At 61.6% G+C, this 57,671-nt stretch carries 50 protein-coding genes, 1 tRNA gene and 1 pseudogene (1 of these 52 running past the window's edge); 20 read left to right on the plus strand and 32 right to left on the minus strand.

Going from position 1 to position 57,671, the window contains the following annotated elements; genetic code table 11:
• Positions 1-485 precede the first annotated feature (485 nt).
• Positions 486-1,367 carry a CoA ester lyase gene (locus X727_RS147375; protein WP_023745943.1) on the plus strand — a complete coding sequence of 294 codons (882 nt, stop codon included), beginning with the start codon at positions 486-488 and terminating at the stop codon, positions 1,365-1,367.
• A gap of 39 nt (positions 1,368-1,406) precedes the next feature.
• Positions 1,407-1,613, plus strand: coding sequence for a DUF1737 domain-containing protein (locus tag X727_RS147370; protein ID WP_023673921.1), 207 nt, complete (start codon positions 1,407-1,409; stop codon positions 1,611-1,613).
• Positions 1,614-1,643: 30 nt separating this feature from the next.
• On the opposite strand, the gene X727_RS147365 is transcribed toward X727_RS147370, so the two are convergent.
• The 3 genes from X727_RS147365 to X727_RS147355 form a co-directional block, all read right to left on the minus strand.
• A complete protein-coding gene (locus tag X727_RS147365; protein WP_023673920.1) occupies positions 1,644-1,925 on the minus strand; it encodes an XRE family transcriptional regulator in 282 nt (93 codons plus the stop codon).
• Between the two features lie 9 nt (positions 1,926-1,934).
• Positions 1,935-2,255: a type II toxin-antitoxin system RelE/ParE family toxin gene (locus tag X727_RS147360; RefSeq protein WP_023673919.1), complete on the minus strand. Its 321-nt coding sequence runs from the start codon at positions 2,253-2,255 to the stop codon at positions 1,935-1,937.
• Between the two features lie 65 nt (positions 2,256-2,320).
• Entirely contained in the window at positions 2,321-2,743 is a 423-nt protein-coding gene (locus X727_RS147355; protein WP_023673918.1) for a metallopeptidase family protein, read from the minus strand.
• A 229-nt stretch (positions 2,744-2,972) separates the two neighbouring features.
• Between X727_RS147355 and X727_RS1000000169060 the strand changes: the two genes are divergently transcribed.
• From X727_RS1000000169060 to X727_RS147340, 3 genes are read left to right on the plus strand one after another with little or no spacing between them, the layout of a single operon-like run.
• Complete coding sequence (locus tag X727_RS1000000169060) at positions 2,973-4,025, plus strand: hypothetical protein (protein WP_023745942.1); 1,053 nt, start codon at positions 2,973-2,975, stop codon at positions 4,023-4,025.
• Positions 3,967-5,445: a DUF6504 family protein gene (locus X727_RS147345; RefSeq protein WP_023745941.1), complete on the plus strand. Its 1,479-nt coding sequence runs from the start codon at positions 3,967-3,969 to the stop codon at positions 5,443-5,445. Before X727_RS1000000169060 ends, X727_RS147345 begins: the two co-directional genes overlap by 59 nt.
• Positions 5,442-8,714 (plus strand): error-prone DNA polymerase, encoded by a 3,273-nt coding sequence (locus X727_RS147340; protein WP_023745940.1) that lies wholly within the window; start codon positions 5,442-5,444, stop codon positions 8,712-8,714. Before X727_RS147345 ends, X727_RS147340 begins: the two co-directional genes overlap by 4 nt.
• Before the next feature lie 119 nt (positions 8,715-8,833).
• Here the strand turns inward: X727_RS147340 and X727_RS147335 are convergent, their stop codons facing one another.
• The 4 genes from X727_RS147335 to X727_RS147320 form a co-directional block, all read right to left on the minus strand.
• Positions 8,834-9,076, minus strand: coding sequence for a Trm112 family protein (locus tag X727_RS147335; protein WP_023672122.1), 243 nt, complete (start codon positions 9,074-9,076; stop codon positions 8,834-8,836).
• A 30-nt stretch (positions 9,077-9,106) separates the two neighbouring features.
• A complete protein-coding gene (locus X727_RS147330) occupies positions 9,107-9,778 on the minus strand; it encodes an LON peptidase substrate-binding domain-containing protein (RefSeq protein ID WP_023745939.1) in 672 nt (223 codons plus the stop codon).
• Positions 9,779-9,888: 110 nt separating this feature from the next.
• Entirely contained in the window at positions 9,889-10,896 is a 1,008-nt protein-coding gene (gene trxA / locus X727_RS147325) for a thioredoxin (RefSeq protein ID WP_023745938.1), read from the minus strand.
• 80 nt (positions 10,897-10,976) lie between these two features.
• Entirely contained in the window at positions 10,977-11,474 is a 498-nt protein-coding gene (locus tag X727_RS147320) for a prolyl-tRNA synthetase associated domain-containing protein (protein ID WP_023710270.1), read from the minus strand.
• Positions 11,475-11,692: 218 nt separating this feature from the next.
• On the opposite strand from X727_RS147320, the gene X727_RS147315 reads away from it, so the two are divergent.
• The 5 genes and pseudogenes from X727_RS147315 (at position 11,693) to X727_RS147300 (ending at position 16,238) form a co-directional block, all read left to right on the plus strand.
• Positions 11,693-11,767 (plus strand) — tRNA-Gly (locus tag X727_RS147315).
• Between the two features lie 280 nt (positions 11,768-12,047).
• Positions 12,048-13,769: an ATP-binding protein gene (locus X727_RS147310; protein WP_023834523.1), complete on the plus strand. Its 1,722-nt coding sequence runs from the start codon at positions 12,048-12,050 to the stop codon at positions 13,767-13,769.
• Positions 13,770-14,059: 290 nt separating this feature from the next.
• Positions 14,060-14,581 (plus strand): MerR family transcriptional regulator, encoded by a 522-nt coding sequence (locus X727_RS147305; protein ID WP_023745936.1) that lies wholly within the window; start codon positions 14,060-14,062, stop codon positions 14,579-14,581.
• Between the two features lie 196 nt (positions 14,582-14,777).
• Positions 14,778-15,634: pseudogene (locus X727_RS01000000164795) on the plus strand (ATP-dependent DNA ligase).
• Between the two features lie 349 nt (positions 15,635-15,983).
• Positions 15,984-16,238, plus strand: a complete 255-nt coding sequence (locus X727_RS147300) for a hypothetical protein (RefSeq protein ID WP_245265826.1) — start codon at positions 15,984-15,986, stop codon at positions 16,236-16,238.
• A 461-nt stretch (positions 16,239-16,699) separates the two neighbouring features.
• Here the strand turns inward: X727_RS147300 and X727_RS1000000169065 are convergent, their stop codons facing one another.
• Both X727_RS1000000169065 and X727_RS1000000165655 read right to left on the minus strand, forming a co-directional pair.
• Positions 16,700-16,897, minus strand: coding sequence for a hypothetical protein (locus tag X727_RS1000000169065; RefSeq protein ID WP_245265825.1), 198 nt, complete (start codon positions 16,895-16,897; stop codon positions 16,700-16,702).
• 118 nt (positions 16,898-17,015) lie between these two features.
• Positions 17,016-17,612 (minus strand): Stf0 family sulfotransferase, encoded by a 597-nt coding sequence (locus X727_RS1000000165655; protein ID WP_023745932.1) that lies wholly within the window; start codon positions 17,610-17,612, stop codon positions 17,016-17,018.
• Between the two features lie 128 nt (positions 17,613-17,740).
• Here X727_RS1000000165655 and X727_RS1000000169070 point away from each other — a divergent pair, with 128 nt between their 5' ends.
• A complete protein-coding gene (locus X727_RS1000000169070) occupies positions 17,741-18,070 on the plus strand; it encodes a hypothetical protein (protein WP_023745931.1) in 330 nt (109 codons plus the stop codon).
• Between the two features lie 267 nt (positions 18,071-18,337).
• Positions 18,338-19,462 carry an acyltransferase gene (locus X727_RS147295; protein WP_023745930.1) on the plus strand — a complete coding sequence of 375 codons (1,125 nt, stop codon included), beginning with the start codon at positions 18,338-18,340 and terminating at the stop codon, positions 19,460-19,462.
• Here X727_RS147295 and X727_RS147290 read toward each other — a convergent pair.
• From X727_RS147290 to X727_RS147280, 3 genes are all read right to left on the minus strand, one after another.
• Positions 19,455-19,664, minus strand: a complete 210-nt coding sequence (locus X727_RS147290; RefSeq protein WP_023745929.1) for a hypothetical protein — start codon at positions 19,662-19,664, stop codon at positions 19,455-19,457. The genes X727_RS147295 and X727_RS147290 overlap by 8 nt on opposite strands.
• A 13-nt stretch (positions 19,665-19,677) precedes the next feature.
• A complete protein-coding gene (locus X727_RS147285) occupies positions 19,678-20,334 on the minus strand; it encodes a hypothetical protein (protein ID WP_023745928.1) in 657 nt (218 codons plus the stop codon).
• A gap of 73 nt (positions 20,335-20,407) precedes the next feature.
• Positions 20,408-20,734, minus strand: coding sequence for a hypothetical protein (locus X727_RS147280; RefSeq protein ID WP_023745927.1), 327 nt, complete (start codon positions 20,732-20,734; stop codon positions 20,408-20,410).
• A gap of 273 nt (positions 20,735-21,007) precedes the next feature.
• Between X727_RS147280 and X727_RS1000000165660 the strand changes: the two genes are divergently transcribed.
• Entirely contained in the window at positions 21,008-23,215 is a 2,208-nt protein-coding gene (locus X727_RS1000000165660; RefSeq protein ID WP_023745926.1) for an SAM-dependent methyltransferase, read from the plus strand.
• Between the two features lie 20 nt (positions 23,216-23,235).
• Here the strand turns inward: X727_RS1000000165660 and X727_RS147275 are convergent, their stop codons facing one another.
• A complete protein-coding gene (locus X727_RS147275; RefSeq protein ID WP_023672127.1) occupies positions 23,236-23,916 on the minus strand; it encodes a redoxin domain-containing protein in 681 nt (226 codons plus the stop codon).
• Between the two features lie 19 nt (positions 23,917-23,935).
• Positions 23,936-27,220 (minus strand): adenylate/guanylate cyclase domain-containing protein, encoded by a 3,285-nt coding sequence (locus X727_RS147270; RefSeq protein ID WP_023745925.1) that lies wholly within the window; start codon positions 27,218-27,220, stop codon positions 23,936-23,938.
• 290 nt (positions 27,221-27,510) lie between these two features.
• Here X727_RS147270 and X727_RS147265 point away from each other — a divergent pair, with 290 nt between their 5' ends.
• On the plus strand, positions 27,511-29,274 hold the full coding sequence (locus X727_RS147265) for an adenylate/guanylate cyclase domain-containing protein (protein WP_023745924.1): 1,764 nt from the start codon (positions 27,511-27,513) through the stop codon (positions 29,272-29,274).
• Between the two features lie 20 nt (positions 29,275-29,294).
• Here the strand turns inward: X727_RS147265 and X727_RS147260 are convergent, their stop codons facing one another.
• The 3 genes from X727_RS147260 to X727_RS147250 form a co-directional block, all read right to left on the minus strand.
• Entirely contained in the window at positions 29,295-30,668 is a 1,374-nt protein-coding gene (locus X727_RS147260) for a hypothetical protein (RefSeq protein ID WP_031193181.1), read from the minus strand.
• Positions 30,668-31,186, minus strand: a complete 519-nt coding sequence (locus tag X727_RS147255) for a GNAT family N-acetyltransferase (protein WP_023672131.1) — start codon at positions 31,184-31,186, stop codon at positions 30,668-30,670. The genes X727_RS147260 and X727_RS147255 overlap by 1 nt, the downstream gene beginning before the upstream one ends.
• Before the next feature lie 136 nt (positions 31,187-31,322).
• The gene (locus tag X727_RS147250; protein ID WP_023745922.1) at positions 31,323-32,144 is read right to left on the minus strand and encodes a hypothetical protein; all 822 of its coding nucleotides are present in this window, start codon (positions 32,142-32,144) and stop codon (positions 31,323-31,325) included.
• A gap of 301 nt (positions 32,145-32,445) precedes the next feature.
• Between X727_RS147250 and X727_RS147245 the strand changes: the two genes are divergently transcribed.
• Positions 32,446-33,861: an adenylate/guanylate cyclase domain-containing protein gene (locus X727_RS147245; protein WP_023685078.1), complete on the plus strand. Its 1,416-nt coding sequence runs from the start codon at positions 32,446-32,448 to the stop codon at positions 33,859-33,861.
• A gap of 15 nt (positions 33,862-33,876) precedes the next feature.
• Here the strand turns inward: X727_RS147245 and X727_RS147240 are convergent, their stop codons facing one another.
• The 7 genes from X727_RS147240 to X727_RS147210 form a co-directional block, all read right to left on the minus strand.
• Positions 33,877-34,356 carry a class I SAM-dependent methyltransferase gene (locus X727_RS147240; RefSeq protein ID WP_023672134.1) on the minus strand — a complete coding sequence of 160 codons (480 nt, stop codon included), beginning with the start codon at positions 34,354-34,356 and terminating at the stop codon, positions 33,877-33,879.
• A 147-nt stretch (positions 34,357-34,503) separates the two neighbouring features.
• The gene (locus X727_RS147235) at positions 34,504-35,685 is read right to left on the minus strand and encodes an ABC transporter permease (protein WP_031193182.1); all 1,182 of its coding nucleotides are present in this window, start codon (positions 35,683-35,685) and stop codon (positions 34,504-34,506) included.
• The gene (locus tag X727_RS147230; protein WP_023672136.1) at positions 35,682-36,680 is read right to left on the minus strand and encodes an ABC transporter permease; all 999 of its coding nucleotides are present in this window, start codon (positions 36,678-36,680) and stop codon (positions 35,682-35,684) included. Before X727_RS147230 ends, X727_RS147235 begins: the two co-directional genes overlap by 4 nt.
• A gap of 2 nt (positions 36,681-36,682) precedes the next feature.
• Entirely contained in the window at positions 36,683-38,581 is a 1,899-nt protein-coding gene (locus tag X727_RS147225; protein ID WP_023740137.1) for an ABC transporter substrate-binding protein, read from the minus strand.
• Positions 38,578-40,473 (minus strand): ABC transporter ATP-binding protein, encoded by a 1,896-nt coding sequence (locus X727_RS147220; RefSeq protein WP_023745921.1) that lies wholly within the window; start codon positions 40,471-40,473, stop codon positions 38,578-38,580. The genes X727_RS147225 and X727_RS147220 overlap by 4 nt, the downstream gene beginning before the upstream one ends.
• Positions 40,474-40,624: 151 nt before the next feature.
• Positions 40,625-41,965, minus strand: coding sequence for an adenylate/guanylate cyclase domain-containing protein (locus tag X727_RS147215; protein WP_023672139.1), 1,341 nt, complete (start codon positions 41,963-41,965; stop codon positions 40,625-40,627).
• Positions 41,966-42,268: 303 nt separating this feature from the next.
• A complete protein-coding gene (locus tag X727_RS147210) occupies positions 42,269-43,447 on the minus strand; it encodes a DUF3095 domain-containing protein (protein WP_031196755.1) in 1,179 nt (392 codons plus the stop codon).
• A 74-nt stretch (positions 43,448-43,521) separates the two neighbouring features.
• Here X727_RS147210 and X727_RS147205 point away from each other — a divergent pair, with 74 nt between their 5' ends.
• Positions 43,522-44,610, plus strand: coding sequence for a glycosyltransferase family 4 protein (locus tag X727_RS147205; protein WP_023834527.1), 1,089 nt, complete (start codon positions 43,522-43,524; stop codon positions 44,608-44,610).
• Positions 44,607-45,365 (plus strand): polysaccharide deacetylase family protein, encoded by a 759-nt coding sequence (locus X727_RS147200; RefSeq protein WP_023831906.1) that lies wholly within the window; start codon positions 44,607-44,609, stop codon positions 45,363-45,365. Before X727_RS147205 ends, X727_RS147200 begins: the two co-directional genes overlap by 4 nt.
• 1 nt (position 45,366) lies before the next feature.
• Here the strand turns inward: X727_RS147200 and X727_RS147195 are convergent, their stop codons facing one another.
• The 3 genes from X727_RS147195 to X727_RS147185 all read right to left on the minus strand — a co-directional run bounded on the left by X727_RS147195 (position 45,367) and on the right by X727_RS147185 (position 49,546).
• On the minus strand, positions 45,367-46,218 hold the full coding sequence (locus X727_RS147195; RefSeq protein WP_023834528.1) for an MBL fold metallo-hydrolase: 852 nt from the start codon (positions 46,216-46,218) through the stop codon (positions 45,367-45,369).
• A 111-nt stretch (positions 46,219-46,329) separates the two neighbouring features.
• Positions 46,330-46,797, minus strand: coding sequence for a cyclic nucleotide-binding domain-containing protein (locus X727_RS147190; RefSeq protein WP_023672144.1), 468 nt, complete (start codon positions 46,795-46,797; stop codon positions 46,330-46,332).
• Between the two features lie 34 nt (positions 46,798-46,831).
• Positions 46,832-49,546, minus strand: a complete 2,715-nt coding sequence (locus X727_RS147185) for an ABC transporter ATP-binding protein (RefSeq protein ID WP_023706793.1) — start codon at positions 49,544-49,546, stop codon at positions 46,832-46,834.
• A 266-nt stretch (positions 49,547-49,812) separates the two neighbouring features.
• On the opposite strand from X727_RS147185, the gene X727_RS147180 reads away from it, so the two are divergent.
• The gene (locus X727_RS147180) at positions 49,813-50,484 is read left to right on the plus strand and encodes a class I SAM-dependent methyltransferase (RefSeq protein WP_081726163.1); all 672 of its coding nucleotides are present in this window, start codon (positions 49,813-49,815) and stop codon (positions 50,482-50,484) included.
• On the opposite strand, the gene X727_RS147175 is transcribed toward X727_RS147180, so the two are convergent.
• From X727_RS147175 to X727_RS147155, 4 genes are all read right to left on the minus strand, one after another.
• On the minus strand, positions 50,462-51,610 hold the full coding sequence (locus X727_RS147175) for a glycosyltransferase family protein (protein WP_023834529.1): 1,149 nt from the start codon (positions 51,608-51,610) through the stop codon (positions 50,462-50,464). The two genes, X727_RS147180 and X727_RS147175, sit on opposite strands and share 23 nt — an antisense overlap.
• A complete protein-coding gene (locus tag X727_RS147170; RefSeq protein WP_023692899.1) occupies positions 51,607-52,851 on the minus strand; it encodes a glycosyltransferase in 1,245 nt (414 codons plus the stop codon). Before X727_RS147170 ends, X727_RS147175 begins: the two co-directional genes overlap by 4 nt.
• A gap of 1 nt (position 52,852) precedes the next feature.
• Positions 52,853-54,067 carry a glycosyltransferase family protein gene (locus tag X727_RS147165; protein WP_023672150.1) on the minus strand — a complete coding sequence of 405 codons (1,215 nt, stop codon included), beginning with the start codon at positions 54,065-54,067 and terminating at the stop codon, positions 52,853-52,855.
• Between the two features lie 590 nt (positions 54,068-54,657).
• The gene (locus X727_RS147155; protein ID WP_023685065.1) at positions 54,658-55,098 is read right to left on the minus strand and encodes an Lrp/AsnC family transcriptional regulator; all 441 of its coding nucleotides are present in this window, start codon (positions 55,096-55,098) and stop codon (positions 54,658-54,660) included.
• A gap of 146 nt (positions 55,099-55,244) precedes the next feature.
• On the opposite strand from X727_RS147155, the gene rocF reads away from it, so the two are divergent.
• Both rocF and X727_RS147145 read left to right on the plus strand, forming a co-directional pair.
• Entirely contained in the window at positions 55,245-56,180 is a 936-nt protein-coding gene (gene rocF / locus X727_RS147150) for an arginase (RefSeq protein WP_023834530.1), read from the plus strand.
• On the plus strand, positions 56,177-57,238 hold the full coding sequence (locus X727_RS147145) for an ornithine cyclodeaminase (protein WP_023706788.1): 1,062 nt from the start codon (positions 56,177-56,179) through the stop codon (positions 57,236-57,238). The genes rocF and X727_RS147145 overlap by 4 nt, the downstream gene beginning before the upstream one ends.
• A 6-nt stretch (positions 57,239-57,244) precedes the next feature.
• Here the strand turns inward: X727_RS147145 and X727_RS147140 are convergent, their stop codons facing one another.
• Positions 57,245-57,671, minus strand: partial view of a LacI family DNA-binding transcriptional regulator gene (locus tag X727_RS147140; RefSeq protein WP_023834531.1) — the end only. The gene runs 575 nt beyond the window's last position; the window shows 427 of its 1,002 coding nt (coding positions 576-1,002); the start codon falls outside the window, past its right edge; it ends in the stop codon at positions 57,245-57,247.

Below are 57,671 nucleotides of genomic sequence, written 5' to 3' on the forward strand. Positions count from 1 at the left end.
CGGTCCTCCGGCGGACAAGAAAACTGTCACCCATGCTATCGGTCCATTCTGTTACCTATCTATCCGGTTCGGACAGGGGCTCCTTTCCTCTCCCTCCGGAGGGGGGAGAGGTGGCTCGGCGAAGCCGAGACGGAGTGGGGGAACCACCTGGCAATCGCCGCGAACGGACAAAGGAACGGCACTGAGCGCATTGCTCGCTTGCGCTCAAGGGTCGACCCCCCACTCCGTCGAGCTTCGCTCGACACCTCTCCCCCGATCGACGGGGNTCGCGGGGGTGAGTTGCGACGAAAAATCGACCCACACAGATCGCCCCCCACTCCGTCGAGCTTCGCTCGACACCTCTCCCCCGATCGACGGGGGAGAGGAAGGCTCCCTTCCGCAACTGCTGCGGGACGGGCGGGGCAGCGCAAGCTTTCGCGGTTGGCTCGTCATCAGGTACCGGTCGGACGCTTGCCTCCCCCGCCCACACGCGGCATAGATCGGCCATGACAAGCGAACTCTACTGCCCGCGCCGCTCGGTGCTTTACGTCCCGGCCTCCAACGACAAGGCGCTGGCCAAGATCGCAACGCTTGCCTGCGATGCCGTGATCATCGACCTCGAAGATGCCGTCGCGCCCTCAGACAAGATCGCCGCGCGGGACAAATTGGCCGGCATTTTCGCCAGCCGACCGAAACGCCGCTGCGAAATGATCGTGCGCGTCAACGCGCTGTCCAGCGAATGGGGCAACGATGACCTGCTGGCCGCGGCGAAATTCGTTCCCGACGGCATCCTGTTGTCCAAGGTCGCCACGCCGCGTGACATCCTCGAAGTCGGCGACGTGCTCGACGATAATTTTGCCCCCGACAGCGTCAAGCTCTGGGCGATGATCGAGACGCCCAAGGCCATGCTCAATATCGGCGCCATTGCCGAACTCGGCCGCGATCGCGCTTCGCGGCTAAATTGTTTCGTCGCCGGAACGAACGATCTGGTCAAGGAAACCGGCATTCTGGCGACGCCTGATCGGCGCTACCTCGTGCCTTGGCTGATGCAGATGGTGCTGGCGGCGCGAGCCGGCGGCATCGACATACTCGACGGCGTCTCCAACGATTTTCGCGACCTCGACGCGTTTGCGCGCGAATGCACGGAAGCCGCCGCCATGGGGTTCGACGGCAAGACGCTGATCCACCCCGCCCAGATCGAAACCGCCAACCGCGCCTTTGCGCCCGCGCCCGAAGCCTTGGCCGAGGCGCACGCGGTGAAAGAGGCTTTCGCCTTGCCCGAAAATGCCGGCAAGGGCGTGATTGCGCTGGATGGCAGGATGGTCGAACGGCTGCACCTGGTGCAAGCCGAAAAACTGCTGGCGAAGGCCGCCGCCATCGGCGCATGATCCGCCCCGAAAAGACGAACTCACGACAGGATCTGACCCATGAGACTTTACCGCTTTCTGTCCGCCCCCGACGATTCAACCTTCTGCCACAAGGTCACCGCGGCGCTGAACAAGGGCTGGCACCTGTACGGCTCACCGACCTACGCCTATGACAAGAAGACCAAATCGATGCGCTGCGGCCAGGCGGTGGTGAAGGATATCGACGGCCAGGAATACGGGCCGGATACGAAGCTGAGTGATTGGTAGGCGAGCTTTGCCAGCCTGTCTAAGACAGCGCTAGGCTGCCTCGGCAATATCAAGACGCACTGTAAGTCCGGCCTGTGTGGCCAGATTGATCAAGGTGTCCAGACTAAAATTCGCGATCCTGCCCCGCAGAAGATCGCTAAGGCGTGGCTGGGTAATCCCGAGCCGGTTGGCTGCTTCGGCTTGGGTAACGTCCCAACTCCGCACCCGCTGTTCGATCGCGATCAGCAAATTGGAGCGCATAGTCATGTTGGCGGACTGAGCCGGGGTGTCTTCCAGCGCATCCCAGACATTTTCAAAGCTTTGACGTTCCATGAGCATGTCTCACTGAATTTGCCTGAACCGCGATGCGGCAAGAGCCAAGTCTCGTTTCGCCGTCTGTTGCGTCTTCTTCTGGAAGGCGTGCAAGACAAAGACGGCGTCACCTATGCTGGCGACGTAAAGCACCCGGAACGCGCCAGCATCGTCTCGGACACGGATTTCCCGTACGCCTAGGCCTATCGTCGTCATCGGCTTCCAATCGCTTGGCTCAAATCCGAGTTGAACCTTGTGCAGTTGAACGCCCGTTTCCTTGCGCACCGCCTCTGGAAAAGCCCGGAGCTTGGCAAGAGAATCTCCAAGAAACTCCAGTCGCTTGGTCGGCATACAGACTTTATATCAAAACTTGTATAATTTCACAAGCAGGCTCGCCACCTGAATATCGCACAGCCTTACTCCGCCGCCTCTTCAAGCTTTTCCATATCGTCGTCCGACAGGCCGAAATGGTGGCCGATCTCGTGGATCAGCACGTGGGTGACGATGTCGCCCAGCGTCTCTTCGTTTTCGGCCCAATAGTCGAGGATGGCGCGGCGGTAGAGGGTGATGCGGTTCGGGCCTTCGCCGGTCTGCGGGTTCCAGCGCTCGGCGATGCCGCGGCCCTCGAACAGGCCAAGCAGATCAAACGGTGTCTCCAGCGACAGATCGTCCATGATCTCGTCGGTCGGGAATTCGGCGATCATGATGACGATCTCGCCGGTCAGCTTGCGAAAATCGTCGGGCAGATGTGCGTACGCCTCCAGCGCCAGAAACTCGATCTCCTCGATCGAAGGCGAGAGTTCATCGTGCCAGGTGCGGGTCTTGTAGATGCGGGCCATGCTTTGTCCTTTGATCCGGCATATAGGCTTTCCCTCCGGACTCGGCAAATGGACCGGGTACCTGGCCAATGACTGTTTCTTTGCGCCGAATGGCTGCGACCAAAGTCCAAGGTTGGCCTCGTCACCTTTGATCAAGGAATAAATTCCTTCTGACTCCGCTTGACTCTTCCGGCACCCTCTGGAATCTATAGGAACATAACAGGAACAGCTGTGAGAGAAATTGACCGTCATGGCGACATCAGCCGTGGCGCGGGAGACTGTTTTTGCCCTGCGCCGCCAGATCGCGAAGATCGAGGGAACGCTGCCCGAGCGCCTGGCCGCGCCGGCTGGCGAGGGGCTGCGCGCGGGTCCTGGCGGCGGTCTCGACGCCGCGCCTGAACCCGATGCCGATGTCACCATCATCCGGCGCGGGCTTGCCGTGGCTTCGCCGGATGCTTTCCTGGCCACCGGCGTCGAGCGCCTCGATGCGGCGCTGAGCGGCGGCCTTCCGAAAGCCGCCTTGAGCGAAATCCATGGCCTTGAGACCCGCAATGCCGGGGCCGTCGCCGGCTTTGTGCTGTCGCTGGTCAGCCTGATCCTCAAGGGCCAGCCCTTGCCCGTGCTGTGGATCGGCACGTCGGAGATTTTTCGCGAGGCCGGCTTTCCCTATGCCAGGGGAGTGCAGGGCATGTTCGGTATCGCACCGGAGCAGTTGCTGTTTTCCGAGGCGCCGAAACTCACCGATGCGCTGTGGGTAGCCGAGGAGGCCGCGAAGATGACGGCGCTCGCCGCAATCATCCTCGAAATCCGTGGCAGCCCGCAGCGGCTCGACCTCACCGCGACGCGCCGGCTGCACGCGCGCGCCCAAAACGCCGGCCGGCCGGTGTTCCTGCTGCGCCAGGCCGGCGAAGCCGAGCCGACCGCCGCCCCGGTGCGCCTCATCGTGTCGGCTGCACCAGCGGCGAGCCGCCGGACGATCGCCGGGTCGCTCGCCGGCTCGATCGGCCGGCCTGCCTTCACCGTCAGCATCGGCAAGAGCCGCACCGCTCTGCCTGGACAATTCACACTGGAGTGGAACCCCGATGAACACGCATTCGAAGAAAGAAAGCCCCGCGAAAAACGGGCAGAGAATTCTGTCGCTGTGGTTCCCGCATCTGGCGGCAGAACGGATCCTGCGCCAGCGCCTGGGACGGTCGTGGCGTTCCCGGCCTTCGGATCATCTGCCGCCATCTCACCCACCGCTCGTGATCAGCCATCGCGACCGCAACGCCCAGCGCATATCGGCCCTCGACGAGCGGGCTGAGGCGCTGCATCTGAAGCCTGGCATGGGCATTGCCGATGCGCGCGCCATGCATCCCTCGATCGACATCGTCGAGGCCGATCCGGACGCCGATCGCCGGCTGCTCGAAGGCCTCGCCGACTGGTGCGATCGCTATACGCCGCTGGTGGCGCTCGACGGTACTGATGGCCTTTATCTCGACGTCACCGGCTGCACGCATCTGTTCGGCGGCGAGCGCGCCATGCTGGACGACATCCTTGCGCGGTTTTTCCAGCAGGGTTTCGATGTCCGCGCCGGGTTGGCCGCGACGCCGGGTGCAGCCTGGGCGGCGGCGCGCTTCTGCGGCAACCGCATCGTTGTCTCCGGCGAGGAGGAAGCGCTGCTCGCCCCCTTGCCGCTGGCGGCACTGCGCATCGAGGCCGATATCCGCGCCAGCTTGGAAAGCGTCGGCCTGCGGACCGCCGGCGCGGTCATGGCAGCGCCGCGCGCGCCGCTCGCCCGTCGCTTCGGCGCGACCTTGCTGTTGCGGCTCGACCAGGCGCTCGGCCGCCTCGACGAGGCGGTATCGCCGCGCCTGCCCGTGGCCCCGCTTTCGGTCGAACGCCACCTGGCCGAGCCGGTCGTGCTGACCGCCGAGATCGAACGGCTGGTGCTCTTGCTGGCGGTGACGCTGAAGGCCGATCTCGAACGCCGCGGCGAGGGCGCAAGGATGCTGGCGCTGCTTTTGTTTCGCGTCGACGGCGCCGTCAGCCGCATCGCTGTCGGTACCTCGCGACCGTTGCGCGAACCCAAGCTTATCCAGCGCCTGTTCCATGAGCGGCTGGCCGCGCTCGAACAGGACATCGATGCCGGCTACGGCTTCGACCTGGTGCGGCTTTCGGTGCTGGCGGCCGCCGGCTTCGACATGCAGCAGGCCGATTTGACCGGCGAGACCGAGGATGACGGCGCCGACATGGCACTCTTTGCCGACCGCATCCGCGCCAGGCTCGGCGACAGTGCGGTGCTGAAACCGGTCGCCCTCGAGAGCCATCTGCCGGAGCGCGCCATCGCCACCATCCCGTTCTCGGAAGCGCCACAACGCAAACCACCGCTCAGGAAGCCGGGCTCGAAAGACGCGCCGCGCGCAACCATCTTCCCGCCGGAACGGCCGATCCGGCTGTTCCGTTCGCCCGAGCCGATCGAGGTGCCGGCCACCGAAATGCCTGAGGGTCCGCCGATGAATTTCCGCTGGCGCCGCGCGCTCTACCGGGTCGCGCGCGCCGAGGGGCCGGAACGCATCGCGCCGGAATGGTGGCGTGAAACGTCAAGCGATCCGCTCACATCGACGCGTGACTATTTCCGGATCGAGGATGCCGACGGCCGCCGCTACTGGCTCTACCGGCAAGGCCTCTATGGCAACCCGCAGGTGCCGCCGCGCTGGTTCATGCATGGAGTCTTCGCATGAACGCGCTGACCGTCATCCCCTATGCGGAATTCGGCATCCAGTCGAACTTCTCCTTCCTGCGCGGCGCCTCCAAGCCGGAGGAGCTGGTGGTGGCGGCCAAATTCCTCGGCTTTTCCTCGATCGGACTGGCAGACCGCAACACGGTGGCCGGCGTCGTGCGCGCCTGGCAGCAGGCCAAGGTCGAGAAGCTCGCCTATCACCCCGGTTGCCGCCTGGTGTTCGGCGACGGCACGCCGGACATTCTCGCCTATCCGCAGAACCGCAAGGGCTGGGGCCATCTCTGCCGCATGCTGACGCAAGCCAATTTGCGCGATGAAAACGAGAAGGGCGCGACCCTTCTCCAGCGCAGCGACCTGCTCGAATGGGGCGACCTGCTGTCGCTGGCGGTGCTGCCGGATCTCTCGGCGAATGCCGACGATCCCCTGGCATTGGTCCGTCAACTGAAAGACCGTTTCGGCGCTAATTTGCGGCTAGGCATGGCGCCGGATTATCGCGGCAATGACCGTTTCCGCATCGAGCAGGCGGCGGGCATGGCGGACATCGCCGGCGTGCCGCTGATGGCGACCAACGACGTGCTTTATCACAGCGCCGAGCGCCGCTCGCTGCAAGATGTGCTCACCGCCATCCGCCTCAATTTGCCGGTCGCCGAGGTCGGGCTGGAATTGACGGCCAACGCCGAGCGCCATCTGAAGCCGCCGCTGGAAATGGCCCGTCTCTTCCGCCGCCATCCACGGGCGCTGGCCGAGACGCTGCGCTTTGCCGGCGAACTGACCTTCTCGCTCAGCGACCTCCAGTACAATTATCCCGACGAGCCGACGCAATCAGGGCTTGGGCCGCAGGCCGAGCTAGAGCGTCTGGCCAGGGAGGGGGCCGCCACGCGCTATCCGGCGGGCGTCCCCGCTTCCGTCTTGCAGCGCATCAGTGAGGAGCTCGCTCTGATCGAGCGTCTGAATTATGCGCGCTATTTCCTGACCGTTTACGACATCGTCCAGTTCGCCCGCAATGAGGGCATTCTGTGCCAGGGCAGAGGCTCGGCCGCCAACTCGATCGTCTGCTACTGCATCGGCATCACCGAGGTCGGCCCCGAGCGCATCGACACGTTGTTCGAGCGCTTCATTTCCGAGGAGCGCAACGAGCCGCCCGACATCGACGTCGATTTCGAGCATGAGCGGCGTGAGGAGGTGATCCAGTACATCTACTCCAAATACAGCGCCAAGCGCACCGCGCTGGCTGCCGCCGTCATCAGCTATCGCGGCCGCTCGGCGCTGCGCGAGGTGGCCAAGGCCATGGGCCTGTCGGACGATGTCCGCAGTGCGCTCTCCAGTTCGATCTGGGGCTGGTCGACCTCGGAGCTCGGCGAGAAGGAGGCGCATGCCGGCGGCCTCGACCGCAACGAGACCTCGACCCGTCGCGTGATCGCCCACGCCAACGAGATCATGGGCTTTCCCCGGCACCTGTCGCAGCATGTCGGCGGCTTCGTCATTACCCGCGACCGGCTCGACGAGATCGTCCCCATCGTCAAGACGGCGATGGAGGCGCGCAAGATGGTCGAGTGGGATAAGGACGATCTCGACGCGGTGAAGATCCTGAAGGTGGATATTCTGGCGCTCGGCATGCTGACCTGCCTCAAACGCGCCTTCACCTTGCTCACCGACTATTATCCGAAGGCCCGGGATGATTACGGCCGACCCTATGTGCTGGCCACCCTGCCGCCGGAAGAGAACGACGTGTACGACATGATCTGCCGCGCCGACACGCTCGGCGTCTTCCAGATCGAATCGCGCGCGCAGATGTCTATGCTGCCGCGTCTACGCCCGCGCGAATTCTACGACCTGGTCATCGAGGTGGCGATCGTGCGGCCCGGTCCGATCCAGGGTGATATGGTGCATCCCTATCTGCGCCGCCGGCAGAAAAAGGAAATGCCTGAGTACCCCAAGCCGGAACTGGAAGAAATCCTGGGCAAGACGCTGGGCGTGCCGTTGTTCCAGGAACAGGCGATGAAGATCGCCATCGTCGCCGGCGGCTTCAGGCCGGGCGAGGCGGACGAACTACGCCGCGCCATGGCCACCTTCAAGCGCACCGGCACCATCGGCAATTACCGCCAGCGCATGATCGACGGCATGGTCGGCAAGGGATACACCAAGGACTTCGCCGAGCGCTGCTTCAAGCAGATCGAAGGCTTCGGCGAATACGGCTTTCCCGAAAGCCACGCCGCCTCCTTCGCTTTGCTCGTCTATGCCTCCTGCTGGTTCAAGACCTTTTATCCCGACGTGTTCTGCGCCGCGATCCTGAATTCGCAGCCGATGGGGTTTTACCAGCCGGCCCAGCTGGTGCGCGACGCGCGCGACCATGGCGTCGATATCCGCGACGTCGACGTCAATTTTTCCGACTGGGACTGCACCCTGGAGAAAGCCCAATTCGATCCGGGCCGCATCCTTGCGCGCCATGCCGAAATGCGCGGTGTCATCAAGACCCGGTGCGCCGTCCGGCTTGGCTTCCGTCAGATCAAGGGCTTGGCCGAGAAGCGTATGGAAGCTTTCACCGCGCGGCGCGGCGCCGGCTATACAAGCGTCAGGGATGTCTGGCTGCGCTCGGGCCTCAATGTCGGCGAAATCGAAAGACTGGCGCAGGCTGACGCCTTCCGCTCGCTCGGCCTCGACCGTCGTGAAGCCTTGTGGGCGGTGCGCGCGCTGGATGGCAAGAGCGCCGCCGAACGGCTGCCGCTGTTCGACCAGCCGGCGATCCGGCTGCGCGAACTCGAGCCCGAGACAAAACTGCCGACAATGCCGCTCGGCGAGCACGTCATCCACGACTACCGCGCGCTCGGCCTGTCGCTGAAGGCGCATCCGGTCGCCTTCCTGCGCGAGCGGCTCGACCGCGCCGGCGTCATTCCCAATGCCAATCTCGGCTCGGTGCGCGACGGCAGGCGGGTCTCGGTCGCCGGCCTGGTGCTGGTGCGGCAGCGGCCCGGCAAGGGCAATGCGATCTTCCTGACGCTGGAAGACGACAAGGCCGTCGCCAACGTCATTTTCTGGGAGCGGACCTTTACCCGTTTCCGGCCCATCGTCATGGGCGCGCGCTTCGTCAAGGTCACCGGCAAGCTGCAGTCGGAATCCGACGTCATCCACATCGTCGCCGAGAAGATCGAGGATTTGACGCCGTGGCTGACGGTGCTGCTGGAAGAGATGACGCCGGCTGCCCGGCCCGACATTGCCACCCTCTCGGACAAAGCTGAAAGGGTCATGCCCAAGGGGCGGAATTTTCAGTAGGCAAGTGCAGGGCGGTCGGGAGCCCATGACATTAATGCCGGCAAGGGCAGAGGGGGGCGCAAGGATCGCCAACAGAATGGCTTCTTAGGCTGAGGTCCGTTTGAACCACCCCTGGCCCTTCAGCCCGGCCCACCCAATCGCGGCGGCGACAGCACGTCTTCCGCCGAAATAGTCCGCGCCTCCGAGGGCAGCATGATCGGGATGCCGTCGCGCACGGGATAAGCGAGCTTGGCAAGCCGCGAGATCAACTCGCCGCGCACCGGGTCCCAGGCCAGCGGCCCCTTGGTCAGCGGGCAGGCCAGCAGCTCCAGCAATTTGGGATCGACATTGACCGACTTGCCGTCACGCCCATCCGCAGCCATTGGATCCCCCTTCAGCCATCGGCTCAGCCCTTATTGCAGGCTGGAACCAAAGTCCTCATTCTCGCGCGCCAGCGCCATTTCGGTGATCGCGATCAGCGTCTCCGCGCGGGCTTTCAGGTCGGGCGCCTCCAGCAGCGCCTGTTTCTCGGCCGGTCCGTAGGGCGACATCATCGACAGCGCATTGACCAGCATGGTATTCTCGGCGCGGCTGACGCTTTCCCAATCGGCTTCGAGATCGTTGGCCTGCAGATAGGCGCGAAACGCTTTCAACAGCGCCGGCCGGTCGATCTCGCTTGCCGCCTGGTCTTCGGTGAGATCGGTGAGGAACGGCGCCAGCTTGCATTGCCGGAACGGCGTCTTCACCGGCAATTCGCTGGTGATGCGGAAACGGCAGACGCCCTGCAGCGAAATCAGATATCGGCCGTCGCCGCTCTCGGCCATCGAGATGATGCGCCCGGCGCAGCCGACATTGCACAGTTCCGGCTCGCCGTCGGCGCGCAACGCGCCATTGAGGCTGGGCTGGACGATGCCGATCAGCCGCGCGCCGGCGATCGCCTCATCCACCATCTGCAGATAGCGCGGCTCGAAAATGTTGAGCGGCATGCGCCCGCCCGGCAGCAGCAGCGCGCCGGCAAGCGGAAACACCGGAATGGTTGCCGGCAGATCCTTGCCGACCCGGTAAAATGCGTTTCCGACCTGCACCTTCACTCCTCCGACCCGCTCGCGCGCGATGTTATCGGCCTAATCTGGCGCGGCGGCCGCCGACCGCAAGGCCCGACAGCCACGCCCCGGCAATTTGGCCGGCAAACGGCTCAGGAAAACAGCAGCGACGACAATTTGCGCCGTGCCGCCAGCGTCGCCTCGTCGGTCATGCCCCAGGCCTCGAACAGTTTCAGCAGCTGCGCCCTGGCGCCGTCCTCGTTCCACGTCCGGTCGGCTTTTATAATCGCCAGAAGATTGTCGGCCGCCGCATGGCGCTCGCCCTTGGCGTTCTGGATCATGGCGAGGTCGAAACGCGCCTGGTGGTCGCCGGGATTGGCGGCCAGTCGCTGCTCGAATTCAGCTGGATTGCCAAGTGCTGCCGCTTCCGCAGCCAGCGTCATCTTGGCACGCAGCGCGGCAAGTGCCGGCGCATTCTTCTTGGCCTCCGGCGCCGTTGCCAGCAGCGCCTCGGCGCCGTCGCTGTCGCCGTCCTCGAACAGAAGCTCGCCCAGCCCGGCAATCGCCTCGATCGTCTCCGGCGCCTGCGCCAGGATGGCGTCGTAAATGTCGGCTGCGGTCTGCGCATCGCCCGCCGCATGCGCTTCCGCCGCCGCGGCCAGTGCTTCGGCGACGGGCGGCGCGCCATTGCCCTTGCCGCCGACCTTGGTGATGAACTCGGCAATCTGGCTCTCGGGGATGGCGCCCATGAAGCCGTCGACAGGCTGGCCGTCCTTGAAGGCGATGACCGCCGGGATCGATTGGATGCCGAGCTGGCCGGCGATCGAGGGATGATCGTCAATGTTCATCTTGACCAGCTTGACCTTGCCGCCGGCGGCCTTGATCGCCTTTTCCAGAAGCGGCGTGAGCTGCTTGCAGGGCCCGCACCACGGCGCCCAGAAATCGACCAGTACCGGCTGTTTGCGCGATTCCTGGATGACGTCGGCGGCGAAAGTGGCGGTCGTGGTGTCCTTGATCAGCTCACCAGCGGCAGGTGCTGCGCCGGGTGTCGGGCCAAGTGCCGACTTGGCCGGCTCGGCGCCGCCATATCGCACGGAAGTGGTGTATTGGCCCGAATTGCCGCCGAATTGGCCGCCAAACGGATTGTTGTTGTCGCTCATCTCGTCGCCCTTCCGGTCGCGCCCAGCGGAGCAGCGCGACGTCCTTAACTAGAGGTCAGTTTTCGCCATCCATGTGGCGATCAAGCCGAGACTTTCAAGATAGCAGCATCATGTCCGGTTGCCTCGACGAATCTGATGAGGTCGGCGGACGCGATCGACGTCGTCGCCTCATTGGTCAGCGGATGCGCGTTGACTGTCGCATGTGCCATCAAATCCTGGTCGAGCACCACCTTGACCCGTCTTTCGGTGTCGTTGATCAGCCCGAACACGGTGACCGCGCCCGGAATGACACCGAGCAGCTCCATCAGCATCTCCGGCTTGCCGAACGACACCCGGCCGGCGGCGCCGATGATCGTGTGGATCTGCTTCAGGTCGACCACCGCCTCCTCGCCGACGCTGACCAGGAAGAAATTGTCCTTCTTGTCCTTGAGAAACAGATTTTTCGTGTGCCCGCCCGGTATCTCGCCGCGCAGCGACTGCGAATCGGCCACCGTATAGAGCGGCGGATGGCGCACGGTCGACACTGATATGCCGAGATCGGCAAGAAAGGCGAAAAGCTCGGCTTCGGTCTTCGGCATTGGTGGTCTTCCCCTGTATCGGCGCGCGGCAAAGCCGTTTACGGCCAATGATGCCGCCGAGACAAGACCGTCATGCGGGAAGTCGATGAACCACCCGCGTGGCCGACAAGGTTCGGCCAGGCGAATTTGGCGCGGCTAAAAAGCCCGTCATTTCCTTGTTGCAATCGCCGCGCTCTTCAGCCATATAGGCCCGGCTTGCGGCCCCGAGGGCCGTGTGAGCGGGTGTAGCTCAGGGGTAGAGCACAACCTTGCCAAGGTTGGGGTCGAGCGTTCGAATCGCTTCACCCGCTCCAGTTTCCTCCGGGAAATCAGGCATCGAAAAGCCGCGGTTCGCCGCGGCTTTTTCGTTTTTAGGGCCGACTGAATCGCGCTTGTGGCAAGCGGCTTGGAATACCAGGGTTACATGCGGGTTACCAGTTTTTCGCGGATCCGGCGCAGTGGGGATTAGTGTGTTGCCGGACGCGCAGTATATTCAATCCAAACGGTCACAACTTTACCATGAATGCTGGGCTGCAGTTGACTGATTGATCGCCACTCGCTCTATCCTTACCGATTGGGGCGGAGGCGCAATAAGTGAGAATCAAATCCATCGACATCGGCAATTTCAAAGCCATCAGTTCGACGAAGGTCAATCTTGTAGACTTCAATGTCATTGTTGGTGCGAATGGCTCCGGCAAAAGCTCCGTGCTGCAGGCCATGCACTGGATGTTTCAGTCGGGGAGGAACCGTCGGATTGAGGCTCGGTCAAAGTCGTCAGACGGGGTCACGCTTTCCGAAAAAAATGCCACATATATGCCATCCCCCGACTACCGAAATGCTGGTCACTCGTCGGAGTACGGGAATAAGACAGGTACGCCCCAGCTTGATATGGGCGTAGTAGCTATCATGGATGATGGCTCTGAGGTGACGGCAGAGCTTTGGATCAAGTCAGCTCGTAACGCGGGTATCCTGGTCCATATCCCCAGCGGCAATGCGTTCATCAGCAACCTTCGAGACCCTTCTCGGGAATTTAGTGCATACATCCCCGGCTTGGCCGGCATTCCTCTCAGCGAAGAAAAGCGAAGTCGAGCAATCGTTCAACGCTTGGCAGCAGCTGGCGACGCAAATACGGTCTTACGCAACGTCCTCCTCCTCCTAAAAGGCACCGCAATAGACGGCAAGAATGGCCTGATGCTGCTTGAAGAGTATGTATCGCAAGTAATGGGGAAACTCTCGCTCGATGTGACGTTCTTGGACGAAAGGGACTCTACCATCTCGGCTCGCTTTACAACGGCTGACATGCAAGCGTCGGAAAAGAAATGGAGGCCACTTGAACTCGCCGGTGTTGGCTTTCTACAGGTCATCCAGATATTTGCCTATCTGCTTTACTTTCGACCGGCGCTGTTGCTGGTGGATGAGCCTGACGCCCATCTGCATCCCACAGCTCAAGAGCGGCTCGTACCAGTATTGGTGGCAGCTTCTCAGAGGACGGACACACAAGTTGTTCTGACGACCCATAGCCCATCAGTGGTTCGTGCCCTTCCAAGCGATGCGCGGGTCATTTGGATGAAGGAAGGGAAGGTGCAGGATGGCGGCGACACCGAAGGCCGGCGGCTAATGGGCTGGGGTCTATTGGATCGGAAGATCCTTATGCTGACCGAGGATGAAGATGCCGGGATGATAAGGACAATTTTGTCTCAATGGCCCCATCTGGACCGTGCGGTGGCCGTTTGGCCTGTGCGCGGATCAGGAAAAGTGCCGGAAGCAGAGGTCATCAAGGATTTTATTGAGATCACCGCTGGTAGTCTTAAGGTTGTTATACATCGCGATCGTGACTTCTTAATGCCCGGAGAGTTAGCCGCTCTTGGCGGCCCCTATTCCGACAAGGGCCATGTCGTCTGGTTCACCAAGTATTCCGACATGGAGGCGTACTGGACCAATGAATCGGCGATCGCTTCGCACTTCGGCATCTCGGAAGAAACCGCCCGGCAGTTACTTGAAGATGCAGTCGCGGAAGCTGCGGCAAATAACGTTGCGCTAGAAACACGTCGACGCAAGCGCAACGACGCTGCAAACAAGTTTAACAAAAAGGGCAATCTACCGCAATTCGGCGACTCTGAGGTTGAAGTCGAGGCCGCCGAGCACGGAAAACAGTATGTGGTTCTCGGAAAAGATCTGCGAAACGCGATACGAAAGGTGGCGCACAAGGCAGGCCTGAAGACGGGGCAGAGCTACTCATTGATTGTTCCAGCAGTCTTATCAGGCCAAATGGCAGACGACTTGCGTGATTTGCTTGAAAGTGCGCTCAAGAGCTGAACCGCACATATGAACGATGCTTGCTTCAGGCCGCCAAACAAGCGAGACACTATCGCCGTTCGTTCGCTAGCGCTACGACCATGACCACTACGCGCTCGAGATCATCGCTTCGTAATGCCGCCAAGGCTGCGATTGTACGCTGCCGTGCCAGTTCTTCCGGCGCGCTTTTCTCCAGCGAGGTTGTCAACAGATCAGTGGGTGTAGTCGCCAGTACCGAAGGGGTATCCTTTGCAAATCAGTATAATTGAAGTAAGCTATAACTTCAATTTTGTTAACAAGGTTTTTCACAGGTGCCCACGCCCCGTAAAGTCCTCAACGGATTCACGGCCCGAGAGGTAGCGGCGATCTCGGGGCTAAGCCTCCATATGGTCAACTATCTGGCGCGGGAAAACTACCTCACAGCCTCCCATGCGACAGTTGGCCGAAGGGGTGTCGTCCGTTATTATTCGTATCGAGATTTGGTCATTGCGCGTCTACTTAATAACTTTTCTCTGTCGGGGATCGAGATCCGACGCATTAAACCTGCCATTCAGCTTCTGCGCGAAAGTAATATGTGGAGTATGGCCGACCAAAAGTCGCCCCTTTCCTTCGTCTCGACCGACGGGCTAGAGATATTCTACCACAACGCCAACGGAACCCTGACCGAGATTACAAACAAGGGGCAACTGGCATTTGCGTTTGTTCTTGATATTGAAGGGGCATCTCGAAGTGTCAAAAACGAGATCAGCCCTTCCAAACGAAAGCGGTTTGAGCTCGGCCACTACGAACTCGAATATGCAACCGGTCCATCTCCGAGGGCTACCAGGCGATAGCTAACTGACGCTCCGCTTGTTCGTTATCTGGGTTCCGATCGCGCCGTTACCACTTGGATTCTGCCTTGAGCCCATCGACTTCGGCCCCGCTATGCCGAGGCCGACGGTCACACTCGACCGTTTCATTTTCCATCGCGCAAAGGTTTCGAACCATTTCAGCGCAAGCTAATTGAATCACCGGGTTGCGGGTGAGTTCATGCGTTTAAAATTCGTCGAGCCTTTGCTGCCGACCCTTGTCGAGAAGCCTCCCGAAGGCGACGAATGGATTCACGAGGTCGAGTTCGACGGCTACCGCAGCCAGGTCATCATCGATCACGACGTGCGCATCTTCACGCGCAACGGCCACAACTGGACGGCGAAATACAGCGATCTGGCCGGAGCAGCGAAACGGCTCGGGGTTGAGAATGCCATCATCGATGGCGAGATTGTCGTGCTCAACGAAGCCGGCTTGTCGGACTACCAAGCCCTGCGCACGGCCATTACCCGCCGCCAGCACGACCTGTATTTCGTCGCCTTCGATCTGCTTCACCTTAACGGTCACGATCTGCGGGACATGGATCTCGAAGACCGACGCGAAGTTCTTGAAGGCATCATCCTGCCTGATGACCGCATTCAGTTCAGCCAGGCGCTGCCTGGCGATGCCAAAGCCATCTTCCATCTGATCGACGAAGCCGGCATCGAGGGCATGGTTTCGAAGCGCCGCGACAGCAAATACCGCAGCGGCCGGTCGACTGCCTGGCTGAAGGTCAAAAGCTACATGGTGGAAGAATACGATTTGCTCGGTGTCGAGCGGGACCCGGCAAGCCGGCCTTTGCGCTGATGGCCGACCGGGAGACCGGCCAGTATGTCGGCTCAGCGTTCATCAACTCCCGCGGCGCAATCCGGGAGCGGCTGTGGAAGCGCGTGCAGGAGCACGCCGGGCCGGCGCCGAAGGGGATGAAGCGGCCGGCGACGCAGTGGGTTAAGCCCGGGCTTATCGGCCGCGTGAAGCACTTGCGGGGTGAGGAAGATTTGCGACACGCTTCGTTGCAAGATTTCCGGGAGGAAGAATAGTCGCAAAGTCGCTGCTGGCCAGATCATCCTGATTGCAATTTAAGCGCGATTGTACGGAACAGACAGTGCGCGAGGTTGTTGAGCCTAATAAGGCGGGCTCAACATGCCACTTTCCCTTCGAACCACTTTGTGTGAAACGCGAGACGCGCTGCACCTCTTGCGACGGTCAGTCCGTGATCGCGGGCACATCGATGCCATGTACGAGATCGATTGCCTGGTCGGTCTGGCTCACGAAATTGCTTTGAAGGCTGTCTCGGCGATTGAAGTTCGCGGCCGAGTCCAATGAACCCCGCCTTATTCCTCAATTGATGGGGATTGCTCAACGGGCTTCCTACCGGAACCTAACCGCGTGATTCGACCTTATGCCGCTATGAGCACACGCGGCGTCAATTTTCTCGACAAATGGATGGCAGAGCACCTGCCCAACGTCTTGATTGACGACATGGATGATCCCGTGGCGATCAGCGATCTTGCCGACCAGGCAATGAAGGCGGCCGACCGTGAGGGCATCAGTTCCGACGAGGTCAGCGAAGAGGTTGGCAGCCTATTCGAGGTCATCCTTGAGGCGATGAAGAACCGCGCTGGCGGCGGCGAGGGCGGGTGACACCATGCCGAAATCGAAACGGTTTTGGATTGTCGTCGGGGTTCTCACAACGCTTATCGTGCTCGCCCTAGTTATGTCCCTGACCCTTGCCGCGCTCGGCCCGCACTGATGGCTAACGGACAATTCCAGCGATCCGGAGGGCGACTGCATCAAGTCCGCTTTTGTAAATCCTGGTGAGGACGTGCTCTGCGGCTTCTGCCCTTTGAGCAGTGCATCCGCGGAGTTCACCACCTCCTAGCCTGGCAGGCCTATTGGCGAGGCAGTCCCAAACACCCCAGGTTCCCTTGGCTTCCATGTGGCAGTAAAATCTGTGTTGATGATTTTCCATATCTGCACAACGCCTAGCGCGATCTTTAGGGTGCATCACATCTTTGGAGGTGGTTAATGCGCGCCCGAGCGCCGAACAAAGTGAGCACACAGTGGCGTAAGGTTTCTCGACAAGTGGGTTGCCGAGCAACTGCCTATTGTGGCGCGGGGGAGATCCGATCGCTGCCAGCGACCTGGCAGATCAACGGATGACCGCAGCCGAGAAGGCCGGCATCCCTGCCGACGAAATCAACGGCGAGGTCGAAAGCGTATTTGAATTGGTTTTGGAGGTAACGCGGCGTCGCACGGGTGAAATGCTCTAGCCGCGGAACCATTTCCTCCAGAATATCCATTTGGACCTTCTGCGCTTACGAAGCCGCACAATCGGCCTGTCGAAGTCATCCGGGTCGCACTCGGCAAGAAACCGCCGCCGCCATTCATCGCTTTGCTCGTTTCGCTGCCGTCTGAGACTCAGCTTGCCCCCACGAGGCACGGGAGCATCCAACCCCGCCAGAAGGCCGATGTGCGGGCTAACGCTGTCGAAATCGTCAAGCTGTCTTCGTAGAACAGGCGGAGTGGTTCGATCCCGGCCCTAGCAAAAAACGAATTCCAGCGACCGGTGCCGATGGCAATCTGGGCAAGGGCGAAGTCGATGCCATACGCCGAGTACTCGGCCTTCTTCACGGCAGCAGTCTTGCTGGTCCAAGCACCATCCTGCGATGCTTTTGCCCAGGAAATTGCCTGGCCGAGCCGATCGCGCCTTTCAAGGTATATCCACCCCGGGTCAGGAAACCACTCCGTAAGCCTGATATCCCTGCTTAGCTCATAGAAATGGGACGGGAACAGTTTGGTAGCTGCTACTCCGTTTGGCGTGGCGCTGGCGGCAATACGGGTGCAACGCTCAACCGTCGGGGTCTTCTCTTCTCGGTTGAAGTATTCTTTCGGATCTCCCAGCACCCCCGTGCTGCGCATCTTTTCGCTAAGAAGCGTGCTACCGGATCGCTGCAAGGTCGCAATGATAAGCGTCCTGCCGGGAGGTTTCCAACCTGTGGGCGGGCTGATCAGCATGGACGACAAATAACTACGGTATCACCGCCGAGTCCACCTTGCCACTTCAGGGTTGCAAAACCGTCGTCAGTCGTCCTACCGGCCCTTGGCGAAGTAAATAGCTCCATCCGTCTTGACTTGACAGGAATATGTTCCTCATTTTGTCCGCTATGGCGCACGATCCGATCGACACGCTGGGCAAGGCGACCCGGCACAACATGCTTGTGAAAGCCGAATGCAGCTGCGGCAACGTCCGCTACTGCCGATCCGCCGATCTCATGATGGTCTACGGCGGCGGCGTCGACCCGCAGAAGCTGAAGTTTGACTGCAACCGGTGCAAGCCGCAGATCAAGATCACGCTTCTCGTGCTCCTGGCGTACCACTACGAGCAATACCGCGCGCTTCTTGACGTCCATGCCACTGCTGAAATCGATCGAGATGATCACGGGCAACAAGGCGCAGTTCATCCAATGGAATGAGCGGCGCAGCCAAGTGAGAAGCCGTCAAGCTAAATCCGGCCTGCCGACTTGGAGCTTCTCGTTAGCCTCAAAACCAATTGGGAAGGTGAGCCTAGGTTTTCCGGTGCAATTCGGCAACATACGCACATGTATCGATCCGTTCTGAGCAGGTGCAGCATGCTTCCTGACTTGAAAGGAATCCATGCTATACATTAGAATGAGCTAAATAACGATACTTGTGGCTTTGGCGGTCTAAATATCGATTATTTGACCGGGGGGGGTTATAGAATGGAACAGCGGCAAAATCTGGCGCCGCTTACGGCGATGCGCTTTTTCGCCGCTGCGGCGATCGTTGTTTTTCATCTTCATAATAACTGGGGGCTGCCCGGGCCCCAAGACACCGGATTGATGTTTGGCATCGGAGTGAACCTGTTCTTTGTGCTCTCAGGGTTCATCCTCGCGTACACATACCGGCGGATCGATGGGTTTGATCATGCGATCAAGATAGTCGCATACCGCGTGGCCCGTATCTGGCCGCTACACATCGCAATGCTCGGGCTTTTCTATCTGCTAGTCTACGACGCCTCAAACCCATTCCATGACATTCACAAACTCTGGGCCTCGGTGTTTCTCTTGCAGGCTTGGTTTGGAGATTACACATATTCGTTTAATGGGAACCCCGTCGCTTGGACACTGTCTTTGGAGTTGTTTTTTTATCTGACTTTCCCACTCCTAACGATCATGTCCAGTCGCTGGATTGTGGCAATTACATTGCTAGTTACAACGTTGACCTTGTCTTGGGCATTTGCAGTGCCAGTACTTAGTGCACCATTGGACCTGCCTGGAACGACCGCCGCTGGGATTGTCAGGATGCATCCGGGATCGTTTTTCGTGCTTTTTGCAGCAGGCATACTCGCCTGTCGAATGTTTATATCGCGCGAGTGGCAAATTGGACCGCGCGCCGCCACAGTATGGGAGGTTCTGTGCCTCCTGTTTGCAGGAGCCTACTTTTTGCGGAACGAGCAGATCGCTGGGTCGATCGCGAACTTCCTTCATGTTGGTGGAATCCCTGCACTGTGGATGCAGAATGCCATGGGTGCGGTCTTTTTCACTCCGCTAATTTTCGTGCTGGCAATCGGGCGAGGCCGCCTTTCACAGGCGCTCTCGGTACGCCCTCTGATCATTCTGGGCGAGGCATCTTTCGCGATATATCTCCTACACCTCATGGTGCAGGACAAGGCAATGGCTATTGGCTTTGCAACCCCGTCGGATGTGCCGGCCTACCTCTGCATTGTCTTGGTCGGTTCAGTAGCGCTGAACAGGTACATCGAGATGCCGTCAAATCGCTATCTGCGTCGAAAAGTTGACGCCTGGGCGGATCGCCGCGTTGTCGCTGCGAGGCCGGTCATCTAGCTCGCGAGGCAGTCCGTTCTCGCCCTTCTCGTTTCTCGGGGCTCTTGGGCTCATCTTCGGCCGCCTTGGCAAGGGCCTCCCGCTGGGCGATGATCTGCTGATTGATCCTTGTCCCAAGCGCGTTGCGTGCCTTTTCAGGTAGTTCCTGGAGAGCTAGTTCGAGTAGAATTAGATCGGTGTCGGTGAAGTTCAGCGTAACCATTCTTGTCGTCTCCTTAGCTGCGTAGGCCCATGGCACGATCATCGGCGATCATGGCCATCACGACGCCGGCAAGCTGAGCCAGCGTCACGGTCGAGGTTGCGTAGGTGGTGCGCTGGATTGTGCCGGTGGGTAGGGCGACAGCGCCCCGTGCGGCAGGCGCAGTGCCGAAGAAGCCGATGCCGGTGGTGTTGACCTCGAACTTGGTGGCGGCCGCGCCATCATTGATCTTCACACCGCCCGTGCCTTTGCCCTGCACGATGATGCTGGGATTGGTTTCCGTGCCGCTCGGCTGGATGATCGGATGCCCGGCCGCCGCTGCTCCCTTGAGCGAAAGGAAGCTTGTCGGCGAAGCGACATGGCCGATTTCAACCTGTTTGGCGAAGCTGGCGCCGTTCGTATAGAACGAATGGACGCCGACTCCCTTTGTGCCGAAGCTGGACCCGACATCGGTATCTGAACCCTTCATCCACAACAGCGGCGACTGCCCGGCGACGGCGCCGGAGAATTCGAAATTGTTGACGGCGTTGTCGGTCGATAGAATCGCAAGTTGTTTCTCAAAGTCCGAATTGCCAAAGAAAACCGCCTTCGATTTCCCACCAGCCGCCACCCAGGTGTTGTCTGTCGAATCCAAAAAAAGGAGCGGGGCGACGTTGACCCCACCCACGGTCATGGCGGCGATGTTGTCGGTGTTCTTAAGCAGGATCGCCTGCCCGGTTGAGTGGAGCGCGCCTGTCGAGTAGTGACTAATCGAAGGCGCCGCCGGCTGGCTTAACTGCCGCTGGGCGGCGCTGTCTGCGCATGAGGTCCTGGGTGGCTTTCTCCAATTCGGTGCCATCCATCTCTGCCGGATCTTTCACGACGCCCGCGTTGCGGTCCGCTCGGTCGAGCATACCCCCAATTTGAAGGAGAGTCCGTTGCGACGACGCCCTTGCAACGGCCGTCTGTGTTTTGTCGCGGCAAATCTCCAGCGCGCTCTCGTATGCGACCTTGACGCCCTCCACCCGAACGCGTCGGATTATCTCGGCGCGCACAGCCTCATCATCGTCAAATTCATCCTCGACTTCATTCATGCAAATGCCCCTATCGGCTTTGGACAATCATTTTCTGGCTGAATAGGTTACGGGTTGTGACGAGAAGTGTCGTAGAATCAAGGGTTGCCAAGGTTGGGGTCGAGCGTTCGAATCGCTTCACCCGCTCCAGTTTCCTTCAGGGGGAATCAAGCGATGAAGAGGCGCCTTTCGGGGCGCCTTTTGCTTTTTCCAGACCGGCGATGTAAGCGCGTTGCGGGACACTTGTTCTCCCTCAAAACCAGGCGCGGGTAGTACGGCGTGGCGCATAATCCCTTGGTTTCCAGTTCGGCGAACGGCGGCACCGCATCCGAAGCGCTTGCTTGGCTGGCGTTGCGGAACGCCGCGTCCGAATGCGGCTCAGGCTCGCGCTTGATCGACCCGCAGCCCCTGCGCGCACTCCCGGCGGGACGCAAGTGGGCGCATGAGATTGCCAAGGTAATCTTCGATGGCCTTGTGGCAGGAAGCCTTTCGGTGCCGGGGCAACTGGCTGCCCGGTGGGACAGCTTCGGCAGCGCAACCACCGCATTGATCATCGAACTCGGCAAGGACTGGGACAATCCCGCAGCGGCTCGCCGCGTCCAGTACCAGCTTGAGCAAATGCTTCTCGAACCCGACGATCTTGCCACGCCGCGCAGGCTGGCGCGAACGCTCGGAATTCGCGTCGACGCTCGCAATCCGACCGCGACCGAACTGCCGGAAGGCATCGATCAGATCTATGCCCATCTGATGCTGGATGGCCGGATCGAGGCTGTCGTGCAGTTCGGTGCACTCGGGACGGTGACGAGCGATCATTGGATTGAATTGATCCTGGATGTAGTGCCTGCTGAGCGGCTTGCGGGAGGATCGCCTGGACCGCAAAAGGGCGCCGGCGCGACCACGTCAAACACGCCTGCAGCCGAGGTATCGTTTGCCATGGCGGGAAGCGAGCCCGATCAGGACAGCCACTTCGGCAAACTCGCGCAATTGGCCGCACAGGCGCATGACCTGGTTCGGTCGAGCGCTGAACCGTCAGAGCCTGTTACGCCGCGCCGCGCACGGGTCGCGGACAAGCACGACAAGGATCGCACGGCGTTCTGGAACAGCTATTTCGCGACCGAGGATCCCTGGAACTACAGCTCGCTCTATGAGCAGGAAAAATATGAGCGGCAGATCGAGATCCTGCCTGCCGGTCCCATCGGCCGGGCGCTTGAGCTGGCCTGTGCGGAGGGCCATTTCACGCGGCAGCTGGCGCCGCGCGTGGGCCATCTGACCGCAACCGACATCTCCGCCATAGCCATCGAGCGAGCCCGCGCCCGATGCAACAATCAGGCGAATGTCGAGTTCGGCGTACTCGATTTCGCTGCCGACACGCTGCCGGGTGAGATGGATCTGATCTTCTGTTCGGAGGTGCTCTACTATCTGGACGATCTCGCCGAGTTGCGGCGCATCGCCAAGAAATTTGCCGAGGCGTTGGCGCCTGGCGGTAGTTTCATCAGCGCACACGCATTCGTGCTGCGTGACAATGTCGAAAAGACGGGCTTCGACTGGAACACATTCGGTGCCCAGGCGATCTCCGAGACGCTGGCAGCGACCGAAGGCCTGGTGCTCGAGCAATCGATCCAGACCGAGCTCTACCGCATAGACCGCTTCCGCCGCCTATCGCCGGGCGATGTGGCGACGGACCCGGTGATCGATCATGTGCCGATCCGCGCGCCCATCGAAATCGGCGTCGCGCGAAATATCGTCTGGGGTGGGGCGCGAGCCTTGCGCCGCGACGTCGCACGTAACGAGCAGCGCCAGCATATCCCTGTCCTCATGTATCACGGCGTTGCCGATGAAGGTCCGGCCGCGCTCGCTCGCTTTCGGCTCACGCCCGCCGCATTCGCCAGCCAGATGGGATGGCTGCGCGCCAATGGCTTTCACGCCATTGGCTCCGAGCAGCTGGAAGCATCCATCGCCAACCGTCAGCCTTTCGTCGGCCGCCCGGTGCTCATCACCTTCGATGACGGCTTCCAGAACTTCGCCGACCATGCCTGGCCGATCTTGCGCGCCAACGACCTGAACGCGGAAGTGTTCCTGGTGACGGACCTGGTGGGCGAAAGTGCAAAGTGGGACACCGACATCGGTCCGCCGACGCCGCTTATGGGCGCCGGGACGGTGCGACGCCTCGCTGCCGAAGGCGCCTTCTTCGGCAGCCACATGGCGACGCATCGCGCCATAGATGGTCTGTCGAGCGCTGACCTGGCCGCCGAGCTCCTGCGCTCTCGTCTGTTCATCGAACGCTGGACCGGCCGGCCAACCAGGGCGTTCGCGGCCCCCTTCTCCGTCACCGACCGACGGCTTGGCCGGCTGGCTAGGGAGTGCGGCTATCGAGTAGGCTTCGGCCGCAGGCACGGGCCGGCGGACCTCCATAGCGATCTCATCGACCTTCCGCGCATCGAGATTCGCGGCGACCGCTCGCTCGATGACTTTGTCGCCACTGTCGAGGCCGTGCTCGGATAAACGGTGAACTTGTCAGTTCATTATTGGGCGACTTGCGACACGGCTGACATCAGCTCCTTCGGGTTTGGGGCGCCAAACATGTATCGCCCACCCTCCGGGACCTCCGTGAAGCTCCAGCGGACGATCCCCTGCCGGTCCAGCAGGAACTGACCAACCAGTTGTCCGTGTCCCGTGGCCATCATCTGCTCGTCGGCTTCGGTCAGTTCGTAGTGGTCCTTCTTGTCGAGGATTGCGGCGGCTGTCATCGGATCCATGGGACCGGGCAATTCGCCAGGTATGTCGACCCGCATGTCCTGTGCCGCTGCCATCGCGACCTTGTACGGCCAGTTCGTCTCGTTCTCGGTGAATTCGAGATTGGGCAGTCCAAAAGCACGATGTGAAGCGCGTTCCGGGTCCGACGCCGCAAGCAGGTTCGGCATTGGATGGTAGCGGAAATAGAGCCGCGCCCGTTCGATCGGCGTGTTGACCACCGTCAGGCTCTCCACGCCCTTTTCGCGCAGCTCCGGATCGAGACGCGCCTGAGCGGCGATGTGGCGCCGGCAAAACGCACAATGCAGACCTCGAAACAGGCCGACCAGCACCGGTTTTTGCCCGCGAAAGTCGTCAAGCGCAATCTTGCCTTCCTGGGTAATGGCGTCGAGTATCAGGTTCGGCGCCCGGTCGCCCGGTTGAAGCGGTATCAATCCACTAGGCGCGGACATGTCCAACCCCCTATCCCGGCTAGTCGAGAAAAGGCAGCACCACAAGCGCTTCCGGGTCGAGCCCGTGCTGGGCGCATATACCCTGCGCCAGGGAAAAGAAGCGTTCGGCCTCGGCCAGATTGTCGAGGTCGAGATTAAGCGTTGCGAGTCCATCATAGCACGGAAACAGAAGTTGGGGCTCGCCCGTTTCGCGGGCTACCTCCAGTGCTTCGTGGAACAAGCCGATCGCCAGTTCCGGATGGCCGTTGCACTGGTGGATCTGCCCAAGCACGATCAACGGCACTGGCAGGTGCTCGCGCTGGTCGAGCGCCCGGTCAATCTCGATGGCCTTCTCGGCAGCAGGCACGCCCTCCGTTGGACAGCGATCCGTGAAAGTACAACAAGCTACCGCCAGATTGGCGAGGAGGCGCGCCTGGAAACCCAAATCGCCAATACGGCGCGCCACTTCAAGACCGCGCCGACAGACCTCCATCGCCTTCGCCGGATCGATGGTCGTGTAGAGCACCCCGAGATTGGTGTAGCCGCGGCAGGCCGCGCCCAGCAGACCGGCGGCTTCGGCCAATTCAATGCTGCGCTCAACCTCACGCACGGCTTCATGGTTTCGCCCAAGGCGAGCCAGCGCAACAGCCTTGGTATTAAGTGCCTCGGCGGTCACGAGGGTGGCATCATCGGAGACATGTTCCGTTGTCAGAGAGCGTACGCAATCCAGCGCCGCGTCTGCCCATTTTGCCGCGAGAGTGTGATCTCCGCTGCGGAACGCCTGTCGGCCACGTTCTTGCCAGAGATGCGCCTGCTCGATCGGGGCATCCGCTCCATCGAGGAGCGCTGCCGCTTCAGCGTAGCGCGATTCCGCGTCGTCCCGCTTGCCCACGTCCCAAAACAGCCGACCGATCTTGCGCAAAACGCGCGCCGCCGCGACACGATCGGCTGACTCGCGATAGGCCTGCAGCACCGCCTCGTAGTGGCGGTGTGCAATCTCGCGGCGGCCTGCCGGGCCGCTCAAATCGGCAATGCGCTCTGCAATTGCCAGTTTGAGCGGTGTTTGCCCGATCGCGCCCAACGCAGTCAGTGCTCGCTCGTAGAAACGAAGGGCGTCGTCATTGGCGTATATCATGCGAGCGCGATCTCCCGCCGCCTGCAGGTAATGCGCGCCCCTCTCCCGCTCGGCGCTCTGAGCGAAATGGTGACCGAGCACGGCCAGATCCTCGAACCGTTCCGGCTTGTCGCCGCACAGTTGCTCCAGGGCGGCACCTACCCGGCCGTGGATGTCGGTCCGGCGTTGCAGGAGCAGATTCTGGTAGATCACGTCCTGCAGCAATGTTTGTGTAAAGCGGTAGCTTTGCGACGAGACCGAGCCTGATCCGGCAACTTCCTCGATGATTTCCGCATCGCAAAGCAGTTCGCAGCCCGCTTCCAGTCGGCCGGGGTCGGCTGCCACGGCTTTCAGAAGCGTGGCATCGAAGCGCGGGCCGATTACCGCGGCTTCCTGGGCCAACCGGCGCACCCCTTGCGGCAGCCGGTCGACGCGAGCAAGCAACATTGCCTGGATCGTGGCGGGGATGCCGGTTGCGACTTCGCCTGCCACGGTCCGCCATTGCTGGCCCTCGCGCACCAATACACCGCGATCGATAAGGCCGCGAACGATCTCCTCCAAGAAAAGCGGGTTGCCGCCCGCGCGCTCGAGGATCTGGTCGAGAAGCCCTCTTGCGGCGTTTACCCAGTTATCGCCGAAAAGCGCCGCCACCAGGCGGCGTCCGTCATCGCTGTCGAGCGGCGAAAGCCTGAGCGCTGTGTGGCTGACCCGACTTGAGTCGAGTTGGTCGTTGTCCGACGCCGGACGATGCGTGACCAGCAACATCAGCCGCGTGCGTTCCAGTCTGTCCATCACGAAACGCAGTGCCTCGAGCGAGACGGAGTCGGCCCAGTGCAGGTCTTCGACGACAATCAACAGCGGCGACAACGCAAGCCGCCATTCCATGATTGTGCGGACCGCGTAGAGAATTTGCCGCCGCAGCTGCTCGGGCTCGACATGCTGCAAGGTGGCATGGGGGTCGCCGAGGCCAAGCACATGGTAGAGCAAAGGCATCAGCCGCTTCGCCTCCTCGCCCTGCAGGCCGAGATCGGCAAGCAAGGCTGCGAGCTTGCCCCGCATTTCGTCCCCATTGTCGTTTTGCATCATCCCGGCAGCGCTGCGCACCACTGCACCCAAGGCGCCAAATGATTGTTCACCCAGCGGTGAGCACGTGGCCTGCCGCACGGCGACGTTGCGAAAACGATCCTCGTCGCCGACGCGGGCGACGAACTCCTTCACCAACCGCGACTTCCCGATACCGGCTTCGCCGACGATGCGGACAAGCTGGGCCGAGCCGCCGCACGCCAAGTCAAGGCTCGCCAGCATTCTGTTGAGCTCCGCATCACGACCTATTATGGGCGCACTGAGGCCGAGCGCCTCGAGCCCGCGCGCTGCACGCGGCGCCGCAAGCGGTGCATCCAGTCGGTGGACGAGCACACTGCCAGCCTTGCCGCGAAACACGACATCGCCCAGCGACTCGTACGAGAAGGCATGCCGGGTCAGCCTGTGCGTGAGTTCGCCCACCAGCACCTCACCCGGTGCAGCCAGCGATTGCAGGCGTTGCGCCGTATTCACCGTGTCGCCGGTCACCGAATAAGATTTGGCGGTGCCGATGCCCAATCCGCCAGTAACGACCGGACCCGTGTTTATGCCTATGTGGAGCAGCAGCGGCGAGCCGGAGTGGCGGGTGCTTTCACCGAGCCGCGCCGTCCGGGCGATCATGTCGAGAGCGGCTCGAAGCGCACGTTCCGGATCGTCCTCATGCGCGACCGGCGCACCGAACAAGGCGAGCAGAGCGTCGCCGATGAATTTGTCGACGAAACCACCAAAGCCTTGCACGGCCGCCGTCAATTCCTTGAACAGTTCGTTCTGCAGCGCCTGCATGACCTCGGGGTCGAGCTGCTCGCTGAGTGTCGTGAAGCCGCAGAGATCGGCGAACAGCACCGTTACCGTTCGTCGATCGGCGTCGGAGACGGAATGCGGCCCCTCTTCGCTTTCGATGTTCGGCGACGGAGCTCGAGAGGGCTGCGCAATGGTGCGGCTTGGTGTCGGAGCAGGCCGTTCGGCAGCTTTTGCGGACGCACCGACGCTTGCCCCACATTTAGGACAGAATTCGAAATCAGGTGCGCAGGCGTAGCCGCAACTGGCGCATGGCACGGGCTGGCGGCGGCCACACTTCGGACAGAAGGCGTAACCGCCCTCGATCTCGAAACCGCAGCCCGAGCAGTTCATGGACACCTCACCAGAGCATGATGCCGAAGAGTGTGAAGCGGTTTTCGGACGACATCATGCTCTATCTCTTTGACCTTGGGCCATGACGCGTGATCTCGCCACGCTCGTCACGGCCGGGGTATTCACAAGGATGAACCGATAGTCGTCAACCGGCAAGCGGCAGCGCAAATGGGCATCGGTCTGGGTTCGGCGGTGGAGCACTGCCGATACGGGCGGCCGCGTGGCCGTGATTTGCGAAAATTCCCTCGTCCCGCCGTCTTCCTGCTATGATGGAGATGAGGAGGCGACCCATGAGCGAGAACCGTAAGCTGGCCGCAATCCTGGCTGCAGATGTGGTCGGATACAGCCGGCTCGCGAGCGCGGACGAAGATCGTACCTTGGCGCGGTTGCGGGCACTGCGCAGCGACCTGATCGATCCGATCATTGCAGTGCACCACGGGCGGGTTATCAAGCGTACCGGAGATGGGGCACTGGTTGAGTTTCGCAGTGTGGTCGATGCCGTGCGCTGCGCCGTTGAGATTCAAAACGGTATGGTTGAGCGCAATGCCGGCGTACCGCAGGAGCGCCGCATCGAGTTCAGGATCGGCATCCATCTGGGCGATGTGGTCGAAGAGAGCGATGGCGATCTGATGGGTGACGGCGTCAACATCGCCTCGCGTCTGGAGGGCGTTGCGGCGCCCGGCGCCATCTGCCTGTCCGAGGATGCCTATCGCCAGGTCAAGGCCAGGCTTGACCTCTCGGTCAGCGATCTCGGCAGCACACAGCTCAAGAACATCGCCGAGCCGATCCGGGTCTATTCGCTGCAAGTCGGCGCCGGGGCCAAGGCGGCCGCGACCTCGCAAACCGCGACGAGCCCTCCGGCTGCGGCAGCGCCGCCGAAACTGTCGATCGCCGTGCTGCCGTTCGCCAATATGAGCGGTGATGCCGAACAGGACTACTTCGCCGACGGCATCTCCGAAGACATCATCACGGCGCTGTCCAAACTGTCACAGCTCTTCGTCATCGCTCGCAATTCGTCCTTCATCTTCAAGGGCCAGAACGTCCATGTGCAGGATGTCGGCACGAAGCTCGGCGTGCGCTATGTCCTTGAAGGCAGCGTACGCAAGTCGGGGAACAAGGTACGCATCACCGCGCAGCTCATCGATGCAATTTCAGGCGGCCATCTTTGGGCGGAGCGGTTCGATCGCGATCTGACCGACATATTCGCCGTGCAGGATGACGTGACGCAGCACATCGTCGGTGCGCTGGCGCTCAATCTGACCGAGGATGACCGTCTGCGGCTGGCACCCGAACACCAGCGCAACCCGGAGGCGTATGACTGTTTCCTGCGGGGCCGAGAGCTGTGGCACCGGCTGACGAAGGACACGAACGTCGCGGCCCGCGAGCTCTTGCAGCGGGCCATCGAACTGGACCCGAAATTTGCCTCTGCCCACGCTTTCCTAGCCCTCACGTACGGGCTCGATTACCTCAACAGGTGGGGTGCGTCGGACTCGATGGCGCAATCGGAAGAGGCAGCAACGCGAGCGGTAACGCTGGATGACAGCGATCCCTGGGCGCACTGGGCGCTGGCATCGGCCAAGCTTTACACACGGCGGCACGATGAAGCCATCGGCGAGGTCGAGCGCGCGATAGCTCTCAATCCGAACTTCGCCGAAGCGCACGTCGCCCGCGGCGAGGCGCTGTATTATTCGGGTAGATCCGCGGAGGCGCTAGAGAGTTTCGCCCGGGGAAAGACCTTGAATCCATACTTCCCGGATGTGCTTCTGCACTTCCAGGCTTTGGCATCGTTTCAACTGGGAAGGTACGAAGAGGCCGTCGACCTCTTGCTGCAACGGCTGGCTCGCAACGCTGTCACCGACGTCTCGCGTGCGCTTCTGGCCGCATGCTACGGCCATCTGGGCCGTTTGGAGGAGGCCCATGCGGCATGGCAGGACCTGCTTCGCGTTAATCCCGCCTATTCGCTGGAACATCGTCGCAAGGTCTTGCCTTACAAGAACCCTGCCGATTTCGAACTGATGGTCGAGGGGCTCCGCAAGGCCGGCTTGGTGCAATGACGGGCTAAAGCCCGGCCGGATCAGAGGCCTGAGGCCCGGCCGATCTTGCACCATCGGGCGTTTTCGCGAACCGGTTTCAGGTCGTCGGTCGTCTCGGCAAATGTCCGCAACCGGTATTGCCGCAGCAGGTCCGGGAAGAGCGCCCCTTCCGGCAGGCCGGCAAGCTGCTCGCGGACCGAGATCTTTTCATCGATGACCCGCATGCCCCAGGCATTTTCCCGAACCTGCAGCTCGGCGGCCAGATCGCGCTCTTCTGGCGCGTTTTCATCCAGCGCAGCCAGCAGGATCGAGTGGAAAAGCGCGACATAGCCAATCTGTCTCAGGCCGCCCACAACCCGCACGCGCGGCAATATGGCAAGGGCAAGGAACATCAGGAACAAGTCCGGCAAAAGCAGGCCGTCCAGCAGTGCCTGCTGGAGATGCGGCCGCTCGAACGGGATGGAAAGACCATGCGGCCTGTCAGGCTCGATCAGCCGCCCCTTCTCGAGGACGAGCTTGCGCACGCGCTGCTCGCGGATGCCCCAGAAATAGTCCGTGGCATTGGGCAGGAACCTGCCAAATGGGCCAGATGCGGCTTCTTGCAAGGCATGGTCGAGACGCCGGCGCCTTGCGGGCTCGAGGAGCAGCCTGGAAAGAAGGCTGCCTTCATCTTCCAGATGCCGCGACACGACAGTCGCGGCCAGCCTATCATCGATGAAAACCGGCCGAGCCATGCCGGAACGATCCCAATCGGCGACCAGATCCTCGTTGAGTTCTGTCAGCGCATCGGCGGCGGTTGCAAACACCTTGTCCTGGCTGGCAAGCAGCGTGCCCAGCCAGCTTCTGGCATCCGTCTCATTGCCCACCGTTTCGAGCGCGCGCCCGTTGAGGGCGACGGGACCGGCCGCGCAGGCGCTTTTGCGGCACAGTTTGTGGCGCCCCATGCCAAACAAATTGACCTTGTCGTCGCCGACATCGAGCCATCCCGGCCCCTCCCGGCCGGTTGTCTCCATGGTCATGGTCGTTCCCATGAAGCCGAAAAAAGCCGACAGCCTGTTTTCGACCGCGCCGAGCCAGGCAAGCAGCAGGGCATCGAAGGTGATGCGATCCATCAGAAGCAGGCAGTGCAGGCCGGACTGGATAACCGGTCTGTGGTCGAATTCGTCGAGGGCCTTGCCGATCGCTTCAGGCTGCATGATCGCACCGAGGCGCTGCTGCAGGACGTCGCGCAGGATCGAGCGGGCAGCAATCGACGGGGCCGATCCAGGCCTTGCCACCGGCCGCCACAGATGGCGGGCATAATCGGAAACCGGTGCATTCCAGTTCTGCTCGATGTCACGCACGACCTCGGGGCAGAGCAGCGACAGCACGGCCAAAATGTCCACCGGAGGGGCAAGGGCAGGGACGGTGGTCATCAGAACCGCAGCCGGGCCATGCTCAGGAGGTCGTGGTACTGCCCGTCGGTAAAACCGGCCTTCACATGCCGGCCTTCGACCTCGAAGCCATGGCTTGTGTAGAGACGGATGGCCGGTTCGTTGTCGGCATAGACAGTCAACTCGACCCGCTTAAGGGCGCGCCAATTGTCGGCCACGTCAAGCAGCGCGCCTAGGATGGCAGAGCCGATGCCTCTGCCGACAAAACCATCGTCAAGGCCGATATTGATCTCGCCGATATGCGAGCGGCGCGGCGAACCCTGCGCGACCAGGCTGCCATGGCCGACAACCTTGCCGTCCGACTCGGCAACGATCCAGGTGGTTTCCGGGCCGGACTTGGCGATGCGCCGCTCCACCTGCTCCACCATCTCGAATGGCATCCTGAGTGTGCCCCAGCGGAAGCCCGGCATATTGAAGATAGCGCAAAGCGCCTCGGCATCGCTTGGCCGGACGGCCCGGAGCTGCGGCTGGATTTTCTCTAGGGGTGGCGTGCTGGTCATGGCTTTTCCGGCTACAGCAATTCCAGGAAAAGTGTGAGCGGTTTTCCGTCCGGAATTGCGTCAGAACAAAGGACAGAGGCAATATGCCCGGCACGATGCACCGGACGTCACCTGAAAATCCAGCCGTCTCTGCGACCTATGCCGATTGCGCGGCAAAATGCCGGTGGGCGGCGCAGAGTTTGAGGATACCGCTGATGCCGATCCAGCCGAAAAGGGCGAGCCAGCACAATGTCCCGGCCGCCGTCCAGTCGATCCGGTGCACGGCGGCGTCGGTGATGAAGAGGCCAAGAACAGCAAGCAGGCCAACCAGAAACTGCGCCAGGCCGAGCACCAGCAGTTCCTCGCGCGGCGCACTTCTCCAGACGAGATAGGTGCCGCCTGCACCCGCCAGGAAGATGGCGCTGTAGACCTGGGCGTGGAAGGCATCGATCGGCCACGGCCAGAAGCCACCGAATGTCAGGGGAAACAGCAACAGGCCGACGCCGTAGAGCCCGAGGATCGCCATCTCCACCGGTAGGTAGGCGCGCCATGCGGGGTTTAAGATCACGCCTTTTGCAGAAGGGCGGGCCCTTGCCCGCCACAGGAACAGCGCGGATACAGCGGCCGACGCAAGATAGACCAGAAACCATAGCCAGGGGGCTTTGCGCTCGAAGTTGAAATAGCCAAGGTTGATGAACGAAGCCGCCGACACGATGACGGTGAAGATGAAGGCCATGACCAGCACAAGCCTGCCGGGCGACCAGCGATTCCAGACCAGCAGCACCGCCATCACTGCCATTTCGGCGGTGTAGAAGCCGCCGAGGAAGCGGGCATTGAACGGCGTGACGGCCCAGGGCCAGCGCGGCTTGACCAGCGCAGGCGCGAAAAACAGGCCGGCCCCAACGATCAGGACGATGATGACCCCCGCCGAGAAAAGGCGAAGGGCCGCCGGAAATGGCGGGTTGTCGCGTGTCGGCATGGAGAAAACCCCAGAGATGAATGCCCCATGGGCTATCATAGTTTGGAATTCAACAAATGGAAATTGACCTGTCACCAGGCTTGTCCATTCGAATGGCCGTACGGTCCGTTTCGCAGTATGATGGAGCGTTCGGGTCGAAGATCGGTCCGGCCAACACGCCTAGAGCCGGATGATTTCAGGTCTGTCCGACCTGAAATCTGAATCCGCCTCTAAATCAGGAAATAGAGCATGATGTCGTCCGAAAACCGCTTCACACTTTTCGGCATCATGCTCTAGCGGCGCAATTTCCGGAGCCTGCACGATGACCGAAGCTCAGGATCTGTTCTCGCTTCTGCGGCAATCGACCGATGTCGATCCGCAGGCAATCGACGCAATCCGGCAAACCATCGCCGAGGGCAAGGACCGCGAACTTTGCCGCATCAATGCGCTCGCCTTCGCCAGCAAGCATGGCCTCGACGAGGAACGCACCATAAGCGCCTTTCTCCATGCGGCGCGGGTGGGCATCTTCGACATTTCCTGGAATGTTCTGTGCCCCGGCTGTGGCGGCGTGCTCGACACCAACGCCACGCTGAAAACCATGCAGAAGGACGAATACACCTGCGCGCTGTGCTCCCAGGGCTATTCGCCGACCCTCGACGAGATGGTCGAGGTGACATTCACCGTCAGTCCCCGCGTGCGCAGGATTGCCGCCCACAATCCACACGAACTGCCGTTGGTGGAATATTACCGCCAGATCTACTGGGCGTCCGGGGCCGATCTGCCGGACGAGGATCTGGCGGAAAAGATGGAAGCGTTCTCGCTGGAAGATATCGAGCTTGCGCCCGGTGAAAAGGCGGTTCTGCACATCCAGCTTCCGCCCCAATTCATCATCGTCTTCGAGCCGGTCACGCATTCGGCCCAGTTCATCGACGCGAAGGGCGAACCGGCAAAAGAGCGGCGAAACCTCTCTCTGGCCTTCGACCGCGACCATGTCCAGAGCCAGACGCTGGAGATGCAACCCGGCCCATTGCGCATTTCGCTGGAAAACAGGACCGACACGCGCGTGCTGCCGACGGTCTTCATCGCCTGCCCGGTATTGCATGATTTCCTGGGCAAGCGTCGGCCCTTCGTGACCGCCAAGCGCCTGCTCACCAACCAGACGTTCCGGGATCTCTATCGCACGGATACGCTCGACATCAACCAGCGCCTGAAGATCACCAGCCTGACCTTCCTGTTCACCGATCTGCGCGGATCGACCGAGCTTTACGAGCGGGTGGGCGATCTTTCAGCCTTCGATCTCGTGCGCGAGCATTTCCAGGTTCTGCACGAGATCGTCGCGGCGGAGGCAGGCGCGGTTGTGAAGACGATCGGCGATGCGGTGATGGCGACCTTCGCGACGCCTGACCGTGCGATTGCCGCGGCGCTGCGGATGCGCGACGCCATGCGGGCGCTCAATGACAAAAGCGGGCGCGAGGACCTTCTGCTCAAGATCGGTGTTCATGCCGGCCCCTGCATAGCCGTGTCCATGAACGAGCGGCAGGATTATTTCGGCCAGACGGTCAACATTGCTTCGCGGGTCCAGAACCTCGCCAACGCACAGGCGATCTTCGCCACGCGTGCGGTGGTCGACGATAATCTCACCGCCGATCTGTTGCACAGGAACGCGCTGACGCCCGTGCCGCACGAGGTCTCGCTGCGCGGCATCGAGCGGGAGATTGCGGTTTATACGATCCCCTGAAGAGTTCTCTACCGCTCACACGCGCTTGCAGAGGAAATAACGGTCGGCGGGCTCCGAAGTGGGCGCCGGGAGGTGTTGCAGCAGCGGGTGATCGAGCGGCGTGCCACTGACCGCGAAGCCGCCGACGCGAAGCAGGCTCGCAATCAGATCGGGAAGCCAGGTAGCGGTCACTGCATCGCGATCGTCATAGCCGGTGCCAATGTCGGCATGAACAAGGGCGGCTTCGATGCCAATGAACTTGCGGCCCGTCTCGCGTATTTCGCCGAGCACGAGGTTTTCAGCTTCGGGAATTGAGCTAGTGTGCGCGCCAACTTCGCGGTCGAACACCACGATCCGGCGCCCGGGCAGAAGCTCGCGCAGATGGTGGAATGTCCGGCCATTGCCGAGGCCGAGCTCAAGCACAAGCCCCTCCATCTTCGCCACCTCGGGGCAGATTCGATTGAGAATGTCGCGCTGCGCGGTCATCCTGCTGATGAAATTATCGAGGCGACTCATATGCGATTGTGTGTCCTGAACCAGCAGCCCCGATCGAGGCTTGCTGCATATAAAGGCGAACGACGAACCCTGCAATAACGCAACCGGCCGCCGACAAGCGTCATACCGGGTGGAGTGTTCGGCAGGCCGGGCGGTGGAACAGCGATATCACTTGTAGGGGTCTGCGGCGTCCCGCAAGCCGTCGCCGAGGAAGTTGAACGCCATGATGACGAGGATGACGGGCAGCATCGGCAAAAGCAGCCATGGATAGAACGCGATCACGCTGACGCTGCGCGCCTCGGTGAGCAGGATGCCCCAGCTGGTTATCGGCGCCCTCAAGCCGAGCCCGAGGAAGCTCAGCGCCGTTTCGCCCAGGATCATGCCAGGGATGGAGAGCGTCGCCGTCGCGATCAGATGCGACATGAAGCCGGGAATGAGATGCCGCCTGATGATGCGGCTGCTCCCCGCGCCCATCAACTGCGCGGCCAGAACGTAATCCTCCTCGCGCAAGGCCAGAAGCTTTGAACGCACGGCTCGCGCCAGTCCGGTCCAGTCGAGCAGCCCGAGGATGACGGTGATGCCGAAATAGATCAGGATCGGACTCCACGTTATCGGCATGATCGCCGCCAGGGCCAGCCATAGCGGAATGCTGGGAATCGATTGCAGGACTTCGATTATCCGTTGGACGATCAAGTCGAAGATACCGCCGTGATAGCCGGCCAGTCCGCCGATGACGATGCCGAGCAGGAAGCTGAAACTGATGCCGACGAGGCCGATAGTCAGTGAAATGCGTGCGCCATAGATCATGCGCGAGAGCACGTCGCGCCCCAGCCTGTCGGTGCCGGCCAGAAACAGCTGCCCGTTTTCGGCAGGACAGACAAAATGCCTGTCACCTTCGATCAGGCCCCAGAACCGATAAGTGTCGCCCTTGCAGAAGAAACGGAGCCGTTGAACGTCGTCGTGGTTCTCGATGTAGTTCCGCTTGAGCGTGTCCATATCCAGCGTCATCTGGCGGCCATAGACGAACGGCCCGACGAACTCGCCATTGTGGAACAGGTGCACGTGCTGCGGCGGCGCATAGATGTAGTCCATGTTGCGCGAGTGCAGATTGTAGGGCGCCAGGAACTCGCAGATCAGTATCCCTAAATACAGCACTGCCAGGAATATGCCGGATATAAGCGCAAGCCGGTGTTTGCGGAATTTCCACCACATCAGCCGCAACTGCGATGCCTGAAAGACCTTCGATTGCTCCGGCGTCATCGCCTCGACCGACTGCAGGTCGAAAGGCGCGCCGGAAATGTAGTGTTGCAGTGGAGCACCCGGAGCGGGCAGCGGCGAGTCCTGCTTCATTTGGTGCTGCCACCCTGCAAACGAATTCGTGGATCAAGCAGCGCCAGCGCCAGGTCGGAAATCAGCACGCCGATAACCGTCAGGAAGGCAAGGAACATCAGGAATGACCCTGCCAGATACATATCCTGGCTTTGCAGCGCCTTGATCAGCATCGGCCCGGTCGTTTCCAAAGACAGAACGATAGCCGTGATCTCAGCGCCGGAGATGATGGCCGGCAGGATCGAGCCGATGTCGGAAATGAAGAAGTTGAGCGCCATGCGCAGCGGATATTTGACCAGCGCCTTGAACGGATGCAGGCCCTTGGCGCGCGCCGTAACGACATATTGCTTGTGCAGTTCGTCGAGCAGATTGGCGCGCAGCCGCCGGATCATGCTCGCCGTGCCGCCGGTGCCGATGATCAGGACCGGGATCCAGAGATGGGCGAGGATCGACTTCGCCTTGGCCCAGCTCATCGGCTCGCCGAGATATTGCTGGTCCATGAGGTGGCCGATGGACGTGCCGAACCAGATGTTGGCGAAATACATCAGGATCAGCGCCAGCATGAAATTCGGAATGGCAAGGCCGAGAAGGCCGAAGAAAGTCAGGCCGTAGTCGCCCCAGCTGTATTGATGCGTGGCGGAGTACATGCCGATCGGAAAGGCGATGAGCCAGGTGAAGATGATCGTGACGAAGGAAACCAGCACGGTCAGCCACATTCGGTCGCCGACGACGTCGCGAACCGGCAGCTCATATTCGAAGGAATAGCCGAAATCGCCGTGCAGCATCCCGCCCACCCAGTAGAAGTAGCGAATGACCGGCGGCTGGTCGAAACCATATTCCTTGCGCATCATCTGGATGCGGTCGGAATCCACCGCTTCGCCCTGGGCCCGAAGCTCAGCGACATAGCTGTCGAAATAATCGCCCGGTGGAAGTTCGATGATGGTGAACACCAGCGCCGATATGACCAGCAGCGTTGGAACCATCACGGCGATGCGCCAGACAAGATATCGAAGCACGCTCAGGAGCCTCCAAGCCAGAATGTGTCCGGCATGTAGACACCGAAATAGGAGGTCGGGTCATAGCCGAAAAGTGCCTTGTCAGGCAGGTTGCGCAGCCGCGAGGATACCAGAATCGGCTGATGCGTTGCGTTCACCGTGCCTATTGAAAACACCTGATCGGTGTAGATCGACAGCATGGAGTTCCAGATTTCGGCGCGCTCGCTGGCTTCGGTCGATCCGTTCCATCGCTTGAGCAAAGCCATCAACTCGACCACTTCAGGAAGATCGGGCGCCTCACCCATCTTGCCATGGGACAGATAGTGAGCACCCCAGAGCGGCCACTGCAATTGGTCGTCGATGGTGGGGGCCAGTTGGTACGGATTCATGTCGGCGGTCGGCACGCCATTGTCGATGCCCGACCACATCGACATCATGATCTGGCCGCCAAGCGCGCGGCTGCGGAAGATGTCGCGCTGCGAAGTCCGGATGAACAAAGCGATGCCGATCTTGCGCCAGTGATCGGTGATAAGTTCGAGCGCGTCGGTTTCCAGCGTGCTTTCGCCGGCCGTTTCCACGATGATCTGCGCAGAGCGTCCATCCGGAAGCATCCGCACGCCGTCATCGTCACGGGCCTGAAGCCCGACCTCGTCTAGCAGGGCATTGGCCTTGTCGGGATCATGGGCGATCCAGGCTTTCGCGTATTCCGGCCGGTAGAGCGGGCTCTCCGGCAACACCGTATCGGCACTTTCCTGCGCCAATCCATAGAACACGGCCATGTTGATCTCACGCCTGTCTACAGCAAGCGAAAGTGCGCGGCGCACGCGCACGTCTCTCAAAAGGGCACGCCACACCGGGTCGGCACAATTCAGATTGGGCAGCAGCGCCAGCCGCGAGCCCTGAGTGCGTTTCCATAGATGCATCTTCACCGGGTAGCGCTTCTCCGCATCCTTCAGGAAGGAGTAATCGCTGAAGTCAATTCCCATGCATTGCAGGTCGCTCTCCCCCGCACCGGTCTTGGCCGAGATGATCGCCGACGAGCTGACATTCATGATGATCTGGTCGACATAGGGCAGTTGCCGGCCATTCTCGTCTATTCGATGAAAGAACGGGTTGCGCTCGAAGATAAACTGCTCGGCTGGCGGCTTGGTCCGGTTCCGCCAGGGATCGAGCGTCGGCAATTCCGGGTTCTCTGGGCGATACTGCCGCGACATGCGGATATGCAGGAGCGTCCATTTCTTGGCCCGGTTCTCCTTCATCAGGCCGGCGAGCCGGAATGGATCCTGGTATTTCTTGTGGAACTGCTTGAGATAGGCGGCCGGCAGAACGAGCGATATCGGCGCGGCAGCAGCGAGCTTGGGCAGGAAGTCGGGATTGGGCGCGTCCCAACTGTAGCGCACCGTCAGCGGATCGACGATCTCGAAGCGCGGCGGCTGGCCGTCCGCCAGCAGGGTCGGGGCGAGCCCCCCTTGCGAAAGCTCATCGTTCAGCCAGACATCTTCCCAGCAATAGCGAAAATCCTCCGGCGTCAGCAGGCTGCCGTCGGACCATTTATGGCCTTCCCGTATCTTGAAAGTGAAGATGCGATCATCCGCTACGTCGAAACTTTCGAGAATGTCGGCATGCAAGTTAAGTTTTTCGTCATAACCGACCAGCCGGGAATACCCGTAGATCGTCATCATCCGGATATCTTTCTGGCTGCCGATGATCGTACGCAGCGTGCCGCCATACTGGCCGGGCTGCCGGCCCATCGCAGCGAGGTTCAACGCGCGCGGGCTCTTGGGCAAGCGCTCAGCGAGTGCCGGCAACGCCTTGGCCGTCAGCTGCGGCTGAAGAAAATCCGGCTCCAGATCTCCGGCACGCGCCGTGCCCGGAAGAAGTGCCGAAGCCATCAGTCCAAGGACGGTGCGACGACTGATCAATGGCGTAGCTCGCTGATATCGGCCGAACGTCGGGCCAGCACGAGGTGGCCGCCGCCAAGATCGATCGGCGACAGCGTATCCTCCTCACCCTCGTCGTGGAATTGCGGTCCCCATGCGCTGGTGTCGGAAGCGCCGCCGAGGTTCAGCATCTTGAAATCCATCGGCCGGTCGAGATCAGGGAAGGGGACTGCGGCGAGCAGTGAGCGCGTGTAGGGGTGGATCGGTTTCCTGAGCAGAATTTCGCGCGGTGCAAGCTCGACGATACGCCCGCCGCACATCACAGCGATGCGGTCCGCCATGTAGTCCACCACCGCAAGATTGTGGGATATGAACAGGTAGGTCAGGCCCAGTTCCTTCTGCAGGTCCTTCAGAAGGTTCAGGATCTGCGCCTGCACGGAGACATCGAGCGCCGAAACCGGCTCGTCGCAGATCAGCAGCTCAGGCCCCAGCGCCAACGCGCGCGCAATGCCGATACGCTGACGCTGCCCGCCGGAGAAGCTGTGGGGATAACGCTGGATGAAGCGCGGATCGAGCCCGATTGCCTGCATCAGGCTCTTGACTGTGGCTAGCCGGGACGCGGCATTGCCACGTTGATGGATTTCCAGCGGCTCGCTCAAGATGTTTTCCACTGTCATGCGAGGCGAAAGCGACGAAACCGGATCCTGGAAGACCATCTGGAGTTTCGCCCGCAGCAAGCGCAGGGCGTCTCCCTCTGCTTCCAGGACGTCGATCGGTCCGTCGCGGCCGTTGAAGATCACGGAGCCGCCGGTAGGGGTGACGGCCCGCATCAGGATCTTGCTGACGGTGGTTTTGCCGCAGCCGCTTTCGCCAACCAGGCCCAGGCACTCACCCCGCCTGATGTCGAAGCTCACGCCGTCCACGGCGCGAACAGAGGTTTGATTGCTCCCGCTGAACCATCCGGAGTTGCGGATGGTGTAGACCTTTTTCAGATCCCTGACCGACAGCAGAATGTCGTCCGGCCCTTTCGCTTCCGGCGCCGTCTGCTTGCCCAGCAGGGTCCCGACATTCACCGGCACCTCGCGGAGCGCCTTCAGCCTTTCGCCAGGCTTCAGGTCGAAATGCGGAACGGCTGCCATGAGGCCCTTCAGGTAAGGGTGGCCTGGCCGGCGGAATATTGCCTCCACAGGGCCCGCTTCCATGATCTCGCCATGGTACATGACGACCACCTCGTCGGCGACATTGGCAACCACGCCGAGGTCGTGTGTGATCAGCAGCATTGCCATGTTGAGCTTGGTCTGGAGTCCACGAAGCAATTGCAGGATTTGCGCCTGGATGGTGACGTCCAACGCCGTTGTCGGCTCATCGGCGATCAACAGAGCGGGCCGGCAGATAAGCGCCATGGCGATCATAGCGCGTTGCCGCAATCCTCCCGAAAGTTCGAACGGATACATGTCGTAGGCGCGCTTGGGATTGGGAAACCCGACGAGGCCGAGCATTTCCTCGGTCCGTGCCTTGCGCTCCGTCCGGTCCATGTGCGTATGAATCTGCAGGGATTCGCTGACCTGGTTGCCGATCGTGTGCAGCGGCGACAGCGATGTCATCGGCTCCTGAAAGATCTTGCCGATGCGGCTGCCTCTCAACGCCCGGATTTCGGGTCCGTCTCGCGGCATCTGCAGGATATCCTGCGTCGTGCCGGGCTTTTTGGGATCGGAAAACAGGATACGGCCGCGAACATGGGCCGTGTTCGGCAAGATGCCCATCACCGCCTGGCTGAGAACCGATTTTCCGGAACCGGACTCACCGACAAGTGCGGTGACCTTGCCGGGCAGGACGCGAAGATTTGCCCGCCTGACGGCATGCAACGGTCCCCCGACAATGGCAAAAGAGATGCCAACATCTTCGATCCGCAGCAGATCAACGCCTGCATCCATTCCCACACCAGCCCCAATCTGGCGCCTCCCGACCGGCCCCAAAAAGCAAGACTAGCGCATTGTCAGCGCAGAGCAACTTGGATTCGAAACGAATTCCCCGGCGACCGGCGGCCGGACAGCATACCAGGGCGTCCAGATCGGATGGTGGTGACTACTGGAGCTTCCTCCGGTCGCCCGCCGACAGCCGCGCGGCATCGCGATGAAGCAGCATGACCTGCTCGGCGTCCGATATCCGATCGTGAAACGGCTGCAGCGCAGCGTCTTCATCGAGTGCGAGAGCACCCGACAGATCGGGTGAAAGCACCGTCAGCTTCTGCTTGCTGCCCGCCAGTTCCTCCTCGCCGAGCGTCAGCCAACTGTTGGCCCCGCAATAACCGGCGAAGTCCTTGCTGGCGAGAACGCTGTGCGGATATTTCTTGGTGAGGGTCTGGAGACGCTGGACCTCGTTTACAGCCGAGCCGAAGACGGAGAATGTGAGTCGGTCGGTAAGCCCGACATTGCCGAACATCACATTGCCGACATGCAGGCCGATACCAAATTTTATATCGCCCAGTCCTTGCTCTTTTCTGCGCAGATTGAGCTCCATCATGCGCATGCTGGCCTTGTGCGCAGCCGCAAGAGCAGCCTGGCAGGCGATCTCTGACTGCGCGCGGTGCCTTTCGCAGGGGTAGACGGCAATGAATCCATCCCCCAGGAAACTCATGATCTGCCCGCCTTTGCGATTGAAAGGTGCTGCGATGGCATCGAAAAACTGGTTCAGCGTATCGATATAGACTTCGCGGCCGGAGGTTTCGGCGAGCCTTGTCGACCCGCGCATATCGCCCATCACCAGCGCGGCCCGGATTGTATCGCCCTCGCCGCGCTTGATCTGGCCGTCCAGCACGCGCCTGCCGGCGTCACCGCCGAGATACGTGGTCATCATGTTGTCGGCGAGCTTGGTGAGCACCGCCATCTTGCTTGCTATAGCGAGATGGTTCTGGATCCGCAGCAGCGCCGAAATCATGCTGTCGCTGAAGCCTGAAGCACTGTCGGTGGACCAGGACCCCAACATGCCCTGACTTGTATCGCCGTTGAAGGGATGGACGAAAGCCATGTAATCGGTGACGCCCATAAGCCTGAGCTCATCGAAAACAGGAAACTCCGACCGCACCGACGGGTCGAGCCGGCGCCGCAGATGGTCGAGCTTGTTGCTGAGCAGATGGTAGTATGGGCTGGTCAGGAATCTGTCGGAATGGACGCCGTTCTCACTCCGGAAGCCTTCCACTTCCAGGCCTTGGCCGCGAATCCAGGTGAAACCGAGCGCGTCATAAAGCGGATGCAGCATCGAAAAGCTCAAATGCACCCGCTTCAGCGGCAGGCCGGCAGCAGCCAGCCGTTCACAAAAACCCTTGACCAATGTTTCCAGGTCGTCGCCCGCCAACGCCGATTGGGTCAGCCAATCGGCAACCTTATCCATGAGAATGTTGGAAATTTCTGCTTGCGCTGTGCTCATGCTATCTCGAAACCCGTCGAAGACGAGCCATCTCCTTTGATCCGCAAATTCTCGAAGTCAATGAAGCCGGCTTCGGGGGCAGAAGCCGGCGAAGAATATCCCAAATGACTGTCCTTGCAGGAAGCAAGCAGACGTCGACCGCACAAATCACCTGCGACACTATGTGGCGAGGCTGCCGGCGAAGTGCAATCCCGATCCTGACATCGCGCAAAAAATTGGTCGGCTCAGGCACCGTCGGGCTCGCCGGGTCTCAAGAACCATGGCCGAGGCGCATTGCGGAAAATCGATTTCCCCAAGCCGTCGTCAGACCGGCGCCTTCGCCTTCAGGCTTGCGGCAGCCATTGCATAGCCGCCGGCGGCGCCATCGATGAAGTGAACATGATCGCGCTGCAGCGGCGAGATGACGAGGCATGTCATCAAGGCCGACTTCTGGCGGTGTAGGCCATAGTTGCAGATGCCGGCCTCTTCCGCCTGTTTCAGCCGGTTCTCGATCCGCTGCAACACATCCGCGTCGACGTCGATGGTCATCTTCAAGCCGTCGTCGAACTTGCGGAAATCCGAATTGCTGGCCACCTCGCGCTTGTAGACCTTCGGGTCGAAACCGCCGATCGTCCAGCCCAATTTGTCGGTGACGGCCGTAAGCGTCATCAGGAAGATCACCCACAGCTTGGCCAGCCACCGCCGCCCCGGCGGCGCCGTGGCCCGTGCCTCGACATCGAGACCGGCGGGCAAGAGACTATAGGCCGGACCGTCCACCGGCACCGGGTGGCCATCGCGCTCCTGCCTGCCGGCAAGGGCGATGATGTCGGAAGCCAGAAACTGGAAACCACGCAAGTCGCGCGATGCCCCCGGCACGGCTATGATCGAGACAATTTCGCCATGCCGGGCTTCGATCGGGTTCCAGCGGCAGGAGAGGCCGGTCAGATCCGGCCGCGCGCCGGCCGGGGCGGGGTCGACGCGGTAGCGCCCGGCTTTCATTTCGGCTTCCGCCCAACTGCCGCCGCCGCCGGCGAACATGGCATAGAAGGCTGCTTCGGAGGCCTGGAACCTCGCCACGCGAACGTCGAGGCCTTGCGCTCTTATGTCCTTTATCGGCACGATTGCGGCACGCAAGGTCAGGTCCAGTTCGTCCGCCACCCATCTCTGGACAGAAGCCAGCGCGTTACGGGCGATCTCCAGCGCCGAGCCGGGAAACGCCACGAGCGCGCCGTCGCCGCCGAAGACGAAGGGAAGATCTTGCCGGCCCAGTGCATTGAGCAGCGCCGAAATGACGCTGGCGCCGGCCATATTGACGGTTTTGTAGCGCCCGGCCTCGATCGCCTTGGTCGAGCCGACGATGTCGGCGGTGGCCAGCGCCCAGCCATCGGGGAGAGGCCGATAGTTGTCGATATCGGCAACGCTTTCGAACTTTGCGAAGACCGGCAAAGAAGCGACGAACGGGTCGGACGCGACTGCTGTTTCCATAAGCATCAGATAGCACATTCCTGCGCTTGAAGGTGAAGTCGATCATGCCTCGAAATTGACTTGGGCAGGCTTTGCGATGATAGGATCGCGCGATGCGAATTGCCTTCTACGCCCCGCTGAAGTCGCCCAATCATCCCGTTGTCTCCGGCGACCGCCAGATGGCACGGATGCTGGTCCAGGCGCTGCAGCATGGCGGGCATAGCGTCGAACTGGCATCGGAGTTGCGCTTCTATCTACGCCAGCCGGAACCGAAAAGTTTCGATGCGCTCATGATCGAGGCCCGGGACGAAGCCGCGCGACTGACAAGGCTTTGGGACCGTGACGGCAAGCCCGATCTCTGGTTCTCCTATCATCCCTACTACAAGGCGCCCGACCTGATCGGGCCCGAGCTGGCGTTGGCCTTTGCTGTCCCCTATGTGACGGCCGAAGCCTCCTATTCCGAACGGCGCAACGCCGGTTCGTGGGCCGATAGCCAGGCATTGGTGGCGCGAGCCATCGAGCAGGCGGCGCTGAACATCTGCTTCACGCAAAGGGATCGCCAGGGGCTGGCGGATGCTGTTCCCCACGCCGCTCTCGGTATGCTTTCACCCTTCATCGACACATCGGCATTCCACGAAATGCCGGTACTGGATTATCCGACGCGCCTCGTGACCGTCGCCATGATGCGCCCGGGCGACAAGGTCTTGAGCTATCGCATGCTGGCGCAGGCGCTCGGGTTGATCGGCCACCTCCCCTGGACGCTGTCGGTCGTCGGGGACGGACCTGCCCGTGACGAGGTAAAGGCTCAATTCGCCGGCTTGCCCGCCGACCGTATCGAATGGCTTGGCGCGATTGAGCCGGTCGCCGTGCCGGATGTCCTCTATCGCGGGGGAATCTACGTCTGGCCGGGTTACGGCGAGGCCTATGGCATTGCCTATCTTGAAGCACAGGCCGCCGGCCTTCCGGTGGTGGCTCAGGACATTGCCGGCGTGCCGGAGGTTGTGCGGCATGGCCAGACCGGGTTTCTCACCCCGCCGGGCGATCTGGCGGCGTTCGCTTCCGCAATTGCAAGGCTTCTGGCCGATAATGACGAAAGAACCATCATGGCTGCAGAGGCCAGACGTTTCGTTCTCGAAGAACGCTCTCTCGGTGCTGCAAAGGCCCGTCTTGCGGAACTTCTCAAGATGATCCCGTTGTCATGACATCCGACCCGACTTGGCAGCCCCTGGTGGACGAGCTGGCGCACCGGCAACGGGCGGGCCGCAAGGCAGAGTTCTGGCTGCGCGACGATGACGCCGTGGATCCAACGCCGGCACTCGATCGCTTGCTCGACCTCACCGGTGACTTCGCGGTTCCGGTCACTCTGGCCGTCATTCCGGCCCAGACCGACGGGAAGCTTGTCGTCCGGCTTGACGCGGCGCCGCATGCCACGGTCGCCATTCATGGCTGGGCGCACCGAAATCATGCGCCCGAGGGTCAAAAAAAGCAGGAGCTCGGCGCGCATCGGCCACGCGAGGTGGTGCTGGATGAGCTGGCCGGCGGGCTGTCGCGTGTAACCGGCCTGCACGGCGCACGTGCGGTTCCGATGCTGGTGCCGCCCTGGAACCGGATCGATGTCGGCCTGGTACCCGACCTCGGATCGATAGGATTTGCGGCATTGTCGGTGTTCGGGCCGCCAAGGCCGGCTTCCCTGGCGGTCATCAACAGCAATGTCGACATCATGGATTGGCATGGCACGCGCGGCTGCCGCGATCATGGTCTCTTGGTTCAGGCCATCGTCGCGCAATTGCAGCGTGCATTCGACGGCGGCGAACCGGTCGGCCTGCTCACCCACCATCTCGTCCATGATGAATCGGCATGGCTTTTCCTCGAACGGCTGTTCACGATCACCGCGCGGACCGAAGCCTGCGCATGGCTTCCGATCAGCACACTGACAGAACGCAGCGCCGGAAAATAGCTCAGCGCTTTTTGTGCAAGACTGGAAATGTGAGCGTCTGGCCATCCCGCGCCGCAAAAGCGCCGGCAAATCTGTTTTTGGCCAGTTTCTCCATCTCGTCCAGCTCATCGTCGGTGCGTGCCGGATCGTGGTGAAACAGCGCAAGCCCGCGCGCGCCGGCCGCCTCGCAGAGCTTGACGCCCTGTTGCCATGTCGAGTGCCCGTTGCCGCGGTAGCGCTCCATTTCCTCCTCGGTGTAGGTGCAATCGTAAATGACGAGGTCGGCATTCTCGATCAGGCCGAGCACCGCCGGATCGAGTTTGCCCGGCTCGTGCTCGGTGTCTGTGATGACCGCCACGACGCGGCCCCCCCATTCGACCCGGTAGCCGATGCAGCCGCCCGGATGGGTAAGACTACCGGTCCGCACAACAACTCCTTCGCGCGGCCGAAGCACGTCTCCGGATGCGAAATCGCGGCAGTCGAGGCTCGCCTTGCAGACACCGAGTGTCACCGGAAACCATGGCGGCCGAATGAATTCATCGACCATCTGCCGCGTCGTCATGCGTCCAGCCAGATGCCCGGACCAAAGCGCAACTTTGATGCCTCGTTCATAAATAGGCTTGAAAGCCGGCAGCCCGATGACGTGGTCGTAGTGGCAATGGGTGAAAAACAGGTCGAAATCGGTGACGCCCGCCGCCCGAAGCGTCCTGCCGGCAGGCCGCAAGCCGGAGCCCGCGTCGAACAGAAGCGTATGCTTGCCGCATTGCATCTCGATGCAGATCGTGTTGCCGCCATAGCGAGCAAATTCTGGCCCCGACACCGCAATGCTGCCGCGCACGCCCCAAAACCTGACAAGGAAGAAATCGTCGTCCATGCACCCTTTCGCCCATCGTAGCCAACCAACTGCTGCCAGAGTCGTTCCAGGAAAGGTGTGACACGGTTCCGGAAACTGCATCAAAACAAAGAAACAGAGCGGCTCGCCGCTTCAGTGCAACTGTGAATCGCTCTCGGCCGTTCGTGCGTCGATCAGGTCCGCGGTCGTACTGCTTAGCCTATCGGCAAGAACCCGCAATATCTCGATGGTCATTTCGGGAAACTCCTTCATAAGCCTCAGGAAATGGTCCTTGCGGATTCTCAAGGCCTCCAGCTCACTTGCCGCTTTGACGGTGGCAGTACGGGAGCTGTTGCACAATATGGCAATCTCGCCAACGATCGAATTTGGCAGCAATTCAGCAACTTTGATCGGCCCATTGTCGGAATCGACCAGAATATCCGCGCTGCCCGAAAGGATGACATAGGCGGCGTCTGCCTCGTCGCCCTGCCGGAAAAGAATCTGGCCGGCACTGTAGTTCACGCGATCGGACGTGAACGCGAGCAGCTTGAGCTTTGTCGGCTCGATGCCAGAGAACAAGGGAACGCGTTGCAGCATTCCAACTTCATCCTTGAGCAGCATTGTCGCAAACCTTCCTGAATTCGCGTTTGCCAGACTATGACACAAGTTCCTTGAAGATACCGTTTCCCGCCAAGAGTGTCTCGTGTGTTCCGTCTTCCACCAATTGGCCTGAGTCAAAGACCACAACCCGATCGAACATCGCCGCCATTGCCGGATTCGTCACCACCCACACAATTGCCGGCGAATGGCCGTCGCGTCTGGCTTCGTCGAGCACATTCCGCAACACTTTGTCCTGCACGCGCTGGTCGAGCGCCGACAGCGGCCGATTGAGAATGAGGAAATCGGGACGCTTGAGCAAGGCGCGGGCAACATCGAGCTTCTGTCGCTGTCCGCCGGTCAGCCGCCTGCCGGCGGCGCCGACGTTGAAGTCCAGGCCGACATCCAGAAGCTCGGCATAAAGTCCCAGTTCGTCAAGAATATCATAGACGATGGAGCGAATACGGTCCGGCGCGTCGGGATGGTTGTTGCCGACACGCCCGAACAGGACGTTGTCCATGACGGTGGCCGCGGCGATGTATTTGGCAGGATCAAACCGTTCGACAGCTTTCTCCAGCTCGGCCGGCAGGTTTTCATAGAACTGGTTGCGTGCAGCGATGATCTTGCTCATCAGCTCGTCGGTCAACAGGCCGAAGCGATGCCGGGGCTCGATATAGGCAAAGCTTAAGGTGACCATCATGGCGCGGTCGTTCTCCGAAACCGCATCGTAGGGGCGATTCTTGAGCCGTTGCAGCAAGGTTTCGTAGGCGGGTATCTCCTCGGCGCTCATGAAGGCGAGCTGCTGGAAGAACTGGTGTTCGGGCGGCAGGTCGGCAAACAGCTCGATCGCCTGTTCGGCGATCTCCATGCCCATTTCGTAGAGCGTGCGGTCGAGGCCGGCTTGCTTCAGCACGGAAGCAAAATAGGGATTGGACGCCAGTGCCTTGTGAGCCAGTTCGGGGCCGGCCGCGGCGCCGAAGAGCAGGTTCTGGCCGATCGTCGCTTCCTTGTTGTAGGCGCCCGGTTCAAAAGGAACCACCAGCGCGCTCAGGCCTTCTTCCTCCAACCGGGTTCGCAGCGCCGCACGCAATTCGACGATCCGCTCGGCAAGCTTCGTGTGGCGCTTGAGGTCGGCCGAAGAGCGCAAGCCAAGATCCAGAATGTCGCGCGACAGAAGAACCGCGTCGAGCACCCGGCGCACGGCTTCGAAGAGGTCGTGCGGGCCGGTGGCGCCGGCGGAGGCATAGTTGATCCAGTCGCTGCGGATATCGAGATCCGGATTGCCCGACCGGCGCGCCTCGTCGATATTCCAACGGTGCTGGTCCGCCGCTGCGCCGTCATATGTCACCGATGTCAGCGGCGCATGCTTCAAACCGTAGAGCAAATTGTCGCGCAGGCTTGCCTGGAACAGGAAAACATCCGACGAAGCGTAGGACATGCGCCGGCCGGTCACGGCTTCGGGGAGATCAAGCAAGTCATCGGAGCCCGAAACGATCCTTCCGCTGTCCGGCCAGGTCAGCCGCGCAAAGGCTTCCGCAAGCGCCTCCGCTCCCCCTGTTGCGGTGCTGACCAGAGCCACCGTCTCACCCGGCTTGACCTCGAGCGAGATGCGATTGAGGAGCATTGCGCCGCCATCGTCTGCTATCGACAGGCTGACCGCCGACAGCGGCTTGGTCATCGGATCGGGATCGTCGACCGTCAGTGCTCCGATTTCCGGCGCGATGATATTCTCGACGGTGAACTGTTCGACGACCTGCTGATATTTGACCTGGACATCCTGCCGGTCCTGATCCCAGTCGATCAGTTCCTTCATCGGTCCGGGCAAGTCCTTGTAAGCGCCGATCACGGCCACGAGCTGGCCGACATCCAACCTCCCCTGGATGACCAGATAGCCACCGATCATGTAAAACAGAAAGGGCGTGAGCTGCGCGAGAAAATTGTTGAGGAACTTTACCATGAATTTCCATTGGTAAAGATCGAAGCGGATTTTGAAGATGAGCCCGAGCCGGGCTGCTATGTCGGCGCGCTCGTAGTTCGACGTATCGTGGACGTGAACCGCGCCGATGCCGTCGACGATTTCGCCAACCCGGCCTGAAAGCGCGCGCGCCGTCAACTGCCGCTGGCGCCCGAGCACGAGCAGCCGCCGCCGCATTCGCGGGATAAGCACGATCTGGATCGCCACGATCACGACCGCTATCATTCCGAGCCAGACGTTCTGGACCATGATGAACAGCATGGCCGTCAGCGCCTGGCCGCCGAGCAGCACCGGCTGCAGGAAGGCATCGCCAATGAAGCCGCCCAGCGGCTCCACCTCGTCCTTCACCATGGTCGCCACTTCGGCGGATTTCACCCGCTTGAAGTAAACCGGCGGAAACCGCAGCACACGATCGACCAGATCGAAACGAATACGCCGCAGCATGCGTTCGCCGAGCCGGCCCTTGTAAGTGTTGATGTAGAGCTTGAACAAGCCGTTGATGACGACCAGCAAGAGGAAAACAAGGCTGAGCGCAAGCAGCGTCGACGTGCGGTCGAGCTGAAAACCGGAGAAGAACTGCACCTCGCCGATGAACGGCAGGTTATAGTGCAACCTCATGAATGGCAGGGTCGCGCCCGGTTGCTCGAACCCCTTGCCCTGGATCGGGCCGTTGACGATCAGCTTCGGCAGGTCGAACGACATGAAATACGGGACCATCGAAAGCACGACGATCATCAATATCCAGAGCTGCTGCTTCCTGGTGTGCGTCCAGATATAGCGGGCTAGGCTGGTTTCCATATGCGATTGTCAGTTTGAAGGATGCAGAATGTAAAGGCACCTGCTGGCGAATGGTGTATCGGCCATGTCTTCGCTGCCATCGACCAGTTCGAAGCGGCAGCTGCGCGCCAGACGGATGGGCGCCGATGGTCCGGACAAATGCAATCGGCCTCCTCCGGTCAATGGCGAAACGGCTTGCGCCACAGTCGCGTCCGCAAGTCGAACAGGCTTGCAAGAGGCAAGATTGCGTTGTGTCGCCCGAAATCCCAACATAGAAGACGAATATGATGGATGTCACGCAACCACGCAATGCCGGCATGGGTGGGCATGAGCAAGCCCTGGACCTCACGCGGGGAATTGCCGCCTATGTCGACCACCCTCTCGTGGCCGGGCTGGCGCGCGTCATCGCCAAGCATCCGCAGGCCGATATCGCCAATGCCTTCAACCACAAGCAGGTCGCCTGCAAGATGTGGGCGCTCGACAGGCTGTTCGAAAGCTGCGGCGGCCGGTTCGAGCGCATATGGGTTCTGGGTGGATGGTACGGCGTATTGCCGGCGATGCTTTTCAATGACGCCCGCTTCGACATCGGGGCGATCGACAGCATCGACATCGATCCCGAAGTCGGCGCGGTCGCCCGGACACTCAACCGGCAAGCCGGCGAGCGGTTTCAAGCGCTGACGGCAGATATGTACACACTCGACTATGCCGCCGGCGGGCCTGACCTGGTGGTCAATACGAGCTGCGAACACATAGCCGATCTCAGCGCCTGGCTTGCCCTGCTTCCGCGGGGTACGAACGTGCTGCTGCAGTCGAACGATTATTTCAGCGAGCCGACGCACATCAACTGCGTGGCGTCACTTGCAGCCTTCGAAGCCATGGCGGCGCTGCGGCAGATCAGGTTCTCCGGCGAATTGCCGACAAAAAATTATACACGCTTCATGCTGATCGGAGCTGTTTGAAGCGCTCGCACAGGATTTGCGCCGAGCGCCGCGCCCCTTCCAGATCGAGACGATGCGCGGCTGGCGGCGGTCCGGCAAGCGCCTGCTCGATCGCATGCGCCAGACCTTCAGGCGTCAGGTCCTGTTCCGTCAGCACCGTTGCAAGACCGAGCTCTTCGAGCATCAGAGCGCGACGCGTCTGCTCGGTTTCCCCGCCGGCTGCAAATGGAACGAGCAGCGAGCGACACCCCGCGCGCATGACATCGCAGACCGTGTTGTAACCCGCCTGCGAGACCGACAGGCGGGCGCCGGTCAGCAGGCTGGCGAAATCCTCGCGGAACCGGAAGATGGACAGGCGTGGGGAGGCATCGCGTGAAATCGCGTCAAACTCGTCCTTCGGCAGGTTTGGGCCGGTGATCAAACACCATGTCCAGGCGTTGTCGGCATTTCGCGCCGCCGCGACGGTGGATCTGACAAGGCTCTTTCCGGCCGCCCCGCCGCCAACCGACACCAGAACGTCGAAGCGCTCTGAGGCCGCTTGCGCCGGCGGCGCAGCAACGAGCCCGGTGTAGGCGACCTCGGCCCTGATCGCCCCAGCCAGCGGAAATGTCTTGTCGATGGTTGCGAAAGCCGGATCGCCATGGACCATGACAAGATCGAAATACCTGTTGACGAGATCGACCGTTTCTTCGTTTCGGCTCGGCTTCACGCGCTCCTGAAGGATGTCGCGGACGGACGCCGCCAGCAGCGGTCTGGGCGATGTCGCTTCGATGGCCTCGATCAGTGGCAAGAGTTCGAAACGCATCTGCCGGCGTCCAAAGGGAAACGCCTCGATAATGACGATGTCGGGCCTGTAATCCCGGAAAGCCTGCAGCAGCATCTCTGAGCGCCGCCTCTTGAAATCATCGTCGATGGCTTTGCCCTGCAGGTCCACAAGTCCGGAAAATCCTTCGTCACCGGAGGTGACAGGCGGCAGGGTCACGGATTTTACACCCGATCCCGGAAATCCCGCGATCGGCGCTCCGCCGGTCACGACGGTGACGTCGAACCCGTCATCGACCAGAGCCGCCGCAATGCGGCTGGCGCGCGCGAGATGGCCGATGCCGAGCAGGTGCTGAACATAGAAGAAAGCGCGCAGCCGCTTCATTCGGCGGCCCGCCACTCCCGCTCGAACAGTTCCTTGAGCTGTCCAATGCCTGCCACATGATCGAAATTGCTTCGCACGCGCCGCTCCGCGGCGTCGCCGAGGCGGACGCGCAGGACGGGATCGCGGATCAGGCGCTCCAGCGCCTGTGCCAGGGCAGTCGGGTTTTCCGAGGGAATCAGCAGCCCGGTTTCATCCGACGATAAAAGCTCCGGCACGCCGGAAATATCGGTCGACACGCAGGCAAGCCGCTGGCTGGCCGCCTCCACCAGAACATTCGGCAGGCCGTCCCGGTCGCCATCCGCGGTGATCCTGCAGGCCAAAGCGAAGATGTCGGCGCTGCGGTAGTGCTCAAGCACCTCCTCCTGCGCCAGCGCGCCTTTCCAGGAGACGCGCCCCTCCAGTCCGAGCCTTTGCGCCAGCGCCTTCAGCCGTTTCAGTTCCTCGCCGCCACCGATATGCTCGAAACACCACGCCAGATCGCCAGGCAAGAGGGCAAGAGCCTCCAGCAACGTATCATAGCCCTTCTTTTCAACGGCGCGTCCGACACTCAAGATCATGACCGGTTCGGCCGGCGCCGAGCCGTCACGCTGTTTTCGCGCCTCGCCGAAACTGCCGAAGCGGTCAAGGTCGAGCCCATGGTAGCTCAGATGCACGGACGAACTGCCGTTGGCGAGTTTTTTCAGATGGTCGAAGCCGGTTTTCGTGCACGTGACCGTCCAGCGCGCCGAGGAAAGCTTGCCGGCCAGATCCCAGTCCGCCGACGTCCAGATGTCCTTGGCATGGGCTGAGCAGCTCCAGGGCAAGCCACGAAGCTGGCTGGCATAGCGCGTCACCGATGCCGGCGTGTGCGCGAAATGGGCATGCAGCCATCCGGCATCTTGCGGCCATTCGGCCGCCAGCACCAGCGCTTGCCCGAAGCGCCGCGCGCGATTGCGGGTAAAGTCGCGGCGGATATCGGCAGCGAGCGATCTGAGCGCGCGCCAGAAGCCAGGCCGCGGCAGACAGGCAAACAGCGATCGAACCACGCGCAGCGGCTCTCTGTGCAGATATTCCGGCAGATAATGGACGGGGGCCTTGATCTCGTCATGCACGGGATGACGTTTTGCGTCGGTCGGCCGCCTGAGCGCGAAAAGTATCAGGTCGAACCCCGCACGCTCCAGACCGAGCAGCTCCTGCGCGATGAAGGTTTCCGACAGCCGCGGGTAGCCCTTCAGAACCACGACGATCTTGCGGTGTTGCAACTCAGTTCATGCCTTCAATGACCGAAAGGTGATGGCCGGCCCGCCGGTCGAGCAGTTCCGCGACGATTTCGGAAATATGAGGCAGCCCTTCCAGCGTCAGATGCGCATTGCTCTGCGATGGGCGCGGCCGGCCCGGCAAAACCTGCAGCGCATCGGCAAACCGCTGGGCATCCTCGGCCTCCTCGGGCAAAAGCATCTCGATGAGGCCGAGTTCGGCTGCGCGCCGTGCCCGGATCAGCTGTTCCTCGCGCGGCGTGACGCGCGGCACGATCAGCGCCGGCTTGTCGAAAGACAGTATCTCGCAATAGGTGTTGTAACCGCCCATCGCCACCACCGCCTTGGCGCCGGCAATCAGCTCTTCCATCCGGTTGTCGAATTCGATGATCTTGACATAGGGGATCTTGGCCCCCTTCCGGACCAGCTTGTTGCGCTTGCGCGCCGGCATGTAGGGCCCAAGCACGATCAGCGCCCGGTGCTGCAATCGCGGATCCTGCTGATAGGCCTCGATGACGTTGTGGATCAGGTCGGCGCCGTCACCGCCGCCACCGGTGGTAACCAGGATATAGTCGCCCTCGGGCCGGTGGCCGGGCAACTGGTTCTGCTGCAGGCTCCGTTGCAGGAAACCGACGAACTTCATCTTTGCCCTGACCGCCGGCGGCACCTCCAGGCCGGTCAGCGGATCGTAGAAATCCGGCGGGCCATAGACCCAGACCTTGTCGTAGAACAGGCCGATCTTGCGCATCACATCCCTGCGTGCCCACTCCGCTTCGAGCAAATGCGGCGCGTCCATCACCTCGCGCAGGCCAAGCACGAGCGTGGTGCCCCGCGTCTTGAGGTAGGACAGCGTATCCTCAATCTCTCCGCGCAGCCCCAGCGGTTCCTTGTCGACGATGAAGATATCCGGCCGGAAGCTCTCGGCCGTGTGGCGGATAATCGACTGCCGCATCCTTAGCGTCTCGTGCAGATCGATGTCCTTTTCCAGCGAGGTGTATTCGCCGTTTCGCAGCTTGATGACGCTGGGGATCTTCACGAAGTCGACGCGGGCGCGGTAGTCGAAGGCGCCGGCGATGGTGGCGCCCGAAATGATTAGCACCTGAAGTCCGCGGAAATCCCCGACCAGCGAATGCGCGATCGTTCGGCAACGCTGCAAATGGCCGAGCCCGAACGTGTCGTGGCTGTACATGAGAATTCGTGCGTCTTTTGCGTGCTGTGTCATTGTGAACGTCTTTTAGAATTCTCGCCGGACCGTGGGCAACCCCGCAGGCTTCGAAACCATTCTCGCGGGTCTATCGACCTGTTTTGAAACATGGGGGCGAGAGGTACGCAACGGCATTCTTCACCAGGTCACGAATGCCAGGGGCGCTGATTGTGGCGCCATGCCTTGTCTTCGCCGACGATAGACGGCCCGAGCACAAATCTCTGTCATGAGGCTTGACCCCGTGGAATTAAATGCCCTGCGGCCTGAGGCAGGCAAAGCGCACATTGCGAAAAATCAAGGGCGACCAAGGCGAAACGAGGCTGCCGCACATTGTGAGGAGAACCCGCACCTTGGGAAAATGCTTCATAATCCATCGAAACACAACGGCCGCCAGAGGCCGCACGTTGCGGCCTTTTATCCTGCCATCAGCCTTGGCCTGTGGCAAGCGTCCGGTCCTTGCACCGTTGAAGCTGGTGCAATCTCGCGTCATGCCGGCTTCCTCCGTCATGTGGAGGATAGCTGCGGCCCCAATGAGATTCGTCAGCCAGGCGACCCATTCGCCAGATCCGTCACAAAGCTTTGCGTGAACACGCCGGCCGGAAGGACGGCTACGCCAACCTTGCCCTTGTCGTCCTCGGCGTTGCCAGCAGCAGACTTGTCTCGCTGCCGGTTATCCCCGGGATGAGCCGTATCCGCCTAAGCACCGCGTCGAAATCGGTGAGCGACGCCGTTCCGAGTTCGACCACCAGGTCCCAGCGGCCATTGGTGGTGTGAATGGTCGAAACCTCGGCGAGGCCGCCGAGCGCCCGGACCACGCGGTCGGCGGCGTGGCCCTCGATCTCGATCATCATCACGCCGCGTATCCGCTGGTCGACCGCGTCGGCGCGCAGCACCACCGTGTAGCCGATGATCTCGCCCGTTTTTTCCAGCCGCTCCATGCGCGCCCTGACCGTGGCGCGCGACACCCCGAGATCGACCGCGAGATCGGAGATGCTGCGCCGGGCATCATGCCTGAGCAGCGTGACCAGCCTTTCGTCGAGCAAGTCCATGATTCTATCCACTTTGACCAAACTGACTTATCGAATTGATAAATCATTCTTCTCGAAATGCCAATTTCGCCTGTTCAAACTGCCGGTCCAGGATGGTTCATTCCACGCATCAATTGCCCAATCAATTTGCAAGGACACCAAAAACCATGCGCTGCAGGATCGTTGGCGCGCCGGTGCAGGACGGCGCCGGCAGGATGGGATGCGAGATGGGGCCGAGCGCGCTGCGCACGGCCGGGCTTGTCTCGGTGCTGTCGGAACTCGGCCACGAGGTCGAGGACTGGGGCGCGGTGCAACCGGCCGCCGTGCGCGCAATCGTCCACGGCAATCTCGCGCTGAAGGCCCTGCCGGAGATTTCCGCCTGGACGGCGGCAATTGCCGAGACCGCCTATGCGGCTTCGCGAGACGCCATGCCGATCTTCCTTGGCGGCGACCACGCGATATCGGCCGGCACGGTGTCGGGCATAGCCCGCCGCGCCGCCGAACGCGGCCGGCCGCTCTTCGTGCTGTGGCTCGACGCACATCCCGATTTCCACACGCTCGATACCACCGTCAGCGGCAATCTGCACGGCGTGCCGCTCGCCTATGCCAGCGGCCGGCCGGGCTTCAACGGTTATTTCCCGGACCTGCCTGTCGCCGTCGACCCTGCCCACATCTGCGTCATGGGCCTGCGCAGCGTCGATCCGGCGGAGCGCCGGGCGCTGAGCGAAGCGGGGGTTACCGTGCACGACATGCGCACCATTGACGAGCACGGCGTCGCACCTTTGCTGCGCGCCTTCCTGGCCATCGTCGAAAAGGAAAACGGCCTGCTGCATGTCAGCCTCGACGTCGACTTCCTCGACCCCACCATCGCGCCGGCCGTCGGCACCACCGTGCCCGGCGGCGCCACCTTCCGCGAGGCGCACCTGGTGATGGAGATGCTGTCCGACAGCGGCCTGGTCTCCAGCCTCGATCTGGTCGAGCTCAACCCGTTCCTCGACGAGCGCGGCCGCACCGCCACGCTGATTGTCGACCTCGCCGCCAGCCTGATGGGCCGGCGCATCATGGACCGCCCGACCCGCAGCCATTCCGGAAGCATTGCATGACCCAGCCTTCCCGCCTTGCCATCGTCCCCTTCGTCAGCGTCGACCGCATGATGAAGCTGGTGCTGACCATCGGCGTCGAGCGGTTCCTCACCGAACTCGCCGCCTATATCGAGGAGGATTTTCGCCGCTGGGAGCTGTTCGACAAGACGCCGCGCATCGCCTCGCACAGCCATGACGGCGTCATCGAACTGATGCCGACCAGCGACGGCCGGCTATACGGCTTCAAATATGTCAACGGCCATCCCAAGAACATGCGCGAGGGGCGCCAGACCGTCACCGCCTTCGGCGTGCTCGCCGATGTCGGCTCCGGCTATCCGATGCTGCTCACCGAAATGACGATCCTGACGGCGCTGCGCACCGCGGCGACCTCCGCTGTCGCGGCCAAATATCTGGCGCCGAAAGGCGCGCGCTCGATGGCCATCATCGGCAATGGCGCCCAGTCCGAATTCCAGGCTGTCGCCTTCAAAGCGCTGCTCGGCATCGACCGGCTGCGGCTCTACGACATCGACCGCTCGGCTTCCGAGAAATGCGCCCGCAACCTCGCCGGCAAAGGCTTTGACATCACCATCTGCGCGACCGGCCAGGATGCTGTGGAAGGCGTCGACATCATCACCACGGTGACCGCCGACAAGCTGTCCGCCACCATTCTGACCGACAACATGGTCGGTTCCGGCGTGCACATCAACGCGGTCGGCGGCGACTGCCCCGGCAAGACGGAACTGCACCGCGACATCCTTTTGCGCTCCGACATCTTCGTCGAGTTCTCGCCGCAGACGCGCATCGAGGGCGAAATCCAGCAGCTCCACGCCGACCATCCGGTGACCGAGTTGTGGCAGGTGATGACCGGCAAGGCGGAAGGCCGCAAGACGGCGGAACAGATCACCTTGTTCGATTCCGTCGGCTTCGCCACCGAGGATTTTTCCGCGCTGCGCTATGTCAGAGACCAGCTTCAGGCCACCGGCCTCTACGAGGAGCTCGACCTGCTCGCCGATCCCGACGAGCCGCGCGACCTCTTCGGCATGCTGCTCAGGGCAGCGCTGCAGCCGGCCGCCGCCTGAGGGACTTCAGCCGCTCAACGGCGCGCAGCTCTCCCGTTCGACGAGCACCGGGGTGAGCACTTCGCGGCGCGAATGCGCCGCAGGCTCGGCAACCCGCTCGAGCAGCAGGCTGACGGCGCGGGTGCCGATCTTCTCGACCGGCTGTGCGATCGTCGTCAGCGGCGGCCAGGTGGTGACGGCATAGGGGATGTCGTCGAAGCCGATCATCGACATGTCGCCGGGGACCCGCAATCCGCGCCCGCGCAGCACTGTCAGCGCGCCCATGGCCATCAGATCGTTGCAGGCAAACAGCGCCGTGATCCCCGGCGCCTGCGCCATCAGCCGCTCCATCGCCGTGCGGCCGCCGGCGAAGTGGTAGTCGGAATCCACCACCGAGGCCGGCGGCAGGTCGAGGCCGGCTTCCTGCAGCGCCCTGGCGAAGCCGCGCAGGCGG

Origin of the sequence: Mesorhizobium sp. L103C105A0 (assembly GCF_000502215.1) — a bacterium.
Classification (GTDB): Bacteria; Pseudomonadota; Alphaproteobacteria; order Rhizobiales; family Rhizobiaceae; genus Mesorhizobium.

Coding starts and splice junctions, on each gene's coding strand:
- X727_RS147375 (WP_023745943.1), top strand. CDS start 486: ATGACAAGCGAACTCTACTGCCCGCGCCGCTCGGTGCTTTACGTCCCG.
- X727_RS147370 (WP_023673921.1), top strand. CDS start 1,407: ATGAGACTTTACCGCTTTCTGTCCGCCCCCGACGATTCAACCTTCTGC.
- X727_RS147365 (WP_023673920.1), bottom strand. CDS start 1,925: ATGGAACGTCAAAGCTTTGAAAATGTCTGGGATGCGCTGGAAGACACC.
- X727_RS147360 (WP_023673919.1), bottom strand. CDS start 2,255: ATGCCGACCAAGCGACTGGAGTTTCTTGGAGATTCTCTTGCCAAGCTC.
- X727_RS147355 (WP_023673918.1), bottom strand. CDS start 2,743: ATGGCCCGCATCTACAAGACCCGCACCTGGCACGATGAACTCTCGCCT.
- X727_RS1000000169060 (WP_023745942.1), top strand. CDS start 2,973: ATGGCGACATCAGCCGTGGCGCGGGAGACTGTTTTTGCCCTGCGCCGC.
- X727_RS147340 (WP_023745940.1), top strand. CDS start 5,442: ATGAACGCGCTGACCGTCATCCCCTATGCGGAATTCGGCATCCAGTCG.
- X727_RS147335 (WP_023672122.1), bottom strand. CDS start 9,076: ATGGCTGCGGATGGGCGTGACGGCAAGTCGGTCAATGTCGATCCCAAA.
- trxA (WP_023745938.1), bottom strand. CDS start 10,896: ATGAGCGACAACAACAATCCGTTTGGCGGCCAATTCGGCGGCAATTCG.
- X727_RS147320 (WP_023710270.1), bottom strand. CDS start 11,474: ATGCCGAAGACCGAAGCCGAGCTTTTCGCCTTTCTTGCCGATCTCGGC.
- X727_RS1000000169065 (WP_245265825.1), bottom strand. CDS start 16,897: ATGGATATTCTGGAGGAAATGGTTCCGCGGCTAGAGCATTTCACCCGT.
- X727_RS1000000165655 (WP_023745932.1), bottom strand. CDS start 17,612: ATGCTGATCAGCCCGCCCACAGGTTGGAAACCTCCCGGCAGGACGCTT.
- X727_RS1000000169070 (WP_023745931.1), top strand. CDS start 17,741: ATGTTCCTCATTTTGTCCGCTATGGCGCACGATCCGATCGACACGCTG.
- X727_RS147295 (WP_023745930.1), top strand. CDS start 18,338: ATGGAACAGCGGCAAAATCTGGCGCCGCTTACGGCGATGCGCTTTTTC.
- X727_RS147290 (WP_023745929.1), bottom strand. CDS start 19,664: ATGGTTACGCTGAACTTCACCGACACCGATCTAATTCTACTCGAACTA.
- X727_RS147285 (WP_023745928.1), bottom strand. CDS start 20,334: ATGACCGTGGGTGGGGTCAACGTCGCCCCGCTCCTTTTTTTGGATTCG.
- X727_RS147280 (WP_023745927.1), bottom strand. CDS start 20,734: ATGAATGAAGTCGAGGATGAATTTGACGATGATGAGGCTGTGCGCGCC.
- X727_RS147275 (WP_023672127.1), bottom strand. CDS start 23,916: ATGTCCGCGCCTAGTGGATTGATACCGCTTCAACCGGGCGACCGGGCG.
- X727_RS147270 (WP_023745925.1), bottom strand. CDS start 27,220: ATGAACTGCTCGGGCTGCGGTTTCGAGATCGAGGGCGGTTACGCCTTC.
- X727_RS147265 (WP_023745924.1), top strand. CDS start 27,511: ATGAGCGAGAACCGTAAGCTGGCCGCAATCCTGGCTGCAGATGTGGTC.
- X727_RS147260 (WP_031193181.1), bottom strand. CDS start 30,668: ATGACCACCGTCCCTGCCCTTGCCCCTCCGGTGGACATTTTGGCCGTG.
- X727_RS147255 (WP_023672131.1), bottom strand. CDS start 31,186: ATGACCAGCACGCCACCCCTAGAGAAAATCCAGCCGCAGCTCCGGGCC.
- X727_RS147250 (WP_023745922.1), bottom strand. CDS start 32,144: ATGCCGACACGCGACAACCCGCCATTTCCGGCGGCCCTTCGCCTTTTC.
- X727_RS147245 (WP_023685078.1), top strand. CDS start 32,446: ATGACCGAAGCTCAGGATCTGTTCTCGCTTCTGCGGCAATCGACCGAT.
- X727_RS147240 (WP_023672134.1), bottom strand. CDS start 34,356: ATGAGTCGCCTCGATAATTTCATCAGCAGGATGACCGCGCAGCGCGAC.
- X727_RS147235 (WP_031193182.1), bottom strand. CDS start 35,685: ATGAAGCAGGACTCGCCGCTGCCCGCTCCGGGTGCTCCACTGCAACAC.
- X727_RS147220 (WP_023745921.1), bottom strand. CDS start 40,473: ATGGATGCAGGCGTTGATCTGCTGCGGATCGAAGATGTTGGCATCTCT.
- X727_RS147215 (WP_023672139.1), bottom strand. CDS start 41,965: ATGAGCACAGCGCAAGCAGAAATTTCCAACATTCTCATGGATAAGGTT.
- X727_RS147210 (WP_031196755.1), bottom strand. CDS start 43,447: ATGTGCTATCTGATGCTTATGGAAACAGCAGTCGCGTCCGACCCGTTC.
- X727_RS147205 (WP_023834527.1), top strand. CDS start 43,522: ATGCGAATTGCCTTCTACGCCCCGCTGAAGTCGCCCAATCATCCCGTT.
- X727_RS147200 (WP_023831906.1), top strand. CDS start 44,607: ATGACATCCGACCCGACTTGGCAGCCCCTGGTGGACGAGCTGGCGCAC.
- X727_RS147195 (WP_023834528.1), bottom strand. CDS start 46,218: ATGGACGACGATTTCTTCCTTGTCAGGTTTTGGGGCGTGCGCGGCAGC.
- X727_RS147190 (WP_023672144.1), bottom strand. CDS start 46,797: ATGCTGCTCAAGGATGAAGTTGGAATGCTGCAACGCGTTCCCTTGTTC.
- X727_RS147185 (WP_023706793.1), bottom strand. CDS start 49,546: ATGGAAACCAGCCTAGCCCGCTATATCTGGACGCACACCAGGAAGCAG.
- X727_RS147180 (WP_081726163.1), top strand. CDS start 49,813: ATGGATGTCACGCAACCACGCAATGCCGGCATGGGTGGGCATGAGCAA.
- X727_RS147175 (WP_023834529.1), bottom strand. CDS start 51,610: ATGAAGCGGCTGCGCGCTTTCTTCTATGTTCAGCACCTGCTCGGCATC.
- X727_RS147165 (WP_023672150.1), bottom strand. CDS start 54,067: ATGACACAGCACGCAAAAGACGCACGAATTCTCATGTACAGCCACGAC.
- X727_RS147155 (WP_023685065.1), bottom strand. CDS start 55,098: ATGGACTTGCTCGACGAAAGGCTGGTCACGCTGCTCAGGCATGATGCC.
- rocF (WP_023834530.1), top strand. CDS start 55,245: ATGCGCTGCAGGATCGTTGGCGCGCCGGTGCAGGACGGCGCCGGCAGG.
- X727_RS147145 (WP_023706788.1), top strand. CDS start 56,177: ATGACCCAGCCTTCCCGCCTTGCCATCGTCCCCTTCGTCAGCGTCGAC.